A 55,454-nucleotide genomic window follows, 5' to 3' on the forward strand; every position below is an offset into this window, starting at 1 on the left:
GCGGTGCGCGCCTGCCGTAACGATCGTCGTGCGACGGGACGATCAGAACTTGTGGCGAATGCCGACGATCGCGAGTTCCTGCGTATCGGTGCCCGAGTTCACGCCGTACGAGCCGACCGACGCGGCCGCTTTCACGGTCGCCCCGCTCGCGTTGAGCGTGTTGCCGCTCGCCTTCTGATAGCCGAACAGCGCATACAGATCGGTGCGCTTCGACAGTGCATAGTCCGCGCCGAGGTTGACCTGGTTGTAGTGCGCGGAAGCCGGGCCCGTCAGCGACGTGTAGTTGTAGCCGACGCCCGCGCGCAGCGCCGGCGAGAACTGCCAGTTGAAGAACGCCGAGCCGTTGTTGAACTTCGCGTTCTGGCTGAACGCCGACAGCGTGTCCGCGCCGTATTGCGTGTTCGAATACGCGAGGCCGAAGGTCGCCGGCCCGGCCACGTACTGGCCGGCCACGCGCACGATCTGGATCGACTTCGCGCTCGAGAAGCCCTGGTTGATCACGGTGTTGAACAGCGTGTCCGAGCTGCTCGACCACGTGCGGACGCCGTTCGCGACCGTCGTGCCGCCGTTCGCGTAGAAGTAGCCGGCGCCGAGCGACAGCGGCCCGTTCGCGTAGCTCGCGCCGAAGCTGTACGTGCGGCCGCTGCCGGTCGCGCCCGCGACGCCGCCGAAGCCGTACAGCGCCGCGAACTGGAAGCCGGAGATCAGCGGGCTCGTGTATTTCACCGAGTTGCTGACGCGCAGGCTGTTGTCGTAGTTGTCGAGATCGCCCGGCGTCGCGAACACGCCGCCGAAGTAGTTGTCCTGCGTGAGGCCCTGCACGAGATCGACGACCGGATCGTACTGGCGGCCGAGCGTCACGGTGCCGAACGTGCTGCTTGCGAGGCCGACGACGGCCTTGCGGCCGAATTCGCGCTGGCCCTGGCCGAGCGCGCCGGTGCCGATGTTGAAGCCGTTCTCGAGCTGGAACAGCGCGGACAGGCCGCTGCCGAGATCCTCGATGCCGCGCAGCCCCCAGCGGCTGCCCGACAGGTTGCCACTGCTGAACTTCACGAGGCTCGACGCGTTGCTGCCGTTCGCGTTCTGCGCGTTGTGGACGTACGCGATGCCCGCGTCGGCGATGCCGTACAGCGTGACGCTGCTTTGTGCGTGGGCGCCGGCGGTGGCGAGCGCGGCCGGCAGTGCGAGCAGCGCGAATGACCGGATCTGTTTCATGATTGGATTCCCCCGTTGGTCAATTGGTCTGACGAATCGGTGAACGATACGGACCGCGCATCGTCGAGGGAACCAATAAATTGTCGGATCGTTATGAGGCGCGCGGCGATGGATGCGTGCGCAACGGGTTGGCGTCTCGCGCGGGGCCTACGCGTCGTGGCGGCGCGACGCGTTTCTCAGGACGAGCGTCATCAGTTGCCGGCGCGAATCGACGCCGAGCTTGGCGAACGCGCGCTTCGCGTACGTATCGACGGTGGACGTCTTGCGCCCCATCGACTGCGCAATCGCGGCCGACGTCGTGCCCTGGACGAACGACGCGCACACGTGCATCTCGCGTGGCGCTCGCGGCCGGCAACAGCGTGGTGCTCGAGCCGTCGGAGAAATCGCCGCTGACCGCGCCGCGCGTTGCGCGGCTCGCGTTCGCGGCCGGCTCGCGCCTGCTGGCAGTCGTCGTGCGACGGGACGGGCCGAACGCTCGGCCATGTGCGCTGCATGGCCATTCTTTCCTGTCCCGAAAATCTTGTAGCATCGCCGGAGTGCCGGTTGGCATGCCGCGATCCCCGCAGCATGCCCGATTTTCTGTTTGTTGTGGCCCCGCCGGTATGCGCCGGCGGGGTCGATTCGCGTGAGGTCAGTATGCGTCGCATTGGGCTTGTCGTCGTCCCTCAGTTTCAGGTGATGAGCCTGCTCGCGTTGTCCGTGTTCGACATCGCCAATCTCCGCGCCGGCCGCTCGCTCTATGAAGTGAGCGTGATTTCGGAGGATGGCGGCCCCGTGGAGGCGTCGTTCGGGATGTGCGCATCGACTCAACCAGCGCGGCTGTCGGAGCTGCACACGGTATTCGTCGGCGCTTCGCTGTCGACGCCGCCGCTCACGGACCGCATGCGCGAACTGCTGGTCGATCTGTCCGGCAAGGTCGAACGCATGGCGTCGATTTGCCTCGGTGCGTTTCTGCTGGCCGAGGCGGGCCTGCTGGACGGGCGCCGTGCAACGACGCATTGGGCGTTTCTCGACCGGTTCAGGGATCGCTACCCTGCGGTATCGGTGGAGAGCGATTGCATCTTCGTGCGCGACGGCGCGCTGTGGAGTTCGGCCGGAATGAGCACGGCCATGGACATGGCGCTCGCGATGCTCGAAGAAGATCTCGGCCCGGACGCCGCGTTGCAGGTTGCGAAAGACCTGGTGCTCGAGCGCTGGAGGCGCTCGGGGTCGCAGCCGCAATCGTCCGTGCTGATCGACCATCCGGCACGCAGCAATCGGATCCACGACGTCATCACGCACATCCGGGCGAATCTCGGCACCGAACTGACGGTCGACAAGCTGGCCGACGTGGCGAGGATGAGCAAGCGGCAGTTTACGCGCCGCTTCAAGGACGAAACCGGCCTGACGCCTGCAAAGGCAGTCGAGCGCATTCGGCTCGAAACGGCCCGGGATTTCGTGACGAGTTCGTCGTGGACCATCGACACGATCGCACGGGAAACCGGTTATGCGGATACCGAGCGGATGAGGCGGTCGTTCGTGCGCGCGTTCGGCCATCCGCCGCAGGCCTTGCGGCGGCAGCGCAAGCCGGAACACACGGACACCGACTGAGCGCGGCTGGCCGATACCGGATCCCGCGCTGCAACATCATGGCACGAAAGGAGGGAACTGCGTCCCTCCACGCGCGCCCATCGTCAATAGAATGTTCTTCGGGCGGTACCTGCTCGGGCAAGCCGAACCGACGACTCGTCAACAGCGGACCGCACGCTCGTCCGCCCACGGTTTTGTGAACCGTCCTCGGTAGCCCGCGTCATGTCGCCAGGCTGGAACCGGCCGTGTGTGCCGCACGGACGCGCCCGGTCGCCGATTGCGTTGCCGCACGCGCGAAGCGTGCCCGGCATGGGTAGGCACGCCGTGCCGATGCGCCGCATGACGCGTACGTCGCAACCGCCGAAGTGGCGCGGATCAGCGAAGCGCTGTGCGGGGCGCGACCGGCCTAGCGGGTGGCCGGGTCGGCGTTCGTCGTCGGCACCGTATCGGGCGACACGTGGTTCGCGATGATGAAACTGAACGGACGGTTGGGGCGCAGGATATGTCAGATGCAGCGATGAAAGACGATTCGACGGCTGTTGTATACGTCGTCGACGACGATCCGGCCATACGCGCATCGCTCGATACGTTGTTGCGATCGCTGGGCCTGCGCGTCGTGACCTTCGCGAGTACCGCCGAGCTGCGCGCGACGCACAGGGAGAATGTCGCGAGCTGCCTGTTGCTCGATGTGCGGCTGCGCGGGGAGAGCGGGCTGATGTTTCAGCAGGCGTCGGACCGGCCATCGATCCCGATCGTCGTCATAACCGGGTTCGCGGACGTCGAAGTGTGTCGCAAGGCGCTGAAGGGCGGTGCGGTCGATTTTCTCGTGAAGCCGTTCACCGACCACGAGTTGATCGACGCCGTGAACCTCGCACTGTCGCTGGATGCGGCACGGCGAGTCCGCAACGACACGCACGACGAGTTGCGGCAGTCGTTCGAGCTGCTCACGCGCCGCGAGCGCGAAGTGCTTGCGTACGTCGTCAGCGGCGCGCTGAACAAGCAGATCGCGTCGCATCTCGGATTGAGCCTGATCACTATCAAGCAGCATCGCGCATCGGTGATGCGCAAGATGAATGCATCGTCGCTTGCGGATCTCGTGCGCAAGTCCGAGGCGATCGGCGTGCAACTGGCGACATGACGCCGCGCGCGGCGAGCGTCATGCGGCCGGGTCGGTCGTGCGCGGGCGGGCCGGCAGCGCGAACGAGAAGCAGCAGCCGGCGCCCGGTTCGCCGCGTGCCCAGATGCGCCCGTGGTGGGCGTCGACGATCGAGCGTGCGACCGTGAGGCCCATTCCCATGCCGTCGGATTTGCTCGTGAAAAACGGCTCGAAAAGCTGATCGATCGACTGCTGTTCGATACCCGGCCCCGTGTCGCATACGTCGAACACGACTTCGGCGCCGCTCAGCCTGGCCGAGACCGTCAGCGTGCGCGCGTGCGACGGGCCGCTTTCGATCGCCTGGATGCCGTTCATCATCAGGTTCGCGAGCACCTGCTGGACCTGCACGGGATCGGCGAACAGGTGTACGTCGGCATCGATGTCGCTGTCGATACGAACGTTGCGTGCAGCGGCTTCCGGCCCGATCAGGAACAGGGCAGCGTGCACGGCGTCGGCGGCCGCGAAGTCGACGCACTTCGCCGGCGCCTTGCCGATGAAGCCGCGAATCTTGCGGCAGATCTCCGTCGCGTCGCGTGCCCACCGGGCGGCCTGCGTGATCGCGGCAGCGGCTTCGGCGACGTCGGGCTCGTCGCGCTCGAGCCAGCGCAACGCCGCTTCGGCCGACGAACCGACGGCCGACAGCGGCTGGCTGACCTCATGCAGGATCGAGGCCGACATCTCCGCAAATAGCGACACGCGGGCCGCGCGTGCGGCTTCCGCGCGCAATACCGCGAGCCGGTCGCTGTTCTCCTTCTGTTCGGTCACGTCGAACGCATAGAAATGCAGGCGCCGGTAGCCGTCCTCGTGCTTCGGCAGCGAGCAGCGCCATACGATCGGTACGCGGCGCCCCTTGAACGTCACCAGCGTGCGCTCGCCCTGGCAGGCGATCCGATTTTCGTAGATCGCGCGCAGCACCGCGCTGTTGCTGAGCCGGTCGGCCGGCAACAGGATCTCCGCGTGCTGCAGGAAATGTTCCTTCGACTCCGCGTCGAAGAGTTGCACCACCGCGTCGTTGGCCGCCACGAACGCATGCAGCGCGCGCAACCGGGCGACGGCCTGCGGATGCTCGTCGAAATAGCGGTCGATATCGGAGACCCCGGCCATCTTGAGTTCCTTCACCGCGCGATACACGCGCGACCAGTCTTCGATCAGGATCGGTATCGGCGCCGACAGGAAGAGCTCGCTTTCCGCGGGATGAGGGTCGGCAGGCGGGGCGATCGTCGAGGCTGCGGACGTGGACATGGGGACGTGGTGCTCGCTGAGGCTCGCGCGCGGCGCGAAACCGGATGACCGGAAGTGAAGCATCGGGACGACGAACAACGTGCGCGTCCGACTTCGATGTACTTGCAACTATAAAGCAGATCGCTGCGTGTTGCTGACCGTGACCGTGGGCCCATGCAGGCCGGCGCGATGGTCAGACTTTGGTATGGGAGGGCATCGACCACGGTCTGATGGATCGCAGAAAACCGTTCCTCTAGACTCGATTCCAACGTGAGTGAAGCGCGCGGCGCGGAGATAGCGAAGAGGCGATGTTCGCGATGCGTCGATGCGACGGGCCGATTGCGCAAGCCGCGCTTGCGCGTTCAATGCGAGGGGAACGGTAGAGATGACGCAGCCAACGTGTGCATACGACGATGTATTCGAACGCGCGCTGATGCGCCTGCTGGATCCGTCGAGAACGGCGGGCGTACCCGGCTCGCATCGGCGGCGCGTGCGCGGCAAGCGCAATGACGGCGCGCGCGAGGCCGCCGCGCCGGCGGCCTCGCGGATCAGGATCGTCGAGATTCTGTCGGATACCGCTGTCAGCGTGCGCTGGAGCGACCCGAGGTACGGGCATTTCGGCGAACAGCTGTGGCATTGCGTGACCGCGAGAACCGCGTCACGCTGCGTGCTGACCGGTGCGCCGATCAAGCCGGGCGATCGCGTGTATCGGCCGAGGGGGCGCGGCCGCACCGTTCCGTGCAACTGGGACAGGATGATCCATGCCGCGGCAGTCGCACCTGCGTCGTCCGCCAGCGCGGACGGCTGGTGACGCGCGAGCGGGTACGGTCGGTATCGACCGCACCATACCTCGGCATGATTGCCGGCACAGGGGGCGGTCGGTACGCTGTCCGAAATCCGGTTGCGTTCCCGGCCCTGCCAGCGAGCGAGGCGTCACGCGAGACACTCTGTGCACGACAAGACGGTTTGCATCATCGACGATGAATTGGCGATGAGACAGTCGCTGGAATCGCTCGTGCGCTCGATGGGCGTGCGCGTGAGGCTGTACGCGTCGGCCGAGGCGTTTCTCGAACACGGCGCGAACGGGACGTCGCACTGCATCGTGTGCGATATCCAGATGGCCGGGATGTCGGGCATCGAGTTGCTCGCCGTACTGCGCGCAGGGTGTTGCGACGTGCCGATCATCTTCGTGACCGCGCACCCGAGCGCGCGCCGGGCGCTCGAAGCGAGACGGCTCGGCGCATTGTGCGTGCTGGAGAAGCCGTTCGATCCGCGCGAACTCGTGCAGTGGGTGATGCGCGCGCTCGCAGGGGGCTGAATGGGCGGCAGTGCGGCATACGGGCGCGGCAGCGGTGCGTTCGGGCCGCGTCATCGCGACCGGCATGTCCATTACGCGGTTTTGTTTCGAACGACGGGAGAACTGATGGAAAACGATAGTCCGAGCCTCGGCGCCAGAACGCAGTTCGTCGACGTCGATGGTCGACGCCTCGCGTATCGCACGTTCGGCAGTGGCACGCCGCTCGTGCTGTGCGTGCGCTTTCGCGGAACCATGGACACGTGGGATCCGCTGTTCCTCGACAGTCTCGCCGAGCAGGGCTTCCAGGTCACGATCTTCGACTACAGCGGCCTCGGGCAGTCGAGCGGCGAGCGAACCTATCATCCCGCGTCGCTCGCCAAGGACGCGATCGACCTGATCGTCGCGCTCAAGCTTGGCAAGGCGGTGATCGGCGGCTGGTCGGTCGGCGGGATGGCCGCGCAGATCGTGCTCGCGAAAGCGCCGCAGCTCGTCACGCACGCGGTGCTGATCGCGACCACACCGCCGGGCCAATTGGTCAAGGCCGGCGAACCGTTGTTCTACACGATGGCGAAGCGCGAAAACGACTTCGAGGATTTCGTCACGCTGTTCTTCGAGCCGGCCTCCGCCGCGAGCCGCACGGCGGCCGAACAAGCGGCCGCGCGCGTCGCGCGGCGCAAGGTCGACCTGAGCCCGGCGGTGCCGGTTGCGTGGGCCGGCGAGCAGGTCGGCGACGGCCCGCGAAACCCGGCCTTCCCGGTCGATGCCGTGCTCGATGCGCTGCGCTCGACGTCGATTCCGGTGCTTCATGTCGGCGGCGATCACGACATCGTGTTCCCGGTGGAGAACTGGTATGCGCTCAACGGCCAGCTTCCGACGCTGCATCTCGTGACGCTGCCGCGCACCGGGCACGGGCCGCAACTCGAGTATCCAGTGGCTTGCGCCAGACACATCGCGGCGTTCGTCGGCGTGCACGCAGGCTGATCGCGCACGCAATGAAGGAATGAAGAAGTCGTTTTTTATTGTTTAGGATCACAAATGGAAGATCTGGTTGATTTGGCGATTCGCGCGGCAGGTGGAATGGAGCGCTTCAAGCGCTTTCGCAGCGTATCGGCGCAGTTGCATCACACGGGCGCGATCTGGGCGCTGAAGCAGCGCGACGGCGTGCTCACCGATTCGCGCGTGACCGTGCAGTTGCACGAGCAGCGTGTATCGCATGCCCCGTTCGCTCCGACGACGGACCACTCGGTCTACACGCCTTCGCGCGTCGAGATCCGGCGCGACGACGGGACCGTCGTCGATACGCTCGACGCTCCTCGCGCATCGTTCGACGGCTACGAAATGGAGACGCCGTGGTCCAACGCACAGCTGGCGTACTTCGCCGGCTACACGATGTGGACGTATCTGACGTCGCCGTTCCTGCTGCGCCACGACGGCGTTCGCAGCCGCGAAATCGCGCCGTGGACGGTCGACGGGCTGCCGTGGCGGCGGCTGCGTGTCGAGTTCGCGCCAGAGATCGCGACGCATAGCGCCGTGCAGACGTTCTACTTCGACGCGGACGGGCTGCTGCGCCGGCACGACTACGAGGTCGACATCCAGGGGCGCAACGCGGCTGCGCGGTACATCAGCGACTACGTCGACGTGCAAGGCATCCGGATGCCGACGCGCTTCCGGATTTATCCGCGTACCGACGCGAACGTAGCGCTGCCCGCTCCGTTGATCGTGGGTGTCGATCTGTCGAACTTCCGTTTCGAATAACGAGGCAATCATGACGAATCAAGCGACTTACCGCGCGGCGGTAGTCAAGGCGCCCGGGCGACTGGAACTGGTCGAGCGCCCGATTCCCGCGCCGGCACAGGGGCAGGTGCGCATTCGCGTCGAAGCCTGCGGGGTATGCCATTCCGACAGTGCAACCGTGGAGCGCGAAGCGCCGGATGGCGCGCCGCCGCGCGTACCGGGGCATGAAGTCGTCGGCCGAATCGACGCGCTGGGCGAAGGGGTGTCCGGCTGGCGGCTCGGCGAGCGCGTCGGTGTCGGCTTTCTCGCCGGCGAAGACCGCACGTGCCCGTCGTGCCGGCACGGCGACATCGTGAACTGCGAGAACCCGGTCATCACCGGGATGACGACGGACGGCGGCTACGCGGAAATCATGCTGGCCGAAGCCCGCGGGCTCGTGCGCGTGCCGGACGATCTCGATGCGGCCGAGGCCGCGCCGCTGTTGTGCGCGGGGCTGACGACGTTCAACGCGCTGCGCAATGCCGGCGCGCGGGCCGGCGACGTGGTCGCCATCCATGGCCTCGGCGGGCTCGGCCATCTCGCCGTGCAATTCGCGAACAAGATGGGTTTTCACACCGTCGCGATTGCGCGCGGAGCCGACAAGGCCGTGCTTGCTGCGCAGCTCGGCGCGCATCGCTACATCGATGCGCGGACCGAGGACGTCGCCGCCGCGCTGCGCGCGCTCGGCGGGGCGAAGGTCGTGCTCGGCACGGCGCCGACCGGCTCGGGCATGGCCGACACCGTCGCGGGGCTGTCCGCACGCGGCAAGCTGATCGTCGTTGCCGTGCCGGGCGAGCCGATCGCCGTGAATGCGGTCGACCTCGTGTTCGGTGGCCGCTCCGTCGTCGGCGCGTTGACGGGAACGGTGGCGGACAACGAAGAGACGCTCGCGTTCGCGCGGCTGCAGAACGTGCGGCCGATGATCGAAACGTTCCCGCTCGAGCACGCGCAAGCGGCGTACGACCGCATGATGCGCGCGGACGTCCGGTTCCGCGCGGTACTGACCATGAATTCCGCACCCACGGGAGCTTCCGCATGAACGCGATCGCCCAATCCATCATCGACGCCCACGGCGGGCTTGTGCAGTGGCGCAAGTTTCGGCAGGTGCGCGCGCGCCTCGTACAAGGCGGTGCGCTGTGGGGCCTCAAAGGTCACGCCGGCGTGCTCGACGACACCACGGTCACCGTCGCGACGGATCGCCAATGGGTGTCGCACGCGCCGTTCGGTGCGTCAGCCGCGCGCAGCGAATTCACCGGCGAGCGCATTGCGCTGCTCGATTCGGCCGGCCATGTGCTCGCGGCGCGCGAAGAGCCGCGCCGGTCGTTCGACGGGCATACGCTCGAGACGCCGTGGGACGAGCTTCAACTGGCGTTTTTCGCCGGATGCGCGATGTGGACGTACCTGAACGCGCCGTTCGTGCTTGCATGGGACGGTGTGCGCTGCGAAGAAGACGGCATCTGGAACGAACACGGGCAAGCGTGGCGCCGGATTCGCGTGCACTACCCGGACACGCTCGAAGTGTTCAGCAAGGCGCAGACGATCTACGTCGGGCCGGACGGCCTCGTGCGCCGCCTCGACTACGACGTCGAAATCGCGGGCAACACACCGGGCGCGCATTACGTCAGCGACTATGTGACCGTTTCGGGGATCCGCTTCCCGACGAAGCGGCGCATCTACCCGCGTGCAGCCGACGGGCAGGCCGTGCCGGAACCGCTCGTCGTATCGATCGACCTGCATGACATCGCGCTGAGCTGAGCGTGAACCACGGCGCGCGTCGCGCGCCCATCGAGGGAACCCATCATGACGCAATTTGCATCATCCGCCGCTACGACCCGCTACATCGATGCAGCCGGCGTGCGCTACGCGTATCGCCGCTTCGGCAACGAAAAGGGCGGGCGGCCGCTGCTGTGTCTTCAGCATTTCACCGGCACGCTGGACAACTGGGATCCGGCGATCGTCGACGTGCTGGCGCGCGATCGCGAAATCATCCTGTTCGACAACGCCGGCGTCGGCCGCTCCGGCGGACAGGTTCCGACGTCGATCGCGCACATGGCGCAGCACGTGCTGCACTTCGTCGACGCCCTGTCGATCGACCGGCTGCATATCCTCGGATTTTCGCTCGGCGGCTTTCTCGCGCAGGACATCGCGATCGCGCGACCGCAGCAGGTCGAGCGGATGATCCTGTCCGGCACCGCGCCCGAAGGCGGCGAAGGGGCGGGGATGGATCGGCCCGAACTGCTCGCGATCTACACGGACGGCGAGATGCCGATGAGCGAAAAGCTCAAGCGGCTGTTTTTCCCGGCAACGCCCGCCGGCCAGACGGCCGCCGCCGCATTCGTCGACCGCCTCGCCGCGCGCACCGCCGAGCCGGATTTGCCGGCGGGCCCCGAAGTCGCGTCCGCCCAGCTGCAGGCGATGATCGCGTGGGCGAACTGGAGCGGGGACGTGGCAGGCAAGCTGGGCCGGATCAAGCAGCCGGCCCTCGTGACCAACGGCAACGACGACCGCATGATCCCCACCGCGAACAGCTTCGTGCTCGCGCAGGGGCTGCCGGATGCGACGCTGATCGTCTATCCGAATTCAGGCCACGGCGCGCTGTTCCAGCATGCGAGCGCGTATGTCGCGCACGTCGCGGAATTCCTGCGCGGCGCGTGACCGCGTCGCTCACCCTCTTCAAGGAGCCAATGATGAAAGCCATCGTTTATGCAAAGGCCGGCGTACCGATCGACGATCCGGCGTCGCTGTACGACGCGGAGCTGCCGGTGCCGACACCCGGCGCGCGCGATCTGCTCGTGCGGATCGACGCGATCGCCGTCAACCCGGTCGATTCGAAGCTGCGGCTCGGCGTGCAGCCGAGCGGCCCGCGCGTTCTCGGCTGGGACGCGGCGGGAACGGTCGAGGCGGTCGGCAGCGACGTCGAGCTGTTCGCGCCGGGCGACAAGGTCTGGTATGCGGGCGACATCACGCGGCCCGGCAGCTACGCGGAATATGGTCTCGTCGACGAGCGGATTGCAAGCCGCCGCCCGACGACACTGGGCGCTGCCGACGCTGCGGCCCTGCCGTTGACTGCGATTACCGCGTGGGAACTGCTGTTCGACCGGCTGAAGATCGCCGAGCGCGGCGGCGCCGGGCAGAGCGTGCTGGTGATCGGCGCGGGCGGCGGCGTCGGATCCATTCTCGTGCAACTCGCGCGCCGGTTGACCGCGCTGACGGTGATCGGCACGGCATCGCGGCCGGCCACGCACGCGTGGGTCGCCGAGCTTGGCGCACACCACGTGATCGATCACGGCCAGCCGTTGCAACCGCAACTGAAGTCGCTTGGCATCGACCACGTGGACCACGTGATCAGCCTCACGCATACCGACACGTACTACGCGCAGATCGTCGATGTCCTGAAGCCGCAGGGCCAGCTCGCGCTGATCGACGATCCGGACACGCTCGATGCGATGCCGCTCAAGCGCAAGGCCATCTCACTGCATTGGGAATTCATGTTCACGCGCTCGATGTTCCGCACGCCCGACATGGACCGTCAGCACGCGCTGCTCGCCCGCGTGGCGACGCTGATCGACGACGGCGTGCTCAAGAGCACCGTCGGTGAGCACCTCGGCAGGATCGACGCGGCGAACCTGCGGCGCGCGCACGCGCTGCTGGAAGGCGGGCGCGCGAAGGGCAAGATCGTGCTCGAAGGCTTCTGAGCGAGCACCGCTACATGCGACGCAGAAGGTGTATGAACGCGCATCGCATGGCATGTGCGTCGTCGATGCCGATCGCGTCAATGCGGATCTGCTCGCCTTTCTGCAGTCGTGACGCGGAAACGCGCGCGACTCACACACTTCGAGCGGGACAAACGGAACCTGGAGAGCAGCATGGCAGAGGTCAAACGGGTCGAATACCTGTTTCTGGGCGGCGGCAAGGGCGGAAAATCGCTTGCGATGGAGATGGCCCGGCAAGGCAAGCGCGTCGCGGTGATCGAGCGCGGGATGATCGGCGGCTCGTGCATCAACGTCGCGTGCATCCCGAGCAAGGCACTGATACACCGTGCACGCGCGATGCATGCGTGGCGGGATGCGGCGCAACAGGAAGACGTGACGGCCGACATGGCGGGCGTTTCCGCGTATGTCGCCTCGGTCGTGAACGGGATGGTCGACGTCAATCGCCGCGCATTCGAGCAGTCGGGTCTCGAACTCGTGATCGGGACGGGGCGGTTCGTCGCGCCGCGAACCATCGCGGTGCGCGGCGCTGACGGGGCCGAAACGATCTACGAGGGCGAGAACGTCTACATCAACACGGGTACGGTCGCGTCGAGCCCGGACGTGCCGGGGCTGCGCGATGCGCGGCCGCTCACGCACGTGGAGGCATTGCGGTTGACGACGCTTCCCGGGCATCTGGTCGTCATCGGCGGCGGTTATATCGGGCTCGAGATGGCGCAAGCGTTTCGGCGGCTCGGCAGTGCGGTCACGCTCGTCAGCGATACGCCGCGCGTTGCGATGCGCGAAGACGAGGACGTCAGCACGGTCATTCAGCGGGCGCTGACCGACGATGGCATTCGCCTCGAACTCGCCGCGCGGCTCGTCGGCGTCGAGGGCAAAAGCGGCGAGCGCGTCACGGTGCGGCTGGCCGACGGCCGTGCCATCGAAGGTACGCACGTGCTCGTGGCGACCGGGCGCACGCCGCAGACGGCCGGCATCGGGCTCGAGCTGGCCGGCGTCGAGACGAACGAGCGCGGGTTCATCAAGGTCGACCATCGGCTCGCGACGACGGCGGAGCGCACGTGGGCGATCGGCGAAGTCGCCGGCACGCCGATGTTCACGCATGCGTCGTTCGACGACTACCGTGTGCTGAAAGCCGGTATCGAAGGCCGGCCGGCGAGCACCGCGGAACGTCTCATCCCTTATGCATTGTTCATCGACCCGGAACTCGGCCGAATCGGCTTGAACGAAGCGGACGCGAATGCCCGAAAGATCGGCGTCCGGGTCGCGAAGCTGCCGATGGCTTCCGTGCCGCGGGCGCGCACCGACGGCAACACGCGCGGGTTCATGAAGGCGCTCGTGCATCCGGGCACCGGCGCGATTCTCGGGTTCACGATGGTCGGCACGGGCGCCGGCGATGTGACGACCGCAGTCCAGATGGCGATGCTCGGCGGCCTGCCGTACACGGCGGTGCGCGATGCGATCATCGGTCATCCGATTATTTCGGAAGGGCTGAACCTGCTGTTCGCGACGTTGCATTGACCCTGGAGCGACGGGGGTACGCATTGTGCCCTCGGTTCGTCCGACGAGCGATGATCGAAGCGCCGCCATGTCGCCAGGGCGGCCGACCTACTGCGCGACGCTTTCCGCGTCCGCTGTCTCCCCGAGAAACCCGCCGCTCTGGTGCGCCCACAGCGCCGCATAGATGCCGCCCGCCTGCAGCAATTGCCGGTGCGTGCCTTCCTCGACGATGCGCCCTTCGTCGAGCACGATCAGCCGGTCCATCGCGGCGATCGTCGACAGCCGGTGCGCGATCGCGATCACCGTCTTGCCGCTCATCAGGCTGTCGAGGCTGCGCTGGATCGCGACTTCGACCTCGGAGTCGAGTGCGCTGGTCGCTTCGTCGAGTACGAGGATCGGCGCGTCCTTGAGCATCACGCGCGCGATCGCGACGCGCTGCCGCTGGCCGCCCGACAGCTTCACGCCGCGCTCGCCGACTTCGACGTCGTAGCCGCTGCGTCCGTGCCGATCGCGCAGCCGCTCGATGAACTCGGACGCTTCGGCCCGCACGGCCGCGTCGTGCATCTCCTGCTCGGTCGCGTCGGGCCGGCCGTATAGCAGGTTCTCGCGCATCGTCCGGTGCAGCAGCGACGTATCCTGCGTGACCATCCCGATCGCGCCGCGCAGGCTGTCCTGCGTCACATGCGCGATGTCCTGCCCGTCGATCCGGATCGTGCCGCCGTTCACGTCGTAAAAGCGCAGCAGCAGGTTCACGAGCGTCGACTTGCCGGCGCCCGAGCGGCCGATCAGGCCGATCCGCTCGCCAGGCCGAATCGTCAGGTTCAGCCCGTCGAATACCGGGCGATCGTTGTCCTCGTGCGCGAACTGCACGTTGTCGAACACGATCTCGCCGCGCTGTACCGTAAGCGGCTTCGCATCGGGCGCGTCGACCACGCTGCGCACCTTCGTTAGCGTGTTGATGCCGTCCTGGATCGTGCCGACGTTCTCGAACAGTTCGGTCATTTCCCACATGATCCAGTGCGAATAGCTCGACAGGCGCAGCGCCATCGCGATCACGGCCGCGACGACGCCCGCGCTCGCCTCGCCGTGCAGCCACAGGTACAGCGCGAGCCCGGCCGAGCCGATCAGCAGCAGCGTCGACAGCAGGTGGTTGACGATCTCGAATGCGCTGACGAGCCGCATCTGCGCATCGCCGGTCGCCTTGAACGCTTCCATCGCGCGCCGCGCATGGTCGGCTTCGCGCCGCGTATGCGAGAACAGCTTCACGGTCGTGATGTTCGAATACGCGTCGGTGATGCGGCCCGTCATCAGCGCGCGCGCGTCGGCCTGCCGGCTGCCGACCGCACCGAGGCGCGGCACGAAATACGCGCACGCCGCGCCGTAGCCGAGCGCCCACAGCGCGAGCGGAATCATCAGCCGCCAGTCGAAGCTCGCGGCGAGCACGAGGATGCCGATCAGGTACGCGGTGACGCCGATCACGACGTCGACCGACATGAACAGCGCGTCGCGTACCGCGAGCGCGGTCTGCATGATCTTGGTCGTCACGCGGCCTGCGAATTCGTTCGCGTAGAACGACAGGCTCTGGTCGAGCATCAGCCGGTGAAACAGCCAGCGCAGCCGCATCGGGAAGTTGATCGCGAGCACCTGGTGCTTGACCATCGTATGCAGCGCGATCAGCAGCGCGCTGCCGGCGAGGATCGCCGCGAAACCGGCGAGCGTGCCGAAGTGGTGGCCGCCGAAGTCGGCCGGTGTCGACGACGACAGCCAGTCGACGACGTGCCCCATCATCGCGAACAGCGCGGCTTCGTACGCGGCCAATGCGGCCGACGTCAGCGCGATCAGCAGGATCCAGCCGCGCGCGCCTTTCGTGCACGCCCAGACGAACGAGAAGAATCCCTTCGGCGGCGTGACGGGATCTTCGAGCGGGAAAGTCGGCAGGCGCCGTTCGAACCACGAATACATCGACTTGTTCTCCTTGTGCGGCCCGACGCAGCGGGTGGGCCGATGATGGCGGGGCCGGATGGGATGCGGTCATCGTGCGCCGGCACGTCCGTCCCGGGGATGGACGTTGCGATCGCGTGGCCCGGTTTCAAGTGTCGCATCGATTCGACCGTGCTGCAGGCCGGTTGTAAGCCGCGCCGGCCAGGCGAACGGCGCCGGACTTGCGCGTCGGGCTCGAAGGAGGGGCCATCACGCCCTTAAAAAAATGCTTGACTATCTATCTATGAGTAGATAAAGTTCGACCCATGGAAACAAAACCGACCGTCCGCGAACAGATTCTCGACCACGCGATCACACTGATGATGCAGCGCGGTTACAACGGCTTCAGCTATCGAGACCTGTCCGACCTGGTGGGCGTGAAGACGTCGAGCATCCACTACTACTTCCCGTCGAAGGACGATCTCGTGCTGGAAGCGGTGGCGGCCTACAGCGACGAAGTCCTCGCGGCCGTGCGGGCGATCGATCCGGCATTGCCGGCCGACGTGAAGCTGAGCTTGTACACGAAGATGTTCGGTCGCACGCTCGGCGACGGCAACCTGATCTGCCTGTGCGGGATGCTCGCGTCCGACATCGAAACGTTGCCGGAGAACGTGCGGCAGGCCGTGCAGGCGTTCTTCACGGCCAACGAGCGCTGGCTCACGGCATTGTTGGCCCAAGGCGCGAAGGAAGGCACGCTGCAGTTCAGCGGCGAGCCAGAAACCGCGGCGCGCACGCTGTACGCGGCGTTCCAGGGCAGCGTGCTGGCCAGCCGGCTGTTTCACACGCGGGCGCGTCTCGAGGATGTCGAGGCCGTCTGGAAAACGCGGTCCTGACGGACGGCGCAAGCAGTCGGGCGGTTCGCCGCCTTTTATTGGATCACGTTATCTATCATGTAGTAGATAGATGATTGGCGCAGGTGGATCTTCCGCCTGCATTTTTTGGGGATGTTTATCTATCTATGAATAGATAAATAAGCGCGATGCCGGCGGAGAAGCCGCCGGCACGCGGACCCCCGGTTCGAAGGCTGTTTCATTCATTTATGGAAAAGGAGTCTGTCATGTCGATCGAAAAAGTGCTGTACCGCGCCCATGCAAAAGCCACCGGCGGCCGCGACGGCCGTGCGACGGTGCCCGAAAGCGGTCTCGACCTGAAGCTGACCACGCCGCGCGAACTCGGCGGCGCGGGCGGTGCGGGCGCGAACCCCGAGCAACTGTTCGCCGCCGGCTACAGCGCGTGTTTCATCGGCGCGATGAAGTTCGTCGCGGCGCGCGACAAGATTGCGATCCCCGCGGACGCGTCGATCGAAGGCAGCGTCGGCATCGGCGCGATCCCGAACGGCTTCGGCATCGAAGTCGAACTGAAGATCTCGCTGCCGGGCCTCGATCGTGATGTCGCGCAAACGCTGATCGACCGCGCGCACGTCGTCTGCCCGTACTCGAACGCGACGCGCGGCAACATCGACGTCACGCTCACGCTCGTCTGATCAATCGCAGTGCCAACCATCCATCGCCATTCGAAGATTCGACCAAGGAGTTGCACCATGAAGATCGTCAAGCCGCTGTTGATCGCTGCCGCCGTGGCAGCCGCACTGTCCACCGCACCTGCCGCGTTCGCCGCGGGCGCCGATGCCGTCGGTCCTGATGCGAAGACGAGCGCGTTCCTCGCCGCGCTGAACGGCCAGAAGGGCCCGGGGCTCGAAACGCTGAGCCCCGCGAAGGCGCGCCAGGTGCTGGTCGACGCGCAGAACGGCGTGAAGGTCGATCTGTCCGGCATCGACGTGTCCAATCGTACGATCGAACAGGACGGCCTGTCGGTGCCCGTCACGATCGTGCGCCCGCAAGGCGTGACGGGCACGCCGCCGGTATTCGTGTTCATCCACGGCGGCGGCTGGGTGCTCGGCGATTTCCCGACGCACGAGCGCCTCGTGCGCGATCTCGTCGTGCAGTCGGGCGCCGTCGCGGTGTTCGTGAACTACACGCCGTCGCCGGAAGCGCGTTACCCGGTCGCGATCAACCAGGCGTATGCGGCGACGAAATGGGTGGCCGCGCACGGCGCGGAGATCGGCGTCGACGGCAGCCGCCTCGCGGTGGTCGGCAACAGCGTCGGCGGGAACATGTCGGCCGTCGTCGCGCTGATGGCGAAGGACAAGGGCGGCCCCGCGATCCGCTTCCAGGGGCTGATGTGGCCGGTCACGGACCACAACTTCAACACGGGCTCGTACAACGCGTACCAGCAGGGCCACTTCCTGACGCGGCCGATGATGAAGTGGTTCTGGGACGCCTATACGAAGAACGAAGCGCAACGCAACGAGATCTATGCGTCGCCGCTGCGCGCGAGCGTCGCGCAGTTGAAGGGGCTGCCGCCCGCGCTGATCCAGGTCGCGCAGTTCGACGTGTTGCGTGACGAAGGCGAGGCGTACGGCCGCAAGCTCGACGCGGCCGGCGTGGACGCGACGACCACGCGCTACGACGGCACGATTCACGACTTCGGTTTGCTGAACGCGCTGGCCGACGATGCGCCGACGAAAGCCGCGACGAAGGCGATGGCCAACGAAATCGCGACGCGGTTGAAGTAACGCGATCGGCAGGCGTTCGAAGCTGAGCGACAGGACGGCGGGCAGGTGCCCGCCGTTTTTTGCATGGGGGGTGTCGCCCATACCGGCAGCGCGTCGTGCGAAACGGCTGCATGGCGAGCGCGCCATCGCACGACCGCGCCCGCGCCGCCGGCATTGTTGGTACGATCGCGCGTATCGTTCATGCCGGCGTCGCAAGCCGCCGGCCCATCGGCCGTGCAGCCGTACGCTAGCGCGGCCACGTTCGGGAGAAGCGGTTCATGTTGCAGGCGTTCGCGGTCTTGCTGATCTTCCAGTGTCTCGGGGAAGGCGTGTCCTATCTGTTCGGCCTGCCGGTGCCGGGCCCCGTGATCGGCATGCTGCTGCTGTTCGGCTTCGTGATGCTGCGCCCGCAGGCGGCCGACGCGATCGAGCCGACCGCGCTCGAGCTGCTGCGCCATCTCTCGCTGCTGTTCGTGCCGGCCGGCGTCGGCATCATGGTGTCGGCCGACCGCGTGCGCGGCGACGCGGTCTCGGTCGTCGTCGCGCTGGCCGTCAGCACCACGCTCGCGATCGCGGTGACGGCCCTCGTCACGCGCGCGCTGCTGCGGCGCCAGCGCCGCGCGGGCGGCACCGCGGAGGGCGCGCAATGACGGCCTTCCCGAAACTCGGCGCGATCTGGGTTTATCTCGCCGCGAGCCCGCTGCTCGGCCTGACCATCACGCTGGTCGCGTATCTGTTCGCGCAGGCCGTCTATGCGCGGGCGCGTTTCAATCCGCTCGCGAATCCGGTGCTGATCGCGGTCGCGATGATCGTCGTGCTGCTGACGCTCACGCATACGCCGTATTCCACGTATTTCGAAGGCGCGCAGTTCGTCCATTTCCTGCTCGGCCCCGCGACCGTCGCGCTCGCGCTGCCGCTGTACCGCCAGTGGTCGAAGCTGCGGCGCGCCGCGCTGCCGCTGCTCGTCGGCCTGCTCGCGGGCTCGCTGACCGCGATCGTGTCGGCGGTCGGCATCGCCGCGCTGTTCGGGGCGTCGCACCAGACGATCGCGTCGCTCGCGCCGAAATCGGCGACGACGCCGATCGCGATGGCCGTCGCCGCCGAGATCGGCGGCATTCCGTCGCTCACCGCCGTGCTCGTGATCTCGACCGGGATCTTCGGCGCGGTGTGCGCGCGCGGCATCCTCAATCTGCTGCGGGTCGACGAGCCGGCCGTGCGCGGTTTCGCGCTCGGCGTCGCGTCGCACGGGATCGGCACCGCGCGCGCGTTCCAGGTCAGCGAGGAAGCCGGTGCGTTCGCCGGCCTCGGGATGGGGCTGAACGGCGTGCTGACGGCATTCGTCGTGCCGATCCTGTTGCCGGTGCTGTCGCGCTGGATCTGAGCGCCGGCGGGCCACGGGCTATCGGTTTCCCCGATGGCGCGCACGACAGGCCGAACGCGCGGCGCATTCGGTACGCATGTATCGTTGGCGTTATCAGAAGAATTCAGGAACGCACACGGACATTTGCGCAGCGATCGGCTAACGTTGCATCGGTGCCGTTGTCGCAGGCCGTCGCGTGCGCGCCGGTGTCCGACCCACACTCAACAATCGACAAGGAGATCGGTCATGAAGCAGTCTCGCGTGGTTTCGGTGGCAGTAGCAGCAGCGGCGTCGTTCGGTCTGTTGTTGACCGCCGCGCCGGCGGCATACGCGCAGGACGCTGCGCCCGCGCCGACGCAGAAGCAGCTCGACAAGGCGCAGAAGAAGGCGGCGCGCAAGGCGGCCCGCGCGCGGCACGCGTCGGACCTGAAGGCGATCGGCACCGGCAGCGGCTACCGGTTGACCGGCGACCAGAGCAACTATCCGCAGAACGCGGTGCAGAAGGCGCCCGCGACGAAGGCGGCGCCGGCCGCGCCGGCTTCGGGCCAGTAACGGTCGACAGCGTCGCACAGCACGAACGGCGCCGGTCGAACCGGCGCCGTTCGTTCGTGGGCGCGACTCGGGAGGCGCGACGCCGCCGCGTTACGACGCGAGCTTGCTCGCGAGTTCCGCCACGTGCTTGCCCTGGTAGCGCGCGATGTCGAGTTCGTTCGCGCTCGGCTGGCGGCTGCCGTCCGCGCCGGCGAGCGTCGTCGCGCCGTACGGTGTGCCGCCGGTGATTTCGTTCATGTTGACGAGCCCGCTGCACGCATACGGCACGCCCACGATCACCATCCCGTGATGCAGCAGCGTCGTGTGGAACGACGTGATCGTCGTTTCCTGGCCGCCGTGCTGCGTGCCGGTCGACGCGAACACGCTGCCGATCTTGCCGACGAGCGCGCCTTTCATCCACAGGCCGCCGGTCTGGTCGAGGAACGTGCGCATCTGCCCGGCCATGTTGCCGAAGCGGGTCGGCGTGCCGAAGATGATCGCGTCGTAGTCGGCGAGTTCGTCCACCGTGGCGACCGGCGCGGCCTGATCGACCTTCACGCCGATCGCGCGGGCCTGGTCGGCGGGGATCGTTTCCGGCACGCGCTTGAGCGTGACCTCGACGCCGGGCACCGATTTCGCGCCCTCCACGACGTGCTGCGCCATCGTTTCGACGTGCCCGTAGGACGAGTAGTAAAGAACGAGAACCTTGGCCATGTTGCGAATCTCCGATTAAAAGGGCCCCGCGTTTCGGCGGGGCCCGGTTTCCCGAACGGGCGTCACGCCCATTCGGCCGTCACTTCGACCGGACGCAGGTCGAACACGAGCACTTCGGCGTCCTTGCCGTCGGCGATCGTCAGCGCGTGTTCGCCGCGGATGCGCGCGCCGTCGCCTTCGCCGAGCGTCACGCCGTTGACCGTCACGCTGCCGCGCGCCACGTGCACGTAAGCAAAGCGGTTCGGATCAAGTTCCAGCGTCGCGCTTTCGTCGCCGTCGAACAGGCCCGCGTAAATCCGCGTGTCCTGCCGGATCTTCAGCGAACCGGCGTCGCCGTTCGGCGACACGACGAGGGCGAGCTGGCCGCGCTTGTCGTCGGCCGCGACATTCGTCTGCTGATAGCGCGGCTCGGCGCCCTTTTCGGCCGGCCCGACCCAGATCTGCAGGAAGTGGACCGGTGTGTCCTGCGAGTGGTTGAACTCGCTGTGGCGCACGCCGGTGCCCGCGCTCATCAGCTGCACGTCGCCCGGCACGATCACCGAGCCGGTGCCCATCGAGTCCTTGTGTTCGAGCGCGCCGTCGAGCACGTACGACAGGATTTCCATGTCGCGGTGCGGGTGCGTGCCGAAGCCGCGGCCCGGGGCGACGCGGTCGTCGTTGATCACGAGCAGGTCGGAGAAGCCGACTTGCTTCGGATCGTAGTAATTCGCGAACGAAAACGTATGACGGGAGCTGAGCCAGCCATGCTCCGCACGGCCACGTTGGTTTGCTGCACGGATGTCGATCATGATTTCTGTCCTTGAAGTCGCCGGACCTCGGAAGTGGGCCCGGCCGTTCGTTGAGATGAATCTTAGGTCAATCGATTTGACAAATAAATCGCTGTAGAGATAATGACTGTCGCTATGGAGTGGACAATATGGAACTCAACGACCTGAGGATCTTCGTCGCGACGGTGGACGCAGGCAGCTTCACGGCGGCGGCCGATCAGTTGATGCTGTCCAAGCAGTTCGTCAGCCGGCGCACGATGGCGCTGGAGGCGTCGCTCGGCGTGCGGCTGCTGCATCGCAATACCCGCAATCTCGCGGTGACCGAATCGGGGCAGGAGTTCTACGCGCGCGCGCAGCGCATCCTCGCGGAGATCGCCGACGCCGAGCAGGCGATGTCGGTACGCAGCACCGAGCTGCACGGTTCGCTGAAGATCAGCGCGCCGCTGTCGTTCGGGATCACGCACGTGTCGCCGCTGATCGCCGAATTCCTGGCCGCGCACCCGGCCGTGCGGCTGAACATCGACCTGACCGACCGGCGCGTCGACCTGATCGGCGAGGGCTTCGACCTCGTGCTGCGGATCGGCTCGCTCGAGGATTCGACGCTGATCGCGCGTCCGCTCGGCGCGTGGCGGATGATCGCGTGCGCGAGCCCCGCCTACCTGAAGCGGCAGGGCACACCGCAGACGCCGGCCGATCTGGCGGGCCACACATGCGTGCTGTACGGGCGCGAGCGGCGGGTCGGCTGGGAATTCCGCGTCGACGGCGCGGCGCGCACATTCGACGTGCAGGGTCCGCTCGTCGCGAACAACGGCGAAGTGGTGCGCGACGCGGCGATCGCCGGGCTCGGCATCGCGCTGCTGCCGGATTTCATCGTCGGCGGGGCGCTCGACAGTGGTGCGCTGGTGCCGGTGCTCGACGCGTATGCGCCGTCGCCGATCACCCTCAATGCGGTGTATCCGCAGCATCGGGAAGGGTTCGTCACGCTGCGCACGTTCATCGGGTTTCTTGCGGAACGGCTCGGGGAGCCGGCGCCGACGGGGGCGAGCGGGGCGGGCCGGGTACGGTAGCCGGCCGCCTTGCGGTGAATGGGGCGATTGATCTCCGCATGATTTGCGGAGATTGTTGAGTCGTGCGGCGAATGCGTGGATAATCTCCGCATGATGAGCGGAGATTACACCTTTATCTGGGAATCGGCCGACTGGCCGGCATGGCGCTTCGACCTTCCGGCCCTCGCCGCGCCGCTCGCCGACGTCAGCCGTGCGCAAGGCATGCTGATCGGCCGACTGGCGGATGTCGGCCTGACGTTGCGCGACGAGGCGAGCCTGGCCGCGCTGACGGAGGACGTCGTCAAGACCAGCGCGATCGAGGGCGAGAACCTGAATGTCGCATCGGTGCGATCGTCGATTGCGCGCCGGCTCGGCGTCGACATCGGCGCGCTCGCGCCGGTCGATCGCCACGTCGAAGGCGTCGTCGACATGGTGCTGGATGCGACGACTCATTCGGCCGCACCGGTCACCGAAGCGCGGCTGTTCGGGTGGCATGCCGCGCTGTTTCCGACCGGCTATTCCGGGCTGTCGCGGATCACGGTCGGCGGCTGGCGCTCGGATGCGAGCGGGCCGATGCAGGTGGTCTCCGGGCCGATCGGTCGGCAGCGCGTGCATTTCGAGGCGCCGCCGGCCGCACGCCTGCCGCACGAGACCGGGCGCTTTCTCGCGTGGCTCAATGCGCCGCCGGCCGAGCCGTTGCTGATCCGGGCCGGCCTGGCCCACCTGTGGTTCGTCACGCTCCACCCGTTCGACGACGGCAACGGTCGTATCGCGCGCGCGCTCGGGGATCTGGTTCTGGCGCGCGCCGATCGAAGCCCGCAGCGTTTCTACAGCCTGTCCGCGCAGATCCAGCGCGAGCGCAACGCGTATTACGACGTGCTGGAGCGCACGCAGCGCGGCTCGCTCGACGTCACGGAGTGGCTCGCGTGGTTTCTGAACACGCTGGGCCGGGCCATCGATCATGCGCACACGACGCTCGATGCGGTGCTGATCAAGGCGCGCTTCTGGCAGCGATGCGCGGGCGTCGCGATGAACGAACGCCAGGTCAAGGTCATGAATCGCCTGCTCGACGGCTTCGAAGGCAAGCTGACGACCACCAAGTGGGCCGCCCTCGCGAAATGCTCGCAAGACACGGCGCTGCGCGATATCACGGAGCTCGTCGAGCAGCACATGCTGCGTCGCTCGGCGTCCGGCGGCCGGAGCACGAGTTACGAACTGGTGCCGTTCGACGGCTGACGTTGCCGGGCGGCATCGCGACGACGAACGCGGCGATCGTGATGCGCCGCGGCACCGATCTGTGGATCGGGCTGCTGGTGTTCGACGCGAAGAAAAACGTCCGGATGCATTACTACTCGAACGTGCCGGCGTGGAAGAAAACCGTGCCGAAGACGATCACCGCGTGGCACGACAATCTCGACAAGACGCTGCCGATCGACGTGATCCAGTAAGCCGGCGCTGCCCGCTATTTCTTGCTTCGGCGCGCGGCACGCGCCGGCGCCGCCGCGGATTCTCGTATGCGCAGTTCGGGCTGGACCGCATGGCCTGGCCCCGTCGCGCCGTTCTCGAGCGCGTCGAGCAATGCACGCGCGGCCTGGCGCCCGATCGCGTCGGTATCCACCCACATCGTCGTCAGCGGGGGCTGGATCTCGCGCGCGAGCGCGACGTCGTCGAATCCGGTGATCGACAACTGCCCGGGCACGTCGATGCCGAGCGCCTGCGCCTCGAGCAACGCGCCGAGCGCGAGCGCGTCGTTGCCGCAGATCACGGCCGTCGGCCGCGTCGCCGCATCGCTGCCGGCAATGGCACGCAGGCTCGCCCGCCCGAACGCGATCGTGGCCGCGCCTTCGTGCTGATGCACGGGGCGCACCGCGAGCCCGTGCGCGGCCAGCGTGTCGTGAATGCCGCGCAGCCGGGCCTGCACGCGGTCGTTGTCCGTCGACGGCTGCATGATGATCGCGAAATCGCGATGGCCGAGGTCGAGCAGGTGCGTGGTGAGCCGTGCGAACGCCGCACGGTTGTCGAAGCCGACGCAACAGTGCGGGCTGTCGTCGCGGTACGCATACGTGACGACGTACGGCACGCGATGCATCGCAAGGAGTTCGAACAGTTCCGCTGGATACGCTTCGCCGACCAGCGACACGGCTTCCACGCCGCGCGACAGCATCGCGCGCACCTGCGCGAGTGCCTGCGCGGGGTCGTAGTTCGAGCAGCCGAGGAACAGCGTGATGCCGTGCTCGGCCATCACCGTCTGCATGCCGGCGACCTGTGATGCGAACACCTGATCGTCGAGGGTCGGAATGATCGCGCCCGTGATGTGGGTGCGCGTGGACGCCAGTGCGCGGCCGGCCGCATTCGGGATCCAGTTCAGTGCGAGCGCCGCGTCGCGCACGCGTTGCTGCACGTCGGCCGATACCTTGCCGGGATCGTTGTACACGCGCGAGACGGTCGCGGTCGACACGCCGGCCAGTTTCGCGACGTCGCCGAGCACCGAGCGGCCGCTGCCGCGGCGTGCGCGGGGAGTGCTCATCGGCCGTCTCCGGGGAGGGCGGCCGTGCCGCTGCCGTGTGCCGTCAAAAGCGTCATTGTTTACCCTCGATTCGTGATGCTCCCGCTTGCATTCCCGACCAACCCTGCGAGAATGTAAGCGCTTTCGTACTGCTGCTTCCCTATTATGTCAGACACTTGTTCGATCCGTATGGCGAAATTTTCCGAGACGATGACCATCCCGGTCATTTTGTCGACCGCAAATGTAAGCGATTACATTCAGCAATGAGCGGCCGACGGACACCACGTATCGCCGTCGTCGGCAGCGTCAACATCGATCTCGTCACGCGCGCGCCGCGCCTGCCGGTGCCGGGCGAGACGCTGCTCGGCACGACGTTCGAGACCGTTCACGGCGGCAAGGGCGCGAACCAGGCGGTCGCGGCCGCGCGCTTGGGCGCGTCGGTCGCGATGATCGGCTGCGTCGGCGACGACGCGTTCGGTGCGCGCCTGCATGCCGCGCTGGCGGCGGAGCGCATCGACGTGACGCACTTGCACCGGATCGCCGGCACGGCGACCGGCGTGGCGACGATCACCGTCGACGACGGCGGCGCGAACAGCATCGTCGTCGTGCCCGGTGCGAATGCGTGCGTCGATGCCGACCGGATCGACGCGGCGTGCGACGCGATCGCCGGGGCCGCGCTGCTCGTGTGCCAGCTCGAAGTGCCGGTCGCCACCGTGGCGCGCGCGATTGCCTGTGCCAGCGCGCATCACACGCCGGTGTTGCTCAATCCCGCGCCCGCGCAACCGCTTTTCGATGCGTTGCTCGCGCGGGTCGACTATCTCGTCGTCAACGAAACCGAGGCCGAGTCGCTGACCGGCATCGCGGTCGGCGACGACGCGTCGGCCGCGCGCGCCGCCGATGCGCTGCGCGCGAAGGGCGTCGGCAACGTGTTGGTCACGCTCGGCGCGCGCGGTGTCTGCTGGCGCGGCAGCGCAGGGAGCGGCCGCCATCGTGCGCTCGCGGTGGCGGCCGTCGATACGACGGCGGCCGGCGACACGTTCGTCGGCGGGTTCGCGGTCGCGCGGGCCGGCGGCGCGTCGATCGACGACGCGATCGGCTTCGGCCAGCGTGCGGCCGCGATCAGCGTCACGCGCCGCGGCGCGCAGACATCGATTCCGACGCGCGACGAAGTCGACCGTATGGAGACCTGAATTCCGCATCCGACGGAATGGCCGAACCCGGCCGCTGACAGTGACATGGAGACAATCGACATGAACGACAATCAAGCTGTTCCGCACGCGCCGCCACGGATTCGGCGCGGTCAACGCATCGCGCTCGCGCTGTTGATGGCGAGCGGGATCGTCAACTATCTCGATCGCGGCACGCTGGCCGTCGCGAGTTCCGCGATCCGCGGCGATCTCGGCCTGTCGCTCGCGCAGATGGGGCTGCTGCTGTCGGCATTCTCGTGGAGCTATGCGCTGTGCCAGTTCCCGGTCGGCGGGCTGGTCGACCGCATCGGCCCGCGCCGGCTGCTCGGCATCGGGCTGATCGTCTGGTCGTTCGCGCAGGCGGCGGGCGGCATCGTATCCACCTTCGGCTGGTTCATCGTCGCGCGCATCGTGCTCGGCATCGGCGAGGCGCCGCAATTCCCGTCGGCCGCGCGCGTGGTGAGCAACTGGTTTCCGCTGCGTGCGCGCGGCACGCCGACGGGCATTTTCAATGCCGCGTCGCCGCTCGGTACCGCGCTTGCGCCGTTGCTGCTGTCGGTGCTCGTTGCATCGTTTCACTGGCGCTGGGCGTTCATCGTGACCGGCGCGCTCGGTCTCGTCGTCGCCGTCGTGTGGTTCGCGCTGTATCGCGATCCGGTGCGCGCGCAACTGTCCGCCGCCGAACGCGGTTATCTCGATGCCGATGCGCAGAGCGCGGTCGCCGCGCCGAAACTGACCTTCGTCGAATGGCGCAGCCTGTTCTCGCACGGCACGACGTGGGGGATGTTGATCGGCTTCTTCGGCTCCGTATACCTGAACTGGGTCTACCTGACCTGGCTGCCGGGCTACCTGACGATGGAGCGGCACATGAGCCTGATCCGCACGGGGTTTGCCGCGTCGGTGCCGTTCCTGTGCGGGTTCGTCGGTTCGCTGGTCGCCGGCTGGCTGTCGGATCTCGTCACGCGCCGCAGCCGGTCGCCGGTCGTGAGCCGGCGCAACGCGGTGGTGGCCGCGATGCTCGGGATGGTCGCGTTCACGATTCCGGCCGCGCTCGTGCAGAGCAATACGGTTGCGCTCGCATGCATTTCGGTGGTGATCTTTCTCGCCAACGCGGCGTCGGCGTGCTCGTGGGCGCTCGCGACGGCAGCCGCGCCGCCGAGCCGCATCGCGTCGCTCGGCGCGATCCAGAATTTCGGCGGCTTCATCGGCGGCGCGCTGGCCCCGATCCTGACCGGCGTCATCGCGCAGAAGTGGTCGTTCGTGCCCGCGCTGCTTACCGCGGCGGCGATCGCGTTCGCCGGCGCGATGGCGTACCTGCTGCTGGTGCGCAAGCCGATTCCCGAACAGGCCGCGAACGCCGCGCCCGGACCGTTGCCGGCTTGAGCTTGCAGCCTGCATCCGCATTCATTGAAGCAAGGAGAAACAGATGCACTACCCGCAGCAATCGAACGTGACGATCGAGGGGATCGTGCCGGTGATGCTGACGCCGTTCGACGACGCCGGCGCGATCGACTACGCCGGGCTCGAGCGGCTCATCGAATGGTATCTGGCGCACGGCTCGGATGCGTTGTTCGCGGTCGCGCAATCGAGCGAGATGCAGTTCCTGAGCCTGGCCGAACGCGCGGCGCTCGCGCGTTTCGTGGTCGATCGCGTGGCCGGGCGCGTGCCGGTCGTCGCGTCGGGCCACATCAGCGACGACCTCGACGCGCAGGTCGCCGAACTGTGCGCGGCGGCCGAATCGGGCGCGCAGGGCGTCGTGCTCGTGACCAACCGGCTCGATCCGCAACGCAAGGGCAGCGCCGCGTTGCTCGACCATCTGCGCCGGCTGCTCGCGCGGCTGCCGTCGGATCTTCCGCTCGGCCTGTACGAATGTCCGGCGCCGTATCGGCGGCTTCTGTCGGATGACGAGTTGTGCGCGTGCATCGATACGGGCCGATTCGTGATGCTCAAGGACGTGAGCTGCGATCTCGCGACGGTGAAGCGGCGCGTCGCGCTGGCCGCGGGGTCGCCGCTGAAAATCCTGAACGCGAACGCCGCGATCGCGTGGGACGCGATGAAGGCCGGGTCGGCCGGTTTCAACGGCGTGTTCACGAACTTCCATCCCGATCTCTACCAGTGGCTGCGCACGCAAGGCGAATCGAATCCGGCGCTGGCCGACGAACTCTCGACGTTCCTGGTCGTCTCGGCGGTATCGGAGGCGCTGGGCTATCCGGCGCTCGCGAAGCTCTATCACCAGCGGATCGGCACGTTCGGGTCGATCAAATGCCGTGCGATCGACTACGACGTGCGCGAACGCTTCTGGGCGCTCGACGCGGTACTCGACAAGATCGTGGCCGGTACCGAACATTTCCGCCGGCGGATCGCGGCGTCATAACGGAGGACGCGCGCCGCCAGCAGCGCGGCGCGTGATCGCATCGCATGCCGTGCCGTGCATGCGGCACATCCGCTGCGTGCCCGAACGACCCGTCTTGCGCGAGGCGTCGCTGTCGCGGCGCCATCATCGCGATTTCCTTCCCGTTGCTGGCGGCAATGCCTGCCGCTTCGCGATGCGGCTGCCATTCGCAGTCATTCACGACGTCACGAACTGCCGGGTCAGTTGCGCGGCATAGTCGGACAGATTCGACTGCTGCTGCGCGACACGCTTCAGATCGTCGGCCAGTGCGGTCGTCCGCACGTCGATCATCCCGTTCTCCGGATTGAACAGGCCAAGCAGCAAGCGAATGTATCGCTCGGCGAGAGGTGTTCTTCCTTGCCGGTATCAGTTGGCGAGGCTGGTCTGGAGCGAATCGTCCGCCATCCGCACTGGCCGGCCGTCACCGGATGGGCCGCTCTCCCGCGATTGTCCACTATTTCGAGACAGCAAATCGTGTTTCGGCGGATTGATGAATTTTCGTGGGACAGTAGACTGCACCCGTGCTTCGCCAGAACCGATCCGGCGCGCGCCGTCAGTCGCGGCGTCACCGGATGGATTCTTCGGCGGCGGGCCACCTGGCTTGCCGCGCGACTGCGCGAAGAGTGGTCCGTTGCCGGCATCGCGCGCCGATTCGACGCGCAGCGGCAGCGGATGCATCAAACCGTCAATTCAAGGGTGATTGCCATGCGTTACGTTTCACTGGAGTCGAAGAAGGACGAGCTGCTGCTGGCGGCTCGCGTGCTGATGATGATCCTGTTCGTGCTGTTCGGCTGGCAGAAGCTGAACGGCTTTCCGGGCACGGTCGCGTACATGGCGTCGACGGGGAATCCGGCGCCCGAACTCGCGGCCGCGATCGCGGTGGCGGTCGAACTGGTGGGCGGCGTGCTGATCGCGATCGGCTTCTATACGCGTCCGCTCGCGCTGGCATTCGCCGCCTATACGCTCGCGACCGCGCTGATCGGCCATCGCTACTGGGCGCTGCAGGGGATGGAGCAGTACATGGCGATGATCAACTTCTACAAGAACGTGAGCATCATCGGCGGGTTGCTGTTGCTCGCGTTGAGCGGGCCGGGCCGGTATTCGGTCGACCGGAAGTAAGGCACGACGAAGTTTCCGTTCGGTATCACGAGCCCGGTACGTGCAAGCGTGCCGGGCTTCGTTTTTGCGGGCGACGCTGGGGCGGCGCGCGTGCCGACGACGGAACCGGAGTCGTGCCCAGGCACCGCGGGCAGCGCATGCGCTCGCGGCCGGAATCCGCATCGCGGATCACGCATTGCACGAAGCCGTTGGCGGGCGGGAAATGGATGAAGAAAGAGGCGAAGAAGCGGGGCGAAGAAGCGGGCGATCATGTTCCGACCGGATGCGAGCCGTTCATACTGTCCAATAGGCCCGATAATCCATTCGTTTCCGTGATCGAGCGCCACCCATGCCAAACCAGATTTCACCGATCGACCGTCCCACCGTCCTCGTCATCGGCGCGTCCGGCCTGCTCGGCCGCGCGGTTGCCGCGTCCTTGTTCCGCGAACCGTCGCTGACGCTGCTCGCAACCATCCGGCACCCGCAAGGCGCCGGCGCAAAACTGCTCGCATTGCCGCCGGAAAACATCGCCGAACTCGACGTCCTCGACGAGCCGGCTCTCGAGCGCCTGTTCGAAACGTGCCGGCCCGCTGCCGTCGTCATTTGCGCCGCCGAACGCCGCCCCGACGTCTGCGAACGCGACCCGGCCGCGGCCCGCGCCATCAACGTCGCGGCGCCGGCCCGCATCGGCGCGCTCGCCGCGCGATTCGGCGCATGGACGCTCGGCATCTCGACCGACTACGTGTTCGACGGCAACGCCGCCCCGTACGGCGAGGACGCCACCCCGAACCCGCTGAACATCTACGGTCGCACCAAACTGGAAGGCGAGGCCGCGCTCCTCGCCGCCTCGCCGCTGTCGTGCGTGCTGCGTCTGCCGTTGCTCTTCGGCCCGATCGCCGACTGGAGCGAATCGGCCGTCACGAGCCTCGTGCCGGCCGTCGTCGCGTCCGCGCGACCGGGCGCGGACGCGGTCGGCATGGACGCATGGGCGATCCGTTATCCGACCTGGACGCCCGACGTCGCGCAGGTCATCCGCGACCTGACGCTGCGCCATCTCGCGGGGAAATCCGTCACGGGCATCCGCCATTGGTCGAGCGAGGAGCCGATGACGAAGTACGACATCGCGCGGCGAATCGCGGCCGCGCTTGGCATCGACGCGTCGCTCGCGCCGATCACGCAGCCGACCGACGCAACGCCGCGCCCGTACGACTGCCATCTCGATGCGGCGCGCGTGCGCGCGCTCGGAATCGATTACGCGACGCCGTTCGATACGGCGTTGCGGACCGTGCTGCGCGACGCGCCTCAGGCGCGGTAGGATCGGCGTCCTTCGCGGCTCGCGGTACCCAGCCGACATATCAACCCCCAAACCGTCGTGGAGCGTACGGCCGTGCTTTCCCGGCGCGTCGCCAACGCATCCGGCAACGGGGCAGACAGCTGCGAGTCCCAATCCTCAGACGTGTTTCACGTCTGAGCGCACTCGCGATCGAATTCAGGATTTGTCTAGTCATCCTTGAGATTCGCTCGCTCGAATTGCACCAAACATGTGCCGGAATTCCCCGCGACGATGCACGCCAGAACCCTGAAATTAGGGGATTTCCCGCGTTTCCCGCGTTTTTATTGATCACTGCTTGTCTCGCTGTTTTTCTTCTTGCATGCTTGTATAGACAAATTCCTGAGGCGGCTCGCTGCACCGAAGGGATGGCGAACTTCAACGCAAGGAGAATCTCGTGAACGGCAAGCGCATCAAGTGGGCAATCAGGACGATCGGCGTCATCGCGGCTGCGGCGGCCACGCTCGCGGCACCGGTGCAGGCGAAGGAATGGAAGACGGTGACGGTCGCGCTCGAAGGCGGCTACGCACCGTGGAACCTCACGCTGCCGGGCGGCAAGCTGGGCGGTTTCGAACCGGAACTGCTCGCCAACGTGTGCGAGCGGATCAAGGTGCAGTGCAACATGGTCGCGCAGGACTGGGACGGGATGATTCCGGGCCTGCAGGCCGGCAAGTTCGATGTCCTGATGGACGCGATTTCCATCACGCCGGAGCGCGAAAAGATCCTGCTGTTCTCGCGTCCGTACGCGGCGACGCCGGCGACGTTCGCCGTCACCGATACGAAGATCCTGCCGAAGGCCGCGCCCGGCGCGCCGATCGTCAAGCTGACGGGCGACGCCAACACGGACAAGCCTACCGTCGACACGCTGCGCAAGCAGTTGAAGGGCAAGACGATCGGTATCCAGTCGGGCACCGTCTACACGAAATTCATCAACGACAGCTTCAAGGACATTGCGTCGATTCGCGTGTACAAGACGTCGCCCGAACGCGATCTCGATCTGGTCGCCGGGCGCATCGACGCCTCGTTCGACGACGTCACGTACTACGCGGCGAACAACGCGAAGAAGGACAACGCAGCGATCGTGCTCGCGGGGCCGAAGCTCGGCGGGCCGATCTGGGGGCCGGGCGAAGGGCTCGCGTTCCGCAAGCAGGATGCCGACCTGAAGACGAAGTTCGATACGGCGATCGGCGCGGCGCTCGCGGACGGCACCGTGAAGAAGCTCGCCGACAAGTGGTTCAAGACCGACGTCACGCCGTAAGCGCGTGTTCGGCCGCCGTCGCGTAAGTTCGTCGAACGGCGCGCGGCGGCACGCATCCAGCGGATCCACTCAACACATGCCGGGAGGCACGCATGGCGATTCTTGAAATGCTCGGCTTCGGCACCGAAGGCTGGGGCGGTGTGCTGCTGCTCGCCGCACTGATGACGGTCGCGCTGACGCTCGCCGCGCTGGCGGTTGGCGCCGTGATCGGCGCGGCGATCGCGGCGGCGAAGCTGTCGCGCTACCGCACCGCCCGCCTGCTCGGCGATCTGTATACGACGGTATTTCGCGGCGTGCCCGAACTGCTCGTCATCTATCTGTTCTACTTCGGCGGCTCGACGCTCGTGACGGCCGTCGGCCAGTGGTTCGGCGCAGAGGGCTTCATCGGCGTGCCGCCGTTCGTGATCGGCGCGCTCGCGGTCGGGATGATCTCGGGCGCCTATCAGGCCGAGGTCTATCGCGCGGCAGTGCTCGCGGTGTCGAAGGGCGAGCTCGAAGCGGCGCGTTCGATCGGCATGCCGCGCGGCATGGTGCTGCGGCGCATCCTGGTTCCGCAGGTGCTGCGCTTCGCGTTGCCCGGTATCGGCAACGTGTGGCAACTGAGCCTGAAGGATTCCGCACTGATCTCGGTCACCGGGCTTGCCGAGTTGCTCCGCACGAGCCAGATCGCCGCCAATTCGACTCACCAGTACTTCGTGTTCTTCGTCGCGGGCGGTGCGCTGTATCTGCTGATGACGGGCTTGTCGAACCGCGTGTTCAACCGGGCCGAGGCGATCGTCGGCCGGTCGTTCCGCCGCAATTTCGCGCGCAACTGACGGAGAACGGGCATGTCCATCGATTTCGCATTTCTCGTCGACACGCTGCGCCAGTTGCTGGCGGCCGTGCCGACCACGCTCGGCCTGTTCTTCGCATCGCTCGTGCTCGGCGGCCTGCTGTCGCTCGTGATCGTCACGATGCGCGTGTCGCCGCGCTGGCTGCCGAACCGCTTCGCGCGGGCCTATATCCTCGTGTTTCGCGGCTCGCCGCTGCTGATCCAGATGTTCCTCGTGTATTACGGGCTCGGCCAGTTCGGCGTGATTCGCGAGAGCTTCATGTGGCCGCTGCTGCGCGAGCCGTACGTTTGCGCGGTGCTGTCGCTCGCGCTGTGCACGGCAGGCTACACGGCCGAAATCCTGCGCGGCGGGTTGATGGCCGTACCGGTCGGGCAGATCGAGGCCGGCTATTCGATCGGCCTGTCGGGTTTCGCGCTGCTGCGGCGCGTGATCGGCCCGATCGCGCTGCGCCAGTGTCTGCCCGCGTATTCGACCGAAGCCGTGCTGCTCGTCAAGTCGACCGCGCTGGCGAGCCTCGTCACCGTGTGGGAAGTGACGGGCGTCGCGCAGCAGATCATTCAGCAGACCTACCGGACGACTGAAGTGTTCGTCTGCGCGGCCGTGATCTATCTGGGCCTGAACTTCATCGTCGTGCGCCTGCTCGGCGCGCTCGAATGGCGGCTCTCGGGGCACCTGCGTGCGCCGAAGCCGTCCGGTGCGCCAGCCGCGGCGACCCGCAATGCCCGGCGCGTCGCGTCCTGAGCGCGCCCATTCTTTCCAGGAGAATCCGATGAACACCGCCGCCCCCGTCGCGCTGTCGGTCAGAAACATCCACAAGTCGTTCGGCGATCACCATGTGCTGAAGGGCATTTCGCTCGACGCGCACGAGGGTGACGTCATCTCGATCCTCGGCGCGAGCGGGTCGGGCAAGAGCACGTTCCTGCGTTGCCTGAACCTGCTCGAGACACCCGACGACGGCTCCGTCGCGCTCGCGGGCGAGGAGCTGGCGATGAAGCGTGCGCGCGACGGCAAGCTGCATCCGAGCGACCGGCGCCAGGTCGACCGGATCCGCTCGCAGCTCGGGATGGTGTTCCAGAACTTCAACCTGTGGTCGCACATGACGGTGCTCGACAACCTCGTCGAGGGACCGCTGCGCGTGCAGAAGCGCAGTCGCGCGGAAGCGGTGGAGGAGGCCGAGGCGCTGCTCGCGCGCGTCGGCCTCGCGGACAAGCGCGGCTACTATCCCGCGCATCTGTCCGGCGGCCAGCAGCAGCGTGTCGCGATTGCCCGCGCGCTGGCGATGCATCCGAAGGTGATGCTGTTCGACGAACCGACGTCGGCGCTCGACCCGGAACTGGTGGGCGAGGTGCTGCGCGTGATGCGCTCGCTGGCGGAGGAGGGGCGCACGATGCTGGTCGTCACGCATGAAATGGGCTTTGCGCGCCACGTGTCGAATCGCGTGATGTTCCTGCATCAGGGCGAGGTCGACGCGGACGGGACGCCCGACGAAGTCTTCGGCGGTCAGACCTCCGAGCGCTTCCGGCAATTCGTGTCGAGCCACCACGACCGCACGACGAACTGAGGCCGCCATGACCGTATTCCGTGCGGCGCAGCCGCTCGACTGGCGACAGGTGGCGGCCGTGGCGGCCGGCGAGCCGCTGGCGTTGGCCGACGAGACGCGCGCGCGTGTCGCGGCCGCCCGCGAACTCGTCGACGAGATCGTCGCGCGCGGGATTCGCGCGTACGGCGTCAATACCGGCGTCGGCGCGCTGTGCGACGTGATCGTGTCGCCGGCGCAGCAGAGCATGCTGTCGCACAACATCCTGATGAGTCACGCGGTGGGCGTCGGCATGCCGCTCGGCGCGGCCGAAACGCGCGCGATCATCGCGGCCGCGATCAACAACTATGCGCACGGGCATTCGGGCGTGCGTGCCGACGTCGTCGACCAGCTCGTCGCGCTGCTCGAGCACGATTGCCTGCCCGAAGTGCCGGCGCACGGCTCGGTCGGGTACCTGACCCACATGGCGCACGTCGCGCTCGTCTGCGTCGGGCACGGCCATGCGCGCCATCGCGGCGAACGCCTGCGCGGCGCCGACGCGCTGCGGCGCATCGGCCGCGAACCGCTCGTGCTCGGCGCGAAGGAAGGGCTGAGCCTCGTCAACGGCACGCCGTGCGTGACGGGGCTGGCGGCGCTCGCGCTGGCTCGCGCCGAACGGTTGCTCGACTGGGCCGACTGGATCGCGGCGACGAGTTTCGAGAACCTCGGCGGGCAACTCGCCGCCTTCGATCCGGCTTCGCTCGCGCTGCGGATTTCGCTCGGTATCGGCCAGGTCGGCGCCCGCCTGCGTGCACTGCTGGCGGACAGCGGCATGCTTGCCGCGGCGAGCGGCCGGCATACGCAGGATCCGCTCAGCCTGCGCACGATTCCGCACGTGCATGGCGCGGCGCGCGACGTGTTCGACGTCACAGCCGAGGTGGTCGATCGCGAACTCGCGTCCGTCACCGACAATCCGATCGTCGCCGGCACGCGCGAGACGCCGGCCGTGCATTCGCAGGCGCATGCGGTCGGCGCGGGCATCGCGCTCGCGATGGACAGCCTCGCGGCGGCGATGGCGCAGGTCGCGGCGATCGCCGAGCGGCGCCTCGACCGGCTCGTGAATCCGCTCGTCAGCGGGCTGCCGGCGTTTCTTGCCGCGCCGGGCGGCAGCTGTTCGGGGTTCATGATCGCGCAGTACACGGCGGTCGCGCTGGTCGCGCAGAACCAGCGGCTTGCCGCGCCGGCGAGCCTCGACGGCGGCATCACGTCGGGGCTGCAGGAAGATCACCTGTGTCATGCGACGCCGGCCGCGCTGAAGGCGCTCGACATCATCGAGAATACGACGCGCGTGCTCGCGATCGAACTGCTTGCGGCCGCGCAGGCGTACGATCTGCAGCCGGGCGAAACGGCGCGGGCCGCATCGACCGACGCGCTGTGGCGGCATGTGCGCGAACGCGTGCCGGCGTATCGCGACGACCGCCCGCTCGCGGACGATATCGCGATCGCGGCCGGCATCGTCGCGGGTGTGCCGCCTTCGTTGCAGTGACGACGGCCAACGACGGGCCGATCACCCCACATTCATTCGGGCGAGGGCGCATGAGCGAAACGGAACGCAGACTTTCCGCACGGCAGGCGTCGGCATCGGCCGACACCGTGCCGGCGCGGGCATTGCCGGCCTATCAGCAGATCAAGCGCTACGTCGTGGAGCGGATCGCGAAGGGCGACTGGAAGCCCGGCGGCGCGATCCCGACCGAGGCCGAACTGGTCAAGGAATTCGGCGTGGCGCGGATGACGGTGTCGCGCGCGCTGCGCGAACTGACGGCCGAGCGCGTGCTGACGCGCATCCAGGGGGCCGGCACGTTCGTCGAGCGCCGGCATTACGAGTCGACGGTGCTGGAAATCCGCAACATCGCGGACGAAATTGCCGAGCGCGGCCATCGGCACAGTGCGCGCGTGCTGCTGATCGAGCGCAGCGTCGATCCGGACGCGATCGAGGCGCTCGGGCTGCGCGCCGGGCCCGTGTTTCATTCGCGTATCGTGCATTACGAGGAGGACGAACCGATCCAGTTCGAGGATCGCTACGTCAATCCGGCCTTGTTTCCCGCGTATCTGGAGCAGGACTTCACGCTCGAGACGCCGAATCACTACATGGTGCGACTGGCGCCGATCCAGCGCGCGGAGTTCCAGATCTACGCGGAGAAGCCCAATGCGCAGGTGCGGCGGCATCTCGTGATGGAAATCGGTGAACCGTGTCTGCTGCTGCGACGCCGCACGTGGGTCGGCGAGCAGGTCGCCACGTCCGTGAGGCTGTGGCATCCGGCGTCGCGGTTTCATCTGGCGGGCAACATGTAGGGAAGCGGGGGCGGCGTCGCGCACCGTGCGTCGTCCGGCTCGATTTGACACCTGGCGTCGCCGCCCATTAAAGTCGCGACGCGGGGCGGCGGGTCAAGCACACGCCCGGAACAGGCAGCCGATGTTCCAGGACTACGGGGCTACCCCGTGGATCGGATCGAGACGCCGATGCGCCGCAAGGGAATCCGTTGCGCGTCGCGCAACATGACCCCTCGCAGCACCAGTCACGTTGACTCGTCGTCCCGCCCCTCTGCGTCCATGCACTCATCCCTGCGCGACACCACCCGAACGATTGCCGAGGCGATGCTCGCCGGTTCGCCCGAGCGCGACGGCGTCGTCGCGCGGATGGCCGCCGTGCTCGGCGAAGCGCCGCCGTGGGTGCACGAATGCGCGGGCCTCGCGCTCGTTCGCTTCGGCGCGGAGTGGGCCGATACCGATACGGACACGCTGGCGGCGGTGCTGGCCGAGGCGCCCGCGTTCGTGCGTGCCTGGCATGGCGAGCGTCGGCCAGCGGTGATCCGCATCGTGCGGCGGCCGCTGGTGCAGCGGCCGCCGCCGGCGCCGCTCGCCGGCTGCGACGTGCCGCACTGGCCGACGCCCGGCGATCTCGCCGGCTGGCTCGGCGTGAGCGTGCCGGAACTCGACTGGCTGTCCGATCACTGGCGCGTCGACGCGCGCGGCAGCGCCACGCCGCTGCATCACTACACGTACGTCGCGGTCGACAAGCGCAGCGGCGGGTGCCGGCTCGTCGAAATCCCGAAGGGGCGGCTGCGCGAAGCGCAGCGCCGCATCCTGCACGAGCTGCTCGATCGCGTTGCGCCGCACGGCGCGGTACACGGTTTTCGCAAGGGGCACGGGATCGTGTCGTTCGCGGCGCCGCATGCGGATCGCGATGTCGTCGTGCGCTTCGATCTCGCGGATTTCTTCGTATCGGTGCGCGCGGCGCGCGTTCACGCGCTGTTCGTGACGCTCGGGTATCCGGCCGAAGTCGCGCGGACGCTCACCGGGCTGTGCACCAATCGCGTGCCGTCGGCGCGGCTGCTCGCGCCGGACCTGCGCGACCGGTTCGACTGGATCGGCCGCCAGCGCTATCGCGAACGGCATCTGCCGCAGGGTGCGCCGACGTCGCCGGCGCTCGCCAACCTCTGCGCGTTCCGGCTCGACATGCGGCTCGCCGCGCTCGCGCGTTCGCTCGATGCGACCTATACGCGCTATGCGGACGATCTCGCGTTTTCCGGCGGCGGCGCGCTCGCGCGCGACATCGAGCGGCTGCAGATCCGGGTCGCCGCGATCGCACTCGAGGAAGGCTTCGCGCTGCAACTGCGCAAGACCCGCGTGATGCGGCGCGGCACGCGGCAGCAACTGGCCGGCGTGGTGGTCAACCGTCATCCGAACCTGGCGCGCGACGCGTTCGATCGCCTGAAGGCCATCCTGACCAATTGCATCCGGCACGGCCCGGCGTCGCAGAATCGCGACGCGCATCCGGATTTCCGTGCGCATCTGGCCGGGCGCGTCGCGCACGCGAGCGCGCTGAACGCGGCGCGCGGCGCGAAGCTGCGCGCGCTGTTCGACCGGATCGCATGGGAGGCCGGCGGCGAAGACTGCTGAACCGCCGGCTCGCATCGGCCGCGGCCCGCGACTTCTGCAACACGATCCCGCGCACTGCTATCATTCGCGCCATGCCGCGCCCGTGACAGGTGCGGCGAATCACTTGCGGCCGCCGTCCACTCGCGGCGCGCCGCCCGTTGCCGGCCGGTGCTGCCTGTCAGTGACGCACGACGTCGTTTCGTGCTCATCGCGCAAATCATGCCGGCTCAGGTGGACGATTCACCTATTTGACAGCCCCGATCGGCGGAACTTCGTGGTAGGTTCGGCCATCGGAGCTTTTTGCAAAAACATGCCCAAAGAGGATGAATACATGACCCAGGCCCTGCAGGAACTCGAAGCACAACTTCGGGACCTGAACATCAAGCTGTCGGAGGCGAAGCAGAAGGAGAAGCAAGCCGCGCTCGCGGCCTTCAAGGAACAGGTCGAGCTGCTGGGGATTTCGCAGCAGGAAGTGCTGAGCGCGCTCGGCTACATCGTCCAGCGCAAGCGCAAGGCGCCCGCGAAGTACTACGATCCGACGACCGGCCGCTCATGGTCGGGGCGCGGCCCGCGGCCGAAATGGCTCGAAGGCAAGGATCTCGAAACGCTTGCCGTCGACCGCGGAGCCAAAACCTGGTGGCCGGGGGACGATCAGGGCTGAAGCCCGCCGCGCCGCCGGGCCATCCGGCGTCGTCCGGTTCGCGCAGGCGGGCCGGACGGCGATATTCCGCCCGCCTGCCGCCTTTCATCCGGTGTCCGGCCTGATCGCGCATCGCCGGCCTCGCCGCCGCACCGGATCGACGTTTTCCCTTTCCCCTTCCTTTTTCCTTCCCCGTTCGTTGCCGCCGTGGTCCGTCGTTTCCCGCCAGCCGTCCGGCCAGCGCGGGCCGGTGCGCATCCGCCCGCGTCGTTCGCGGGCACAGGCCTTAGAATGTCGCCGGACATTCGTGACAGGACACCATGGCGGCAAACATGAAATCTTCGACGCTCGGCGGGCCGTCGGCCCCGGGCGCGGAGCAGGTCGGCGCATACGCGTGGAAGGCGCTGGCCGGATCGGCGATCGGCTATGCGATGGACGGCTTCGACCTGCTGATCCTCGGCTTCATGCTGCCGGCGATCACGGCGGCGCTGCACCTGACGCCCGGGCAGGGCGGCGCGCTGGTCACATGGACGCTGGTCGGCGCGGTCGCGGGCGGCATCGTGTTCGGCGCGCTGAGCGATCGCTACGGGCGCGTGCGCGTGCTGACCTGGACGATCCTGCTGTTCGCGATCTTCACCGGCCTGTGCGCATTCGCGCGCGGCTTCCAGGATCTGCTCGTCTATCGCACCATCGCGGGCATCGGCCTCGGCGGCGAGTTCGGGATCGGCATGGCGCTCGCGGCCGAAGCGTGGCCTGCAGCCAAGCGCGCCCGCGTGTCGTGCTACGTCGCGCTCGGCTGGCAGGCCGGCGTGCTGCTGGCCGCGCTCGTGACGCCGTTGCTGCTGCTCCACATCGGCTGGCGCGGCATGTTCGCGGTCGGCGTGCTGCCCGCGCTGCTCGCCTGGGTGATGCGCAACAAGCTGCACGAGCCGCAAGCGTTCGCGCGGCGCGCGACGCAGCCGAAGTCCAACGCGTTCCGCATGCTCGTCGCCGACGGCCGCACCGCGCGCACGAGCGTCGGCATCGCGATCCTGTGTTCGGTCCAGAATTTCGGCTACTACGGAATCATGATCTGGCTGCCGACCTTCCTGTCGAAGCAGATGGGTTTCTCGCTGACGAAATCGGGCGTGTGGACGGCGGCGACCGTCGTCGGGATGATGATCGGTGTCTGGGTGTTCGGCCAACTGGCCGACCGCATCGGTCGCAAGCCGACGTTCCTGCTGTACCAGCTCGGCTCGGTCGTGACGGTCATCGCGTATGCGCGGCTGTCGGACCCGACGGCGATGCTGTGGGCCGGCGCGCTGATGGGGATGTTCGTCAACGGGATGGTCGGCGGCTACGGGACGCTGATGTCGGAAGGCTATCCGACGGCCGCACGCGCGACCGCGCAGAACGTGCTGTGGAACATCGGCCGCGCGGTCGGCGGCTTCGGCCCGGTCGGGGTCGGCGCGCTCGCCGCGCACTACTCGTTCCAGACGGCCATCGCGCTGCTCGCCGGCCTCTACGTGCTCGACATGGTCGCGACGGTGTTCCTGATTCCCGAGCTCAAGGGCGTCGAGCTCGAATGAGCGCGGGACGCGCGCATGCCGCCACGATTTCACCGGAAACCACGATGCAACGGAACAACAGGACGATCGGCGTGATGGGCTCGGGCAAGGAGCCGTGGCTCGCGTTTTCGGAACCGCTCGGCGCGTGGCTCGCGCAGGCCGGGTTCAACCTGCTGACGGGCGGCGGGCAGGGCGTGATGCTGGCGGTCGCGCGCGCGTTCGCCGGCGTGCCCGGTCGGGCCGGCCGATCGATCGGCATCCTGCCGACACGGGCCGATCCGGTCGCGGGCTTCGTGCCGCTCGACGGCTATCCGCATCCGTTCGTCGACATTCCGATCCTCACGCCGCTGCCGCGGCGCGAACCGGGCGCGGCGCCGGACGCGATCAATCGCAACTACGTCAACGTGCTGAGCAGCGACCTGATCGTCGCGCTGCCGGGCGGGCACGGGACGGCCGAGGAGATCGCGCTCGCGCAGCGCTGGCGCAAGCCGCTCGTCTGCTTCGGGCCGGATGGCGCGTTTCGGTCGCTTGCCCCGGACGCCACGTGCACGTCGTCGCTCGACGACGTGATCCGGTTCATCGACGATGCGTTCGCGGCGGAGCACGCGCTGCGATAGGGCGATCGATCCATTCGGCGACCGTCGGCGGCAACGTACGTCGGCTCGAACCGCCGCAGGCACGGTTCAGCTCCGTCGCCCTCCGTTCGACGCACTGTCTTCACCGCGCCAACAGCCGGTTCCGATTGGCGAATCCCGGTCGGCATCGGCTTACAGCAGCGTCACGTTGCTCGATGCCTCGTCGGATGGATACGCCGATGGACCGCGCGCGTTCGCCGCGTCGTGTCCCCGTTCTGTAGCGGGCGTCATGAAGTCCGCCGGATCGACGACGGTCCATTGAACCTCAGCCGCCCGCCGGCCCCGGCCCCGGCCGGCTGAAGCGCTGCTCGACCACCTCCGTCCCCCACTGCGTGCCCGCGGATTCGCTCGTCAGCGCGAAGCCGAACGACTCGTACAGATGGCGCGCGGCATCGAGCCCCTTGAACGTCCACAGGTACGTCTCGCGAAACCGGTGTGCGTCGACGAATTGCATCGCGAGCGTCATCAACCGGCGCCCGATGCCCGAGCCGCGCAACGCGTCGTTGACGATGAACCAGCGCAGGTGCGCGACGCCCGTTGCCGGGTCGCCGTCGATCGCGAGCGACGCGAGCGTCCGGCCGTCTTCCTGGCACAGCCACAGCGCCTTGCCGTCGGCAGGCAGCGCGCCCGCGAAGGCGGCCAGCTCGGTCGCCACGCGCTGTTCGAAGAAGGCGCCGAACCCCCAGTGTTCCGCGTAGAAGCGCGCATGCAGGCTCGCGATGTCGCCGATGCAGCCCGGCTGATAGCCGTCGCGAATCGAAGGCGCCTCGGCGGGTGCAACGGGCGCCCTGGCCGCATTGTCCTGGGCGAGCGCATCGGCATACAGCGCGAGCGAACGCAGCAGCGCCTGCTGGTCGGCCGGCATCATCCGGCGCAGCGCGTTCGACACTTGATCGGTCGCGAACGTGTCGATTCGTTTGCGGAGTTTCTTGCCTTCGGCGGTCAGGTACAGCTCGATCGCGCGCGCGTCCTCGCTCGACACGCGCCGCTCCACGACCCCGGCCGCTTCGAGCCGCGCGAGTTGCCGGCTCGTGTTCGACTTGTCGAGCCGGAGGATCGCGCCGAGATCCTTCGCGTTGATGCCGGGCGTCATCCCGATCTCGAGGATCGCGTGCACGGCCGACGGCGCCCAGTCGCTGTCGGCCAGCGTCGCACGCATGAAGCCGAGCTCGCGCACCAGCTTGCGCGAGAAGTCGCGCAGCTCGAGGATGGTTGCGTCGCGCGGCTTGGCCGGCACGTCGATGAGGTCCATGGTTTGTCCGTGGAAAGTTGCGGATCGCAATCAACAATAGTTGCGAGTCGCAACTTATGCAAGGCGGATTTTTCACGTGGGGTCGGTTGTTTCGCAGGCGCCGCCGCCGTGCGACCCGGCGGTCAGGCGGATCGACGCGCGAGGACCAGCGCGGCACGGCGGGGTACCCAAGCCGATGGCCCGGCGTGCGGAAGTGGCCGCATACTGGCGGAGCGGGCCGACTTGCGAGCCGGAGCGTCGACCGACCCCCGATCGACGACCGCGGACCACGGAGATCACGATGAACAAGCTGTTGCCGATGACGATCGCGTTGCTTGCCGGCAGTGGCATCGGCGCGGCGCCGCTTCATGCCGCCGGCGCGATGGACGCGCCGCCGTGCAGCGCCGCGCATGCGGCGGATCGGGGCGGCGGAAACGCCGCGATGGCGGACGCGTCGGTCCGCAGCTTTTCGACGGCCGGTTGTTCGGGCGCGGTATTGCAGGGCGACAGCGCCGCCGCGACGGTCAACGGCGACCGGATCGAGTTGCACGACGGCGTCGTCTACGTCAACGGCCGATCCTATGGCGCGGTCGCGCCCGCGCAGACGGTCGAGTACGAGGTCGCGCGCGACCGGCGCACGTTGAAGGTCGACGGGAAAATCCGCACGCCGCCGCGCTGACGCGTGCCGCCCCGGTACGCCGCCGCGCCGCGGGCATGGGGTTCCCGATCAGCGTGCGGCGCGAACCGTTTCGCGCGGCGGGCATTGCCGGCCGGTGTTCGCGCCGATTTCGTCCGCGCTGCTCGAATGCGACAGCCGCGGCGTGACGGGCTCGGACTTCGGGCTGTTCCGCTACGAGCGGCTCGCGCGGTCGGTGTATCCGCTCGACGACGTCGTCGAGTGGCCGTCGGGCACGCGACGCACGGATTGACGGAACCGAACCGGGTGCGAGACGCCGGGCGCGCGCGCTTTCGGGCATCATCCGATGGCGCCGGCCCGTCGGGCAGCAGGGCCGGGCAATTCATTGCGTCCGCAACCGATCCGGAGAACCGACCGCCATGCATTCGAATCCTTTCCGCCCGCGCGGCGCGCGCCTGCTCGCCGCGCTGACCCTCGCCACGACGGCCGTCGTCGTGCACGCCGCCGACTGGATCGTGTCCGGCAACGACGGCAAGTACCAGCGTGTCGAGGGCCGCGACACCTTTCTGCCGTCCCCGCCCGCCGACACGCTGACGCTGCTCGACGCCAGCACGTTCCCGCCGAAGGTCGCGGCGCAGATCGACGTCGAGAACGGCATCCAGGGGCCGCCGCAGGCCGTCGCGATCACGCCGGACGCGAAGCTCGCGCTCGTCGGCGCGCCGACGCGCTACGACACGGCCGCGAAGCAGCTCGTGTTCGACACGTTCCTGCAAGTCGTGAATCTCGACACCGCGCCGCCCGCGATCACGCGCGTCGAGCTCGGCACGCATCCGCAAGGGATCGCGATCGACCGCTCGGGCCGGCTCGCGCTCGTCGCCAACGTCGACGGCAGCGTGTCGATCCTGCGCATCGACGGCACGCAGGTGACGCTCGACGGCACCCTGAAAATCGGCAGGAAGCGGCTGGCCGGAATCAGCTTCACGCACGACGGCAAGCATGCGCTCGTGTCGCTGCGCGACGAGCAGGGCATCGCGGTGCTGAACGTCGACGACGGCAAGGTGACCGACAGCGGCACGCGGCTGAGCACGGGCGTCGCGCCGTACACGATCGACGTGTCGAGCGACAACCGCTGGGCCGTCGTCAGCAACGTCGGGCTCGCCGGGCTGCCCGGTTACACCGGCACGCTCGCGGGCGACGCCGATTCGGTCGCGCTGATCGACGTGTCGCGCGTGCCGTTTCGCACGGTGCAGTACCTGACGGTGCCGTCGCTGCCGGAAGGCGTCGCGATTTCGCCGAACGGGAGGTGGATCGCGGTGCAGGCGATGGACGGCTCGAACCTGACGGCCGACAACCCCGGCCGCCGCAAGCTCGGCAAGGTGCTGCTGTTCGAGATCCGCGACGGGCAGGCCGTGAAGGTGAGCGAGGTGCCGGGCGGCGAAGCCGCGCAGGGCATCGTGTTTACCGCCGACAGCCGGCACGTGATCGTGCAGTTCAACGTCGAACGGCAGCTTGCGCTGTATGCGGTCGAAGGCGGCAAGCTGCGCAATACGGGCAAGCGGATCGCGCTGACGGGCGGGCCGTCTTCGTTGAGGACGCTGCCGCGCTGAACGGGCTTTGTTCACGGCTCGTGGCGACGGAACCTGAGCGGGCCGTTCGGCCGTGAACGGCACGCGCTCCTTCAACGGATGAAGGAGCGGGCGAACCGGCGACGCGCATGCGAGGATGCGTGCGGAAAGAAGCGCCCGATGCGCTTGCACCGGACGGTACGGCCGTGCCGTTACGGACGCAGCAGATCGAACCCGCCGAATACCACGACACCGCTGAGCACGATCATCGCGACCGAGTGCTGGCCGAAGTAGAGAATCGCGGCGGCGAGCCACGTCGTGATGCAGAAGGCGCCGATGCGGGCCATCGTGTGTTCCTCGAATGCGTGATGAGGTGAATGCGTGCCGCACGGCGTTCGCCGCTCGGGCGGTGAGCGGGGCACGCATGCAGGCGGACGGAAAAGGCGACCCGGGAAGCCGCGAGGGCGTCGTCGGCAGACGTTGCGTGCCGCGCCTCGACAGGCCGGAGTCGAAGCCGGCGGCATCGCGCGATCGGCCCCGAACGAGGCGTCCGACGTGCGTCTCCAGCCGGCGAAGCGGCGATTTTACCAGCGCCGCCATGCCGCGAATCTGGCCCTTTCGCCATCAATTTCGGTCATCGTGCACTAATCCACCCGACCCGATATTCAAGTTTCGTGTGACGAATGCCGTAAACGAACTGGAAGGCGATTTCCGCCATGTCACTTCGTCAACCGACACACGGACCGACACGATGCAGATCGATTTCTCCACGACCGCGCGATCCCCGCTCGCGGACAGCGCCATGACCACGAACCCGGCCGCCGCGAGATCGTTGACCGGCGGCGCGACGGATGCCGCGAGTACGACGGGCGCAACGGGCGCGACAGGTGCCGCCGCAGCGACTGACACGTCGAGCACCACCGCCACGAAGGATGCCACCGGCGCCGCCAGCGAAACGCCCGGCGCGGCCGGTGCATCGTCGGAAGACCCGGCGGTCGCCCAGTTGAAGGCGCTGATCGAGCGGCTGCAGAAACAGCTCGCGACATTGGAGCGGCAGATGGCCGCCGCGGCGCAGCGGGCGAAGGACGACCCGTCCGCGGCCGTCGAACAGCAGTCGCTGAGCGCGGAAGCCAGCACGATCTCGGCCGCGCTCGCGACGGCGATCGCGCAACTTGCCGCGACGCTCGCGAAATCCGGCGGCTCGCAGGCGGGCGGGCTGGTGTCGACGCAGGCCTGAGCGGCCACGGCGGCATCGGCCGCACGCATTACAATCGCAAGCGCGTCTCCTTCTCAAGCACGGCTGAACGATGAATGCGGAACTCGACGACGACGAACTCGTCCGCTTCGACGCGCACGGCGGCACGCCGCTGCCGGCCGCCGATGCCGAAGGATGGCTCGACCACGACGGCGCGCGCATCTGGCACGCGTCGTACGGACAGGGGCCGGCGGTCGTGCTGCTGCACGGCGGCCTCGGCCACGGCGGCAACTGGGGCAACCAGGTGCCGGCGCTGCTCGCGGCCGGCTACCGCGCGATCGTGATCGACAGCCGCGGCCACGGCCGCAGCACGCGCGACGATCATCCCTATTCGTACGAACGCATGGCATCGGACGTGCTGGCCGTCCTCGACGCGCTGCACGTCGATCGTGCACGCTTCGTTGGCTGGAGCGACGGCGCATGCATCGCGCTCGTGCTAGCCGCTCGCGCACCGGAACGCGCGGCCGGCGTGTTCTTCTTCGCGTGCAACATGGATCCGGGCGGCACGAAGGAGATGGCGCCGAGCCCGCTGATCGACCGCTGTTTCGCGCGGCATCGCAAGGACTACGCACGATTGTCGGCGACACCGGATCAGTTCGACGCGTTCGTCGCCGCCGTCAGCGAAATGATGCGCACGCAACCGAATTACACCGCGCAGGATCTCGCGGCGATCGCCGTGCCGGTTGCGATCGTGCAGGGCGAGCACGACGAATTCATCCGGCCCGAGCATGCGGCGTACTTGGCGCACACGATCCCGGGCGCGACGCTGACGATCCTGCCCGGCGTGAGCCATTTCGGGCCGCTGCAGCGGCCCGCGCGGTTCAATGCGGCGATGCTCGCGTTTCTCGACCGGCTACCGGGGTGACATGCAGGCGCGGCGCGCGGCCCGCTGCCGGGCGCGTTCTGACCATCAAGCTGTCGGCGGGATCCACGGCACGCGCTGCACGATGTGCCACTTGGGCAGGTCGGCCCGCAGGTCGAGTTCGACTTTCAATCCGGGCGGGTGAATCAATCGCGCGGCAGGCCAGCGCGCGTGGATCTGACGAGGCTTATCTCTTTTTCGTCGATTTTTTGACGCGGTGCCATTCGCCGTACCTCATAAGTTTTTCTTTCGCCTCGCGCAACATATCGTCGATTGTTGGCGGCTGGGCGATAGCGGATAGTCCTGCTTCGACAGGCCGGCGGCACCGCCCTCTATGCGCGGCGCCGCCGTATCCGTTGCTCATGCAACCATCGGAAATCGAAAGGAACCGCACTCATGCGATTCAACGCGACACGCTTCGCCGCGACCCTGTTCGTCGCCGCATGCGCGACCGCCACCGCCGGTCGCGCGGCCGCCGTCACGCAGGACGACCTCCACGACACCGTCACGCGCCATATCGCGCCGCTGATGAAGCAGTACGCGATTCCCGGCATGGCGATCGGCGTCGTCGCCGACGGCAAGCCCTACGTGTTCGACTACGGCGTGATGTCGAAGCAGACCGGCAAGCCGGTGACGGGCGACACGCTGTTCGAGATCGGCTCGGTCAGCAAGACGCTGACCGCGACGCTCGCCGCGGACGCGCAGGAAGGCGGCGAACTGTCGCTCGCGGACCCCGCGGCCAGATATCTGCCCGAGCTGCAGGGCAAGCCGTTTGGCGTCGTGACGCTGCTTCAGCTCGGCACGCACACGCCCGGCGGAACGCCGCTGCAGGTGCCGGACAGCATTCGCGACGACGCGGGCCTGATCCGCTATCTCCGCGCATGGCGGCCCGAGTATGCGCCGGGCACCCATCGCAAGTATTCGAACGTCTCGATCGGCATGCTCGGCTGGCTCACCGCGAAGGCGATGCACCAGGATTTCGCGACGCTGATGGAGCAGCGGCTCTTCCCCGCGCTCGGGATGACGCACACGTACATCGACGTACCCGCCGCGCGGATGGCCGACTATGCGCAGGGCTACACGAAGGACGGCAAGCCCGTGCGGATGACGGAGGGCATGCTGTGGCAGCCGGCGTACGGCGTGCGGACCACGGCGGCCGACCTGCTGCGTTTCGTGCAGGCGAACATGGGAATGATCCAGACCGCGCCGCGCCTGCAGCGCGCGATCGAACGCACGCACACCGGCTATTTCCGCGCGGGGCCGCTGACGCAGGATCTGATCTGGGAACAGTATCCGTACCCGGTCGTGCTGCCGACGCTGCTCGCGGGCAATGCGCCGAAGATGCTGTTCGATGCGGTGCCGGCCAGCGCGATCCAGCCGCCGCTCGCACCGAGCGCCGCGACGTGGATCAACAAGACGGGCTCGACCGCCGGCTTCAGCACGTACGTCGCGTTCGTTCCCGCGAAGCGGATCGCGATCGTGATGCTCGCGAACGGGAACGTGCCGATCGAGGATCGCGTGAAGGTTGCCTACCGGATCCTCGGGTCGCTCGGCGACGGGCGGTAACCGCCTCCCGCTTCACGCCCGATTGTCCGGACACTATTCGGCGGGAATTATTGAATCGAAATCAACTGTCATTCGCGCGTGCGCCCGCTTATCAAACGGGTGCGTGGGCACTATCGTGACGGTCCCTGATACCGCTGACGAGTGCCGACCATGAAGACGACCCTCGACGAGATGCTCGCGTTCGTGACCATCGCCGATACCGGTTCGTTGACGGGGGCGGCCGACAAACTGCACCAGCCGACCTCGGTGATGAGCCGGATCCTGCGGCGCCTCGAGGAAAAACTCGACACCACGCTGATTCGCCGCACGACGCGCCGCCTCGAACTGACCGAGGAGGGCAAGCTCTTTCTCGACTACGTGCGCGAGATCATCGCGTCGGTCGAATTCGCCGAGGAACAGATCGTCAGCCAGCGCGAGGCACCGGCCGGGCGGTTGCGGATCAATGCAGCGATGCCGTTCATGCAGCACGTGATCGCGCCGATGATGCCGGGCTTTCGCGAAGCGTATCCGGCGATCGCGGTCGAACTCCATACGAGCGATGAAATCATCGACCTGCTCGAACAGCGCACCGACGTCGCGATCCGGATCGGCGAGCTGCGCGATTCGACGCTGCATGCGCGCCGGCTCGGCAGCAGCCGGCTGCGCATTCTGGCGAGCCCGGCCTATCTGGAGAAAGCCGGCGTGCCGGCGAGCGTCGCCGATCTCGCGAACCATGTGCTGCTCGGTTTCGTGCAGCCGGAAACGCTGAACCAATGGCCGCTGCGCGCCGCGGACGGTAGCGTGTACCGCATTCATCCGGCGCTGCAGGCGTCGAGCGGCGAGACGCTGCTGACGCTCGCGCTCGCTGGCGCGGGCATCGTGTGCCTCGCGGACTACATGACGGGCACGCATCGCCGCGACGGCAGCCTCGTCGAACTGCTCGTCGACGACACGGTCGAGTTCCGCCAGCCGATTCACGCGGTGTTCTATCGCAATGCGACGCTGTCGTCGCGCATCGTCAGCTTTCTCGACTATGTGGGCGCGCAGTTGAAGGCAGGCGGCGGCATCGACTGAACCGGCACGGCACGTCACCGGCCATGCAGTGAAAAGGGCGACGGGTTCGAATGACATCGAACCCGTCGCCCTTCGCGCATCGGTCGAACCCGAACCGCGCGCTTACTCTCCCAGTGCACTCATCAGCCTGACCTGGCTCAGCATTTCATCGGTGCGTGCCTGCGCGAGCGAATCCTCGGCCGCGAGCAGCGCACGCTGCACTTCCAGCGTATCGATGAACGCCGATTCGCCGCTGCGCCACGACCGGTTGATCTGCGTATAGGCGCCGCGCGCATTCGACACCGCGCGCTCGAGGCGCTCGGTCCGGCCGTGATTGCGGGCGGCGGCGGCCACCGATGTCTCGACGTCGCCGACGGCCGTCAGCACCGCCGTGCGATAGGCGGCGAGCGCCTGGTCGGCCTGCGCGCGACGCAGCGCGACGACGCTGCGTCGCCGTCCACCGTCGAACAGCGGCGCGCTCGCGCCGGCGCCGGCCATCCACGCGAGCGAACGCGCGAGCGACGCGCCCGAGAAGCCGTCGATCGCCGCGCCGATCACGCCGATCAGTTGCAGGTGCGGTTTCAGGTCGGCCTCGGCCACGCCGATGCGCGCATAGGCCGCGACGACGCGTGCCTCGGCCGCGCGCACGTCGGGCCGCCGGCGCAGCAGGTCGGCCGGCGTGCCGATACCCGGTGCGGCGGCGGTCCACACCGGCGCGGGCGCGAGCGGGTCGAGCCGCGCATAGACCTCCTGCGGCGTCGACGCGGTGATGATCGACAGCCGATGGATCGCGGCCTGCCGCTGCAGTTGCAGCGCGGGCAGCTCGGCCAGCGTCGTTTCCGTCTGCGCGGCGGCGCGGTCGACGTCGGCTACCGGCACGACGCCCGCGTCGAACAGGCGCCGTGTCGATTCCTCGGTGCTGCGCTGGCTCAACGCGTTGGCTTCGACCAGCGCGAGCCGCTGTTCGAGGCCGCGCACCGTCACGTAGGTCCGCACGGTTTCGTCGATCGTCGCGATCCGCACGGCCGCCGCATCGTTTTGCGCCGATGCGATATCCGCGTCGGCCGCCGACACGCCTTGACGGATGCGGCCGAAGATGTCGATTTCCCAGGCAAGACTCGCATTCAGGTCGAATGCGTTGCCCGTCGTCGGCGTATCGGTCGGGAACGCCTGCGAGGCGGACAGCCGCCGACGGCTGGCACCGGCATTCAGGTCGAGAGACGGGAACCATTGCGACGCCGCGCCGATCCGCACCGCGCGGGCTGCGTCGATGCGTGCGACGGCCGCCTGCAGGTCGAGGTTGTTCGCGAGCGCGGTGTCGACCAGCCGGTCGAGGATCGGATCGTGGAAGCCATGCCACCACGCACCGGTGTCGGCGGCCGGGCCGCCGGCCGCGAGATCCGCGTTCGCATAGGTCGCCGCCAGAGGCGGCGGCGTGACGGTGGCGACCGGCGCGCTCGTGCACGCGGCCAGGACGGCCGCGGCGGACAGCGCGGCCACGAGTCGAACGAACTTCATTGCACTCCCTCCGTCGCGACGGCTGCGACAGCGGTCTTGCGCATCGCGAGCCGGCGAACCATCACATAGAACACGGGCGTGAACAGCAGCCCGAAGAACGTCACGCCGATCATTCCGAAGAACACCGCGGCGCCGACCGCCTGGCGCATTTCCGCGCCCGCGCCTTCGGAGATCACGAGCGGCAGCACGCCGAGGATGAACGCGAGCGACGTCATCACGATCGGGCGCAGCCGCTGCACGCATGCCTCGACGACGGCCTCGACGAGCGCGGCGCCGCCGGCCTCCAGCTGCCTCGCGACCTCGACGATCAGGATCGCGTTCTTCGCGGCGAGCCCGACCAGCACGATGAAGCCGATCTGCGTGAGGATGTTCACGTCCTGGCCGAGCGCGCGCACGCCGAGCGATGCGGCAAGCAGGCACATCGGCACGATCAGCAGGATCGATACGGGCAGGCTCCAGCTACCGTACTGCGCGGCGAGCACCAGATAGACGAGGAGCACGCACAGCGGGAACACGAGCAGCCCCGTGTTGCCGGCCGTGGTCTGCTGGTACGACAGATCGGTCCATTCGAACGAAATGCCGGGCGGCAGCACCTGTTTCGCGAGCGTTTCCATCGTCTTGATCGCGAAGCCCGAGCCGAGGCCCGGCGCGGTATCGCCGTTGATTTCGGTGGCCGGATACAGGTTGTAGCGCGGTGCGCGATCGACGCCGAGCATGTCGTCGATACGCGTCACGCTGCCGATCGGCACCATCTCGCCGTCGCGGTTGCGTACCTTCAGCCGCGCGAGATCCGACGCGCCGACGCGGAACGGCAGGTCCGCCTGCGCGGTCACGCGGTAGGTGCGCCCGACGATGTTGAAGTCGTTGATGTAGGTCGAACCGAAATACGTCTCGACCGCGTCGTTGATCGCCTCGCTCGGCACGCCGAGCATCTCGGCCTTCTCGCGGTCGAGCTCGACGTGCACCTGCGGGCTCGTCGCGGAGTACGGCGTGTAGACGCCGACCATGCCGGGCGTGCGGTTGGCGGCCGCGACGAGATCCTGCGTCGCCTTCGCGAGCGCAGCCGTGCCGAGGCCGTTGCGATCTTCGAGCCGCATCGCGAAGCCGCCCGTGCTGCCGAGGCCCTGCACCGGCGGCGGCATCGCGACGACGATCGACGCTTCGGTGATGCTCGCCAGCCGTCGGCGCATCTCGGCCGCGATCTTCTCGATCGTCAGGCCCTGCTTGCTGCGTTCCGGCCAGGGCTGGAATACCGGAAACAGGCCGGCGCTGTTCGCCGAGTTCGTGCCGGTCGCCGCGTTGACGCCGGAGAACACCGGCACGCGCGCGACACCGGGCACCGACAGCGCGATGTCCTCGATCTTGCGCGCGACCGCGCTGGTGCGCTCCAGCGTCGCGCCGTCGGGTGTCCGCACGAGCACCACGAGGTAGCCGCGATCCTGCGCGGGAATGAAGCCCTTTGGGCTCGACACGAGCAGATAGCCGGTCGCGGCGATCAGCACCGCGTACAGGGCGACCATCGCGGGGATGATCCGGACGATCTTGCGGACCAGCCGGCCATACGCATCGGACAGGCGCTGGAACACGCGGTTGAACGCGTTCGAGAAACGCCGTGCGGCGCGCATCGCCGGCGCGAACGGTGCGGCGATGCGGGATGCCGGCGCCGGTGCGTCATGGTCGCCGGCGTGCGCTTTCAGCATCATCGCGGACAGCGCGGGCGCGAGCGTCACCGACGTGAAGAACGAGATCGCGGTCGACACGGCGATCGTCACGCCGAACTGGCGGAAGAACTGGCCCGAAATGCCGGGAATGAACGAGGTCGGCACGAACACCGCGCACAGCACGAGCGTGATCGCGAACAGCGCGCCGCCGACTTCCTTCATCGTCAGCAGCGTCGCATCGCGTGGCCGGGCGCCGGCCGACAGGTGCCGCTCGACGTTCTCGACCACGACGATTGCGTTGTCGACGACGATCCCCACCGCGAGCACGAGGCCGAACAGCGTCAGGTTGTTGATCGAATAGCCGAGCACGGCCATCGCCGCGAACGTGCCGACGAGCGACACCGGAATCGACAGGATCGGGATGATCGACGGCCGCCAGCCCTGCAGGAACAGCAGCACGACGAACACGACGAGCACGACGGCTTCGTAGATCGTCTTGACGAGTTCGTGGATGCTGTCGCCGATGAACGCGGTCGGGTTGTAGCCGATGTTGTAGACGATGCCCTTCGGGAAGTCCGTGGCGAGCTCGGCCATCTTCTTCTCGACCGCGGCCATCGTCGCGACCGCGTTCGCGCCGGGCTGCTGCAGCACCTGCAGCGCGATCGTCGGGTGGCGCAGCATGTAGCTGTCGGTCGCATACGCGAGTGCGCCCACTTCGACGCGTGCCACGTCCTTCAGCCGCACGAGCCTGCCGTCCTTGCCCTGCTTGACGACGATGTCGCTGAAATCCTCGGGGCGCTTGAGCCGCCCTTCGAAGATCAGGTTCGGCTGGAACGCCTGGTTCGTGATCGGCGCCTGCGCGACCACGCCGCCCGCGAGCTGCGTGTTCTGCGACCGTACCGCGGCGATCAGGTCGGCCGGGCTCAGGCCGAACGACGCGACGCGCTCGGGGTCGAGCCAGATGCGCATCGAGTATTCGCGCGCGCCGAGCGGGTTGATGTCGCCGACGCCCTCGATCCGCTTGAGCACGTCCGCCACGTTGCGGATCGCGTAGTTCGACACGTACAGCGGATCGTAGCGCTGGTCCGGCGAGTACAGGAAGATCGTGCCGAGCTGCGTCGGCGACGATTTGCGCACCGACACGCCGCTGCGCTGCACGGGCTCGGGCAGGCGCGGCGTCGCGAGCGCGACGCGGTTCTGCACGAGCACCTGCGCCTTGTCGACGTCGGTGCCGGGCTTGAACGTCACGGTGATGTTCAGGCTGCCGTCCGACGTCGCCTGGCTGTACATGTACAGCATGTCTTCCACGCCGTTCACTTCCAGTTCGATCGGCGTCGACACCGTTTGCGAGACCGTTTCCGCGGAGGCGCCCGGATAGGTCGCCTGGATCACGACGGTCGGCGGCGCGATGTCCGGATACTCGGAGACCGCGAGCGAGAAATAGGCCAGCGCGCCGGCGATCGTCAGCACGATCGACAGGACGATCGCGAGCACCGGCTGCTGCACGGACAGGCGGCCGAGATTCATTGCGCGCTCCCGGTCGTGCCGTTCGCCGCGTGGGCCACCGTGGCCGCTTCGATCGCGCGCGGCACGGCCTTGACCTTGTCGCCGGCCTGCACGCGCTGGAAGCCGTCGACGATCACGCGATCGCTCGCGTTCAGCCCCGCGGCGATTTCGCGCAGGTTGCCGTACAGGCGGCCCGGCGTCACCGGGCGAATCGCAACGGTGCCGTTCGCGTCGACGAAGTACAGCACGCGGCGCGTCGCATCGGTCGCGACGGCCGTATCCGGCACGAGCAGCGCGCGGTGCGCGACGCGGCTCGACAGGTACACGCGGCCGAACTGGCCGGGGCTCAGACGCCGGTCCGGATTCGCGACGCGGGCGCGCTGGCGCAGCGTGCCGGTCGAGTCATCGAGGCGGTTGTCGACGAAATCCATCGTCCCCGTCAGCGACGGCTGCGCATCGCCCGGCAGCGCGATCGCGACCTGCCGCGACGACGCGTTGTCGCCGCTTTTTCGCGCTTCGCGCGTATAGCGCAGGTAGCTTTCCTCGTCGACGTCGAAGTAGATGTCGATCGGATCCTGCGACACGATCGTCGTCAGCACGGTCGCGTCGCTGTCGCCGCCTTTCACGAGATTGCCCTCGCTCACGAGCTTGCGGCTGATGCGGCCGGCCATCGGCGCGACGATGCGCGTGAACGACAGGTCGAGCCGCGCGCGCTCCAGTGCGCCTTGCGCGCTCGTCACTTCGGCCTGCGCGCTTTGCACCGCCTGCCTGCGCTGGTCGTAAAGGCTCTGCGCGATCGTATCGGTCTTGATCAGGATGCTCGCGCGCTCGAAATCCTGCCGGCTCAGCTTCAGTTGCGACTGCGCGCGTTCGAGCGCGCCCTGCGCGGCCGTGACGGCCGCCTGGTACGGACGCGGGTCGATGACGAACAGCAGGTCGCCCTTGCGGACGAGCGCGCCGTCCTGGAACGCGACCTTGTCGAGATAGCCGCTCACGCGCGGGCGCACGTCGACGGTGTCGACCGCTTCGAAGCGGCCGGTGTAGACGTCGACGTCGTTGACGTCGCGCGCGACGGGCGCGCTGACGATCACGCCTGGCGTCGCGGCCGGCGCCTTGTCGTCCGACTGGCAGCCGGACAACGCGAACAGCGCGGCCAGCGGAACGGCGGCCAGCACGGCTGGCCGCGCGATGCGCTTCAATCCTGGATATCGGTTCATATGCGTGCGAAATGTCGAGTGGGGCGCGTGGCGCCGGACCGTGCGAAGTATCGTGCGCGGCGCGCGGCGGATAAACGGATGAAGCGGCATAAGAACTTGTACTGCGCAGTCACGAATCGCTGCCTGCAGC

The 55,454-nt window shown here is 67.8% G+C and carries 54 protein-coding genes and 4 pseudogenes; 44 read left to right on the top strand and 14 right to left on the bottom strand.

Annotated features, from left to right (window positions below):
* Window positions 1-42: 42 nt before the first annotated feature.
* Together C5F75_RS28095 and C5F75_RS28100 are read right to left on the bottom strand one after the other, a co-directional pair.
* Complete coding sequence (locus tag C5F75_RS28095) at window positions 43-1,215, bottom strand: porin (protein WP_059579444.1); 1,173 nt, start codon at window positions 1,213-1,215, stop codon at window positions 43-45.
* A gap of 147 nt (window positions 1,216-1,362) precedes the next feature.
* Window positions 1,363-1,539 carry a LuxR C-terminal-related transcriptional regulator gene (locus C5F75_RS28100; RefSeq protein WP_230961829.1) on the bottom strand — a complete coding sequence of 59 codons (177 nt, stop codon included), beginning with the start codon at window positions 1,537-1,539 and terminating at the stop codon, window positions 1,363-1,365.
* Between the two features lie 14 nt (window positions 1,540-1,553).
* On the opposite strand from C5F75_RS28100, the pseudogene C5F75_RS36495 reads away from it, so the two are divergent.
* The 3 genes and pseudogenes from C5F75_RS36495 to C5F75_RS28110 form a co-directional block, all read left to right on the top strand.
* Window positions 1,554-1,646: pseudogene (locus C5F75_RS36495) on the top strand (aldehyde dehydrogenase family protein); the annotation flags it as partial.
* 205 nt (window positions 1,647-1,851) lie between these two features.
* Window positions 1,852-2,805, top strand: coding sequence for a GlxA family transcriptional regulator (locus tag C5F75_RS28105; RefSeq protein WP_060310008.1), 954 nt, complete (start codon window positions 1,852-1,854; stop codon window positions 2,803-2,805).
* Between the two features lie 481 nt (window positions 2,806-3,286).
* The gene (locus C5F75_RS28110) at window positions 3,287-3,922 is read left to right on the top strand and encodes a response regulator transcription factor (RefSeq protein ID WP_059579432.1); all 636 of its coding nucleotides are present in this window, start codon (window positions 3,287-3,289) and stop codon (window positions 3,920-3,922) included.
* 18 nt (window positions 3,923-3,940) lie between these two features.
* On the opposite strand, the gene C5F75_RS28115 is transcribed toward C5F75_RS28110, so the two are convergent.
* Entirely contained in the window at window positions 3,941-5,290 is a 1,350-nt protein-coding gene (locus tag C5F75_RS28115; RefSeq protein WP_181035488.1) for a PAS domain-containing sensor histidine kinase, read from the bottom strand.
* A gap of 256 nt (window positions 5,291-5,546) precedes the next feature.
* Between C5F75_RS28115 and C5F75_RS28120 the strand changes: the two genes are divergently transcribed.
* The 10 genes and pseudogenes from C5F75_RS28120 (at window position 5,547) to C5F75_RS28165 (ending at window position 13,462) form a co-directional block, all read left to right on the top strand.
* Entirely contained in the window at window positions 5,547-5,972 is a 426-nt protein-coding gene (locus tag C5F75_RS28120) for a DUF3331 domain-containing protein (protein ID WP_060310007.1), read from the top strand.
* A 180-nt stretch (window positions 5,973-6,152) separates the two neighbouring features.
* Window positions 6,153-6,479, top strand: a complete 327-nt coding sequence (locus C5F75_RS28125) for a response regulator transcription factor (protein ID WP_230951164.1) — start codon at window positions 6,153-6,155, stop codon at window positions 6,477-6,479.
* A 105-nt stretch (window positions 6,480-6,584) separates the two neighbouring features.
* Window positions 6,585-7,439, top strand: coding sequence for an alpha/beta fold hydrolase (locus tag C5F75_RS28130; RefSeq protein ID WP_104013062.1), 855 nt, complete (start codon window positions 6,585-6,587; stop codon window positions 7,437-7,439).
* A 54-nt stretch (window positions 7,440-7,493) separates the two neighbouring features.
* A complete protein-coding gene (locus tag C5F75_RS28135; protein WP_060310004.1) occupies window positions 7,494-8,213 on the top strand; it encodes a hypothetical protein in 720 nt (239 codons plus the stop codon).
* Between the two features lie 10 nt (window positions 8,214-8,223).
* A complete protein-coding gene (locus C5F75_RS28140) occupies window positions 8,224-9,270 on the top strand; it encodes an alcohol dehydrogenase catalytic domain-containing protein (RefSeq protein ID WP_059579417.1) in 1,047 nt (348 codons plus the stop codon).
* A complete protein-coding gene (locus C5F75_RS28145) occupies window positions 9,267-9,986 on the top strand; it encodes a hypothetical protein (protein ID WP_104013063.1) in 720 nt (239 codons plus the stop codon). Before C5F75_RS28140 ends, C5F75_RS28145 begins: the two co-directional genes overlap by 4 nt.
* A gap of 45 nt (window positions 9,987-10,031) precedes the next feature.
* Window positions 10,032-10,886 (top strand): alpha/beta fold hydrolase, encoded by an 855-nt coding sequence (locus C5F75_RS28150; RefSeq protein ID WP_104013064.1) that lies wholly within the window; start codon window positions 10,032-10,034, stop codon window positions 10,884-10,886.
* Window positions 10,887-10,918: 32 nt separating this feature from the next.
* The gene (locus tag C5F75_RS28155) at window positions 10,919-11,926 is read left to right on the top strand and encodes a zinc-binding alcohol dehydrogenase family protein (RefSeq protein ID WP_059579634.1); all 1,008 of its coding nucleotides are present in this window, start codon (window positions 10,919-10,921) and stop codon (window positions 11,924-11,926) included.
* Window positions 11,927-11,942: 16 nt separating this feature from the next.
* Window positions 11,943-12,038, top strand: a pseudogene (locus C5F75_RS37390) (alpha/beta fold hydrolase); the annotation flags it as partial.
* Between the two features lie 59 nt (window positions 12,039-12,097).
* Complete coding sequence (locus C5F75_RS28165) at window positions 12,098-13,462, top strand: FAD-dependent oxidoreductase (protein ID WP_104013065.1); 1,365 nt, start codon at window positions 12,098-12,100, stop codon at window positions 13,460-13,462.
* 87 nt (window positions 13,463-13,549) lie between these two features.
* Here C5F75_RS28165 and C5F75_RS28170 read toward each other — a convergent pair whose 3' ends face one another.
* The gene (locus C5F75_RS28170; protein WP_104013066.1) at window positions 13,550-15,403 is read right to left on the bottom strand and encodes an ABC transporter ATP-binding protein; all 1,854 of its coding nucleotides are present in this window, start codon (window positions 15,401-15,403) and stop codon (window positions 13,550-13,552) included.
* Between the two features lie 284 nt (window positions 15,404-15,687).
* Between C5F75_RS28170 and C5F75_RS28175 the strand changes: the two genes are divergently transcribed.
* From C5F75_RS28175 to C5F75_RS28200, 6 genes are all read left to right on the top strand, one after another.
* Window positions 15,688-16,254, top strand: coding sequence for a TetR/AcrR family transcriptional regulator (locus tag C5F75_RS28175; RefSeq protein ID WP_104013067.1), 567 nt, complete (start codon window positions 15,688-15,690; stop codon window positions 16,252-16,254).
* A 224-nt stretch (window positions 16,255-16,478) separates the two neighbouring features.
* Window positions 16,479-16,904 (top strand): organic hydroperoxide resistance protein, encoded by a 426-nt coding sequence (locus C5F75_RS28180; RefSeq protein ID WP_059579400.1) that lies wholly within the window; start codon window positions 16,479-16,481, stop codon window positions 16,902-16,904.
* Between the two features lie 57 nt (window positions 16,905-16,961).
* Window positions 16,962-17,996, top strand: a complete 1,035-nt coding sequence (locus tag C5F75_RS28185; RefSeq protein ID WP_060967233.1) for an alpha/beta hydrolase — start codon at window positions 16,962-16,964, stop codon at window positions 17,994-17,996.
* A 257-nt stretch (window positions 17,997-18,253) separates the two neighbouring features.
* Window positions 18,254-18,625 carry a CidA/LrgA family protein gene (locus C5F75_RS28190; RefSeq protein WP_059579395.1) on the top strand — a complete coding sequence of 124 codons (372 nt, stop codon included), beginning with the start codon at window positions 18,254-18,256 and terminating at the stop codon, window positions 18,623-18,625.
* Window positions 18,622-19,356: an LrgB family protein gene (locus tag C5F75_RS28195; protein ID WP_059638954.1), complete on the top strand. Its 735-nt coding sequence runs from the start codon at window positions 18,622-18,624 to the stop codon at window positions 19,354-19,356. Before C5F75_RS28190 ends, C5F75_RS28195 begins: the two co-directional genes overlap by 4 nt.
* Before the next feature lie 225 nt (window positions 19,357-19,581).
* Window positions 19,582-19,887 carry a hypothetical protein gene (locus tag C5F75_RS28200; protein ID WP_104013068.1) on the top strand — a complete coding sequence of 102 codons (306 nt, stop codon included), beginning with the start codon at window positions 19,582-19,584 and terminating at the stop codon, window positions 19,885-19,887.
* A 90-nt stretch (window positions 19,888-19,977) separates the two neighbouring features.
* Here C5F75_RS28200 and wrbA read toward each other — a convergent pair whose 3' ends face one another.
* Both wrbA and C5F75_RS28210 read right to left on the bottom strand, forming a co-directional pair.
* A complete protein-coding gene (wrbA, locus tag C5F75_RS28205) occupies window positions 19,978-20,580 on the bottom strand; it encodes an NAD(P)H:quinone oxidoreductase (protein ID WP_059579387.1) in 603 nt (200 codons plus the stop codon).
* A gap of 62 nt (window positions 20,581-20,642) precedes the next feature.
* Complete coding sequence (locus C5F75_RS28210; protein ID WP_104013069.1) at window positions 20,643-21,368, bottom strand: pirin family protein; 726 nt, start codon at window positions 21,366-21,368, stop codon at window positions 20,643-20,645.
* Window positions 21,369-21,496: 128 nt separating this feature from the next.
* Between C5F75_RS28210 and C5F75_RS28215 the strand changes: the two genes are divergently transcribed.
* From C5F75_RS28215 to C5F75_RS28225, 3 genes and pseudogenes are all read left to right on the top strand, one after another.
* The gene (locus C5F75_RS28215; RefSeq protein WP_104013070.1) at window positions 21,497-22,414 is read left to right on the top strand and encodes a LysR family transcriptional regulator; all 918 of its coding nucleotides are present in this window, start codon (window positions 21,497-21,499) and stop codon (window positions 22,412-22,414) included.
* A 90-nt stretch (window positions 22,415-22,504) separates the two neighbouring features.
* Window positions 22,505-23,629, top strand: coding sequence for a Fic family protein (locus tag C5F75_RS28220; protein WP_104013071.1), 1,125 nt, complete (start codon window positions 22,505-22,507; stop codon window positions 23,627-23,629).
* 11 nt (window positions 23,630-23,640) lie between these two features.
* Window positions 23,641-23,841 (top strand): annotated as a pseudogene (locus C5F75_RS28225) (lysozyme inhibitor LprI family protein); the annotation flags it as partial.
* Between the two features lie 14 nt (window positions 23,842-23,855).
* Here the strand turns inward: C5F75_RS28225 and C5F75_RS28230 are convergent.
* Complete coding sequence (locus C5F75_RS28230) at window positions 23,856-24,920, bottom strand: LacI family DNA-binding transcriptional regulator (RefSeq protein WP_104013072.1); 1,065 nt, start codon at window positions 24,918-24,920, stop codon at window positions 23,856-23,858.
* A 242-nt stretch (window positions 24,921-25,162) separates the two neighbouring features.
* On the opposite strand from C5F75_RS28230, the gene rbsK reads away from it, so the two are divergent.
* Genes rbsK through C5F75_RS28245 form a run of 3 tightly spaced genes read left to right on the top strand, consistent with a single transcriptional unit; the run spans window position 25,163 to window position 28,460 of the window.
* A complete protein-coding gene (gene rbsK / locus C5F75_RS28235; protein ID WP_104013073.1) occupies window positions 25,163-26,089 on the top strand; it encodes a ribokinase in 927 nt (308 codons plus the stop codon).
* Window positions 26,090-26,149: 60 nt separating this feature from the next.
* Window positions 26,150-27,469, top strand: coding sequence for an MFS transporter (locus tag C5F75_RS28240; RefSeq protein WP_099318271.1), 1,320 nt, complete (start codon window positions 26,150-26,152; stop codon window positions 27,467-27,469).
* Window positions 27,470-27,512: 43 nt separating this feature from the next.
* Window positions 27,513-28,460: a dihydrodipicolinate synthase family protein gene (locus C5F75_RS28245; RefSeq protein ID WP_104013074.1), complete on the top strand. Its 948-nt coding sequence runs from the start codon at window positions 27,513-27,515 to the stop codon at window positions 28,458-28,460.
* 195 nt (window positions 28,461-28,655) lie between these two features.
* Here C5F75_RS28245 and C5F75_RS36935 read toward each other — a convergent pair whose 3' ends face one another.
* Both C5F75_RS36935 and C5F75_RS36500 read right to left on the bottom strand, forming a co-directional pair.
* Window positions 28,656-28,802: a hypothetical protein gene (locus C5F75_RS36935; RefSeq protein ID WP_180278281.1), complete on the bottom strand. Its 147-nt coding sequence runs from the start codon at window positions 28,800-28,802 to the stop codon at window positions 28,656-28,658.
* 42 nt (window positions 28,803-28,844) lie between these two features.
* Window positions 28,845-29,159, bottom strand: a complete 315-nt coding sequence (locus C5F75_RS36500; RefSeq protein ID WP_124658550.1) for a hypothetical protein — start codon at window positions 29,157-29,159, stop codon at window positions 28,845-28,847.
* A 24-nt stretch (window positions 29,160-29,183) separates the two neighbouring features.
* Between C5F75_RS36500 and C5F75_RS28250 the strand changes: the two genes are divergently transcribed.
* The 12 genes from C5F75_RS28250 (at window position 29,184) to C5F75_RS28305 (ending at window position 41,256) form a co-directional block, all read left to right on the top strand.
* Window positions 29,184-29,597 carry a DoxX family protein gene (locus C5F75_RS28250; RefSeq protein ID WP_060009202.1) on the top strand — a complete coding sequence of 138 codons (414 nt, stop codon included), beginning with the start codon at window positions 29,184-29,186 and terminating at the stop codon, window positions 29,595-29,597.
* A 328-nt stretch (window positions 29,598-29,925) separates the two neighbouring features.
* On the top strand, window positions 29,926-30,891 hold the full coding sequence (locus C5F75_RS28255; protein ID WP_104013075.1) for a dTDP-4-dehydrorhamnose reductase family protein: 966 nt from the start codon (window positions 29,926-29,928) through the stop codon (window positions 30,889-30,891).
* Between the two features lie 412 nt (window positions 30,892-31,303).
* Window positions 31,304-32,164 (top strand): transporter substrate-binding domain-containing protein, encoded by an 861-nt coding sequence (locus C5F75_RS28260; protein ID WP_060309988.1) that lies wholly within the window; start codon window positions 31,304-31,306, stop codon window positions 32,162-32,164.
* 92 nt (window positions 32,165-32,256) lie between these two features.
* Complete coding sequence (locus C5F75_RS28265) at window positions 32,257-32,979, top strand: ABC transporter permease (RefSeq protein ID WP_060309987.1); 723 nt, start codon at window positions 32,257-32,259, stop codon at window positions 32,977-32,979.
* Between the two features lie 12 nt (window positions 32,980-32,991).
* On the top strand, window positions 32,992-33,738 hold the full coding sequence (locus C5F75_RS28270) for an ABC transporter permease (protein WP_059579357.1): 747 nt from the start codon (window positions 32,992-32,994) through the stop codon (window positions 33,736-33,738).
* A gap of 28 nt (window positions 33,739-33,766) precedes the next feature.
* Entirely contained in the window at window positions 33,767-34,558 is a 792-nt protein-coding gene (locus C5F75_RS28275) for an ABC transporter ATP-binding protein (protein WP_059579354.1), read from the top strand.
* A 7-nt stretch (window positions 34,559-34,565) separates the two neighbouring features.
* Entirely contained in the window at window positions 34,566-36,059 is a 1,494-nt protein-coding gene (locus C5F75_RS28280) for an HAL/PAL/TAL family ammonia-lyase (protein WP_104013076.1), read from the top strand.
* 50 nt (window positions 36,060-36,109) lie between these two features.
* Entirely contained in the window at window positions 36,110-36,865 is a 756-nt protein-coding gene (hutC, locus tag C5F75_RS28285) for a histidine utilization repressor (protein WP_089465967.1), read from the top strand.
* A 258-nt stretch (window positions 36,866-37,123) separates the two neighbouring features.
* Window positions 37,124-38,473 carry a reverse transcriptase family protein gene (locus C5F75_RS28290; RefSeq protein ID WP_104013077.1) on the top strand — a complete coding sequence of 450 codons (1,350 nt, stop codon included), beginning with the start codon at window positions 37,124-37,126 and terminating at the stop codon, window positions 38,471-38,473.
* A 310-nt stretch (window positions 38,474-38,783) separates the two neighbouring features.
* Complete coding sequence (locus C5F75_RS28295) at window positions 38,784-39,113, top strand: H-NS histone family protein (RefSeq protein WP_059579344.1); 330 nt, start codon at window positions 38,784-38,786, stop codon at window positions 39,111-39,113.
* Between the two features lie 299 nt (window positions 39,114-39,412).
* The gene (locus C5F75_RS28300; RefSeq protein WP_104013078.1) at window positions 39,413-40,660 is read left to right on the top strand and encodes an MFS transporter; all 1,248 of its coding nucleotides are present in this window, start codon (window positions 39,413-39,415) and stop codon (window positions 40,658-40,660) included.
* A gap of 44 nt (window positions 40,661-40,704) precedes the next feature.
* Window positions 40,705-41,256 carry an SLOG cluster 4 domain-containing protein gene (locus C5F75_RS28305; RefSeq protein ID WP_373453026.1) on the top strand — a complete coding sequence of 184 codons (552 nt, stop codon included), beginning with the start codon at window positions 40,705-40,707 and terminating at the stop codon, window positions 41,254-41,256.
* A 283-nt stretch (window positions 41,257-41,539) separates the two neighbouring features.
* Here the strand turns inward: C5F75_RS28305 and C5F75_RS28310 are convergent, their stop codons facing one another.
* The gene (locus tag C5F75_RS28310; protein ID WP_104013079.1) at window positions 41,540-42,526 is read right to left on the bottom strand and encodes a bifunctional helix-turn-helix transcriptional regulator/GNAT family N-acetyltransferase; all 987 of its coding nucleotides are present in this window, start codon (window positions 42,524-42,526) and stop codon (window positions 41,540-41,542) included.
* A 280-nt stretch (window positions 42,527-42,806) separates the two neighbouring features.
* On the opposite strand from C5F75_RS28310, the gene C5F75_RS28315 reads away from it, so the two are divergent.
* The 3 genes and pseudogenes from C5F75_RS28315 to C5F75_RS28325 all read left to right on the top strand — a co-directional run bounded on the left by C5F75_RS28315 (window position 42,807) and on the right by C5F75_RS28325 (window position 44,749).
* Entirely contained in the window at window positions 42,807-43,184 is a 378-nt protein-coding gene (locus C5F75_RS28315) for a hypothetical protein (protein WP_059579334.1), read from the top strand.
* Between the two features lie 82 nt (window positions 43,185-43,266).
* Window positions 43,267-43,434, top strand: a pseudogene (locus tag C5F75_RS28320) (M81 family metallopeptidase); the annotation flags it as partial.
* Window positions 43,435-43,561: 127 nt separating this feature from the next.
* Window positions 43,562-44,749, top strand: a complete 1,188-nt coding sequence (locus C5F75_RS28325; RefSeq protein WP_104013080.1) for a beta-propeller fold lactonase family protein — start codon at window positions 43,562-43,564, stop codon at window positions 44,747-44,749.
* 170 nt (window positions 44,750-44,919) lie between these two features.
* On the opposite strand, the gene C5F75_RS37395 is transcribed toward C5F75_RS28325, so the two are convergent.
* Window positions 44,920-45,054 (bottom strand): hypothetical protein, encoded by a 135-nt coding sequence (locus C5F75_RS37395; protein ID WP_006767081.1) that lies wholly within the window; start codon window positions 45,052-45,054, stop codon window positions 44,920-44,922.
* Window positions 45,055-45,458: 404 nt separating this feature from the next.
* Between C5F75_RS37395 and C5F75_RS28335 the strand changes: the two genes are divergently transcribed.
* The 4 genes from C5F75_RS28335 to C5F75_RS28350 all read left to right on the top strand — a co-directional run bounded on the left by C5F75_RS28335 (window position 45,459) and on the right by C5F75_RS28350 (window position 49,443).
* A complete protein-coding gene (locus C5F75_RS28335) occupies window positions 45,459-45,944 on the top strand; it encodes a hypothetical protein (RefSeq protein WP_104013115.1) in 486 nt (161 codons plus the stop codon).
* Window positions 45,945-46,014: 70 nt separating this feature from the next.
* Complete coding sequence (locus C5F75_RS28340) at window positions 46,015-46,827, top strand: alpha/beta fold hydrolase (RefSeq protein WP_104013081.1); 813 nt, start codon at window positions 46,015-46,017, stop codon at window positions 46,825-46,827.
* A gap of 393 nt (window positions 46,828-47,220) precedes the next feature.
* Entirely contained in the window at window positions 47,221-48,390 is a 1,170-nt protein-coding gene (gene ampC, locus C5F75_RS28345) for a class C beta-lactamase (RefSeq protein WP_104013082.1), read from the top strand.
* Between the two features lie 150 nt (window positions 48,391-48,540).
* A complete protein-coding gene (locus C5F75_RS28350; RefSeq protein WP_059579325.1) occupies window positions 48,541-49,443 on the top strand; it encodes a LysR substrate-binding domain-containing protein in 903 nt (300 codons plus the stop codon).
* Window positions 49,444-49,545: 102 nt separating this feature from the next.
* On the opposite strand, the gene C5F75_RS28355 is transcribed toward C5F75_RS28350, so the two are convergent.
* Genes C5F75_RS28355 through C5F75_RS28365 form a run of 3 tightly spaced genes read right to left on the bottom strand, consistent with a single transcriptional unit; the run spans window position 49,546 to window position 55,324 of the window.
* Complete coding sequence (locus tag C5F75_RS28355) at window positions 49,546-50,940, bottom strand: efflux transporter outer membrane subunit (RefSeq protein ID WP_104013083.1); 1,395 nt, start codon at window positions 50,938-50,940, stop codon at window positions 49,546-49,548.
* Window positions 50,937-54,128: an efflux RND transporter permease subunit gene (locus C5F75_RS28360; protein WP_104013084.1), complete on the bottom strand. Its 3,192-nt coding sequence runs from the start codon at window positions 54,126-54,128 to the stop codon at window positions 50,937-50,939. Before C5F75_RS28360 ends, C5F75_RS28355 begins: the two co-directional genes overlap by 4 nt.
* The gene (locus C5F75_RS28365; RefSeq protein WP_060009155.1) at window positions 54,125-55,324 is read right to left on the bottom strand and encodes an efflux RND transporter periplasmic adaptor subunit; all 1,200 of its coding nucleotides are present in this window, start codon (window positions 55,322-55,324) and stop codon (window positions 54,125-54,127) included. Before C5F75_RS28365 ends, C5F75_RS28360 begins: the two co-directional genes overlap by 4 nt.
* Window positions 55,325-55,454: the final 130 nt, after the last annotated feature.

The sequence above is a fragment of the Burkholderia anthinoferrum genome (assembly GCF_002925705.1).
Classification (GTDB): Bacteria; Pseudomonadota; Gammaproteobacteria; order Burkholderiales; family Burkholderiaceae; genus Burkholderia; species Burkholderia semiarida.

What these genes read in the sequence shown, in the direction of transcription:
- ampC (WP_104013082.1), top strand. Translation starts at nt 47,221, where the DNA reads ATGCGATTCAACGCGACACGCTTCGCCGCGACCCTGTTCGTCGCCGCA.
- C5F75_RS28335 (WP_104013115.1), top strand. Translation starts at nt 45,459, where the DNA reads ATGCAGATCGATTTCTCCACGACCGCGCGATCCCCGCTCGCGGACAGC.
- C5F75_RS28245 (WP_104013074.1), top strand. Translation starts at nt 27,513, where the DNA reads ATGCACTACCCGCAGCAATCGAACGTGACGATCGAGGGGATCGTGCCG.
- C5F75_RS28295 (WP_059579344.1), top strand. Translation starts at nt 38,784, where the DNA reads ATGACCCAGGCCCTGCAGGAACTCGAAGCACAACTTCGGGACCTGAAC.
- C5F75_RS28250 (WP_060009202.1), top strand. Translation starts at nt 29,184, where the DNA reads ATGCGTTACGTTTCACTGGAGTCGAAGAAGGACGAGCTGCTGCTGGCG.
- rbsK (WP_104013073.1), top strand. Translation starts at nt 25,163, where the DNA reads ATGAGCGGCCGACGGACACCACGTATCGCCGTCGTCGGCAGCGTCAAC.
- C5F75_RS28280 (WP_104013076.1), top strand. Translation starts at nt 34,566, where the DNA reads ATGACCGTATTCCGTGCGGCGCAGCCGCTCGACTGGCGACAGGTGGCG.
- C5F75_RS28325 (WP_104013080.1), top strand. Translation starts at nt 43,562, where the DNA reads ATGCATTCGAATCCTTTCCGCCCGCGCGGCGCGCGCCTGCTCGCCGCG.
- C5F75_RS28350 (WP_059579325.1), top strand. Translation starts at nt 48,541, where the DNA reads ATGAAGACGACCCTCGACGAGATGCTCGCGTTCGTGACCATCGCCGAT.
- C5F75_RS28355 (WP_104013083.1), bottom strand. Translation starts at nt 50,940, where the DNA reads ATGAAGTTCGTTCGACTCGTGGCCGCGCTGTCCGCCGCGGCCGTCCTG.
- C5F75_RS28300 (WP_104013078.1), top strand. Translation starts at nt 39,413, where the DNA reads ATGGCGGCAAACATGAAATCTTCGACGCTCGGCGGGCCGTCGGCCCCG.
- C5F75_RS28125 (WP_230951164.1), top strand. Translation starts at nt 6,153, where the DNA reads ATGAGACAGTCGCTGGAATCGCTCGTGCGCTCGATGGGCGTGCGCGTG.
- C5F75_RS28155 (WP_059579634.1), top strand. Translation starts at nt 10,919, where the DNA reads ATGAAAGCCATCGTTTATGCAAAGGCCGGCGTACCGATCGACGATCCG.
- C5F75_RS28215 (WP_104013070.1), top strand. Translation starts at nt 21,497, where the DNA reads ATGGAACTCAACGACCTGAGGATCTTCGTCGCGACGGTGGACGCAGGC.
- C5F75_RS28165 (WP_104013065.1), top strand. Translation starts at nt 12,098, where the DNA reads ATGGCAGAGGTCAAACGGGTCGAATACCTGTTTCTGGGCGGCGGCAAG.
- C5F75_RS28270 (WP_059579357.1), top strand. Translation starts at nt 32,992, where the DNA reads ATGTCCATCGATTTCGCATTTCTCGTCGACACGCTGCGCCAGTTGCTG.
- C5F75_RS28290 (WP_104013077.1), top strand. Translation starts at nt 37,124, where the DNA reads ATGCACTCATCCCTGCGCGACACCACCCGAACGATTGCCGAGGCGATG.
- C5F75_RS28210 (WP_104013069.1), bottom strand. Translation starts at nt 21,368, where the DNA reads ATGATCGACATCCGTGCAGCAAACCAACGTGGCCGTGCGGAGCATGGC.
- C5F75_RS28240 (WP_099318271.1), top strand. Translation starts at nt 26,150, where the DNA reads ATGAACGACAATCAAGCTGTTCCGCACGCGCCGCCACGGATTCGGCGC.
- C5F75_RS28150 (WP_104013064.1), top strand. Translation starts at nt 10,032, where the DNA reads ATGACGCAATTTGCATCATCCGCCGCTACGACCCGCTACATCGATGCA.
- C5F75_RS28170 (WP_104013066.1), bottom strand. Translation starts at nt 15,403, where the DNA reads ATGTATTCGTGGTTCGAACGGCGCCTGCCGACTTTCCCGCTCGAAGAT.
- C5F75_RS28190 (WP_059579395.1), top strand. Translation starts at nt 18,254, where the DNA reads ATGTTGCAGGCGTTCGCGGTCTTGCTGATCTTCCAGTGTCTCGGGGAA.
- C5F75_RS28140 (WP_059579417.1), top strand. Translation starts at nt 8,224, where the DNA reads ATGACGAATCAAGCGACTTACCGCGCGGCGGTAGTCAAGGCGCCCGGG.
- C5F75_RS28275 (WP_059579354.1), top strand. Translation starts at nt 33,767, where the DNA reads ATGAACACCGCCGCCCCCGTCGCGCTGTCGGTCAGAAACATCCACAAG.
- C5F75_RS28175 (WP_104013067.1), top strand. Translation starts at nt 15,688, where the DNA reads ATGGAAACAAAACCGACCGTCCGCGAACAGATTCTCGACCACGCGATC.
- C5F75_RS28340 (WP_104013081.1), top strand. Translation starts at nt 46,015, where the DNA reads ATGAATGCGGAACTCGACGACGACGAACTCGTCCGCTTCGACGCGCAC.
- C5F75_RS28195 (WP_059638954.1), top strand. Translation starts at nt 18,622, where the DNA reads ATGACGGCCTTCCCGAAACTCGGCGCGATCTGGGTTTATCTCGCCGCG.
- C5F75_RS28110 (WP_059579432.1), top strand. Translation starts at nt 3,287, where the DNA reads ATGTCAGATGCAGCGATGAAAGACGATTCGACGGCTGTTGTATACGTC.
- C5F75_RS28360 (WP_104013084.1), bottom strand. Translation starts at nt 54,128, where the DNA reads ATGAATCTCGGCCGCCTGTCCGTGCAGCAGCCGGTGCTCGCGATCGTC.
- C5F75_RS28145 (WP_104013063.1), top strand. Translation starts at nt 9,267, where the DNA reads ATGAACGCGATCGCCCAATCCATCATCGACGCCCACGGCGGGCTTGTG.
- C5F75_RS28105 (WP_060310008.1), top strand. Translation starts at nt 1,852, where the DNA reads ATGCGTCGCATTGGGCTTGTCGTCGTCCCTCAGTTTCAGGTGATGAGC.
- C5F75_RS28255 (WP_104013075.1), top strand. Translation starts at nt 29,926, where the DNA reads ATGCCAAACCAGATTTCACCGATCGACCGTCCCACCGTCCTCGTCATC.
- C5F75_RS28230 (WP_104013072.1), bottom strand. Translation starts at nt 24,920, where the DNA reads ATGAGCACTCCCCGCGCACGCCGCGGCAGCGGCCGCTCGGTGCTCGGC.
- C5F75_RS37395 (WP_006767081.1), bottom strand. Translation starts at nt 45,054, where the DNA reads ATGGCCCGCATCGGCGCCTTCTGCATCACGACGTGGCTCGCCGCCGCG.
- C5F75_RS28180 (WP_059579400.1), top strand. Translation starts at nt 16,479, where the DNA reads ATGTCGATCGAAAAAGTGCTGTACCGCGCCCATGCAAAAGCCACCGGC.
- C5F75_RS28305 (WP_373453026.1), top strand. Translation starts at nt 40,705, where the DNA reads ATGCAACGGAACAACAGGACGATCGGCGTGATGGGCTCGGGCAAGGAG.
- hutC (WP_089465967.1), top strand. Translation starts at nt 36,110, where the DNA reads ATGAGCGAAACGGAACGCAGACTTTCCGCACGGCAGGCGTCGGCATCG.
- C5F75_RS28365 (WP_060009155.1), bottom strand. Translation starts at nt 55,324, where the DNA reads ATGAACCGATATCCAGGATTGAAGCGCATCGCGCGGCCAGCCGTGCTG.
- C5F75_RS28315 (WP_059579334.1), top strand. Translation starts at nt 42,807, where the DNA reads ATGAACAAGCTGTTGCCGATGACGATCGCGTTGCTTGCCGGCAGTGGC.
- C5F75_RS28220 (WP_104013071.1), top strand. Translation starts at nt 22,505, where the DNA reads ATGATGAGCGGAGATTACACCTTTATCTGGGAATCGGCCGACTGGCCG.
- wrbA (WP_059579387.1), bottom strand. Translation starts at nt 20,580, where the DNA reads ATGGCCAAGGTTCTCGTTCTTTACTACTCGTCCTACGGGCACGTCGAA.
- C5F75_RS28185 (WP_060967233.1), top strand. Translation starts at nt 16,962, where the DNA reads ATGAAGATCGTCAAGCCGCTGTTGATCGCTGCCGCCGTGGCAGCCGCA.
- C5F75_RS28310 (WP_104013079.1), bottom strand. Translation starts at nt 42,526, where the DNA reads ATGGACCTCATCGACGTGCCGGCCAAGCCGCGCGACGCAACCATCCTC.
- C5F75_RS28120 (WP_060310007.1), top strand. Translation starts at nt 5,547, where the DNA reads ATGACGCAGCCAACGTGTGCATACGACGATGTATTCGAACGCGCGCTG.
- C5F75_RS28265 (WP_060309987.1), top strand. Translation starts at nt 32,257, where the DNA reads ATGGCGATTCTTGAAATGCTCGGCTTCGGCACCGAAGGCTGGGGCGGT.
- C5F75_RS28130 (WP_104013062.1), top strand. Translation starts at nt 6,585, where the DNA reads ATGGAAAACGATAGTCCGAGCCTCGGCGCCAGAACGCAGTTCGTCGAC.
- C5F75_RS28135 (WP_060310004.1), top strand. Translation starts at nt 7,494, where the DNA reads ATGGAAGATCTGGTTGATTTGGCGATTCGCGCGGCAGGTGGAATGGAG.
- C5F75_RS28200 (WP_104013068.1), top strand. Translation starts at nt 19,582, where the DNA reads ATGAAGCAGTCTCGCGTGGTTTCGGTGGCAGTAGCAGCAGCGGCGTCG.
- C5F75_RS28095 (WP_059579444.1), bottom strand. Translation starts at nt 1,215, where the DNA reads ATGAAACAGATCCGGTCATTCGCGCTGCTCGCACTGCCGGCCGCGCTC.